Genomic DNA, 54,119 nt, shown 5'->3' on the forward strand with positions numbered 1-54,119 from the left:
TTTGCAGTAGTAGTATTAGGATTAGTCGCCCGTTATTGCCGAATAAATATTTTTACTTTAATGAAAATATTGAAAGATGAGTTATTACTCGCTTATTCAACAGCCAGTTCTGAAACCGTACTTCCTCGTATTATGGATAAAATGGAGAAATATGGAGCGCCTAAATCAGTAACAAGCTTTGTTATTCCAATAGGTTATTCATTTAACTTAGATGGCTCAACATTATACCAAAGTATTGCCGCTATTTTTATTGCCCAACTCTATGGTATCGAGCTCTCTATTGGGCAAGAACTTATCCTAGTATTTACGCTCATGATCACGTCTAAAGGTATTGCGGGTGTCCCTGGCGTTTCATTTGTTGTTCTTCTTGCCACACTAGGAAGTGTAGGTATCCCACTAGAAGGGCTTGCATTCATCGCAGGTGTAGACCGTATTCTAGATATGGCACGTACCGCACTTAACGTTGTAGGTAACGCCCTAGCCGCTCTTGTTATTGCCAAATGGGAACATAACTATGACGATAAAAAAGCTCGTGAATATGAAAAAAGCTTTTAGTTTATTCTAACGTAACTCTATATTAGAATAGCCTTCCACTAACATCGTTATTGAAGGCTATTCTATTTTTACGTATTTTACTTAATAAATGACCATATATTTTATTATTTATTAACCACTCATTAACTTAGTTAATTTTACTTATTAAGTGTAATTTATTTCACATTTTTTTAATTTTTTTAATGGAATTTGGTATTTTATAGTTAGTGTTACTACACTATATAAGACTGTTTAATTAGCCGTTTTTATTAGCCAAGCAGGAAACAATGAATCAAATAAGAAGATTTCTTTTGTTTTTAAAGGTGCTCCAACACCTAATGGTAATTTTTATATTTTCATTATCATATTTTATGCTACACAGCTGGTTATAACGAAAAGCCTTATACTAAAAACAACATAATTCTTTGATAAAACGAGATAAATATATGTTTATCTCGTTTTATATTATGAGTTAGAAAACACTATAAGATAAAAATGGTTATCAATAGAAAGCTTACAAGTTCCTTTTCAACCCTCTATGGCATCTGACACTAAAGATAAAACTAGCGATAAAGTGACACTTCACCTTCAGGCCGGGTTTTAAACCGTCGATGAGCCCAAAGATACTGCTCAGGGGCTTTCATTATTTCGGCCTCTAAAACAGCGTTAATCATTGTTGCATCCTGTAATTCATCAGAGCTTGGATATCCTAGTATTTCTTTGCCCAATACTAAATCATAGTTAACCCCACTCTTATTTCTCAATAATGTTACTGTGAGCGTCGGTGATTTAGATAATTGAGCAAGTATTGATGTCCCCTTTGATGTAGAGCTATTTTTGACAGAAAAAAATGGCGCAAATATCGTGCCTTTTCTTCCAAAATCTTGGTCAGGTGCAAACCAGATGGACTTGCCACTTTTCAATTCTTGAACCATAAATTTTAAATTTTTACGATCAATCATTCCTTTGCCAGAACGGCACCGCCCCTTTGTCTGAATATATTCCATCGCTTTATTATTATGAGGTCGATACATCGCATTAACAGGGAAACAAAGGCCCATAATCCGACCACCTAGCTCAAGTGACATAAAATGGACTCCAACGATAATTACACCTTTATTTTTCCCAATAGCATCTAAATAATTAGACATTCCTTTTACTTGAAATAATTTTTTTACTTTTTTATCACTCCAGAACCAGGCGATCCCCGTTTCAAATAATGCGATGCCTAAAGATTTTAGGTTGTCATTTACCAGAGTATCTATTTCATTTTTGTTTTTATTCGGAAAACACAACTCTAAATTTCGCTTAATTATCGACACTCTTCTCTTAATAAAATACCGTGAATTACTGCCTAGAAAAGCACCAAGCCACATTTGCCATTTATAAGGTAATTGAACCAATAAAAATAAGATAAAAACCCCCACCCATGTTACTAAGTACTTCGGATGGACCAATTTCAGTGAAAATGGGTTTTTGGCGTACATTATATCTCCCAATACTTCGCCTTTGCAGAATGCACGCTATTTTAGACAATATTTAGTCTTTTAAATTCAACATGATTACTACAACAAGATGGGCTTTCGCCCACAACTATCTGAATACCCTTACAATGTATCTTCCATTTGAGTAGATAACAGTCGGATAACCTTTTCCAAGCAGTTAAGTAATATTTAATTTTCAGTGTAGCCAATGAATGAATAGCTCTGTAACTTTATTTACCTTTAATCAGAACTATATGCCAGTTAAGCTAAAAACGTAATCACCTAAACAGTTATGAATGGTCAAAATTATCACATATATGGCTTAATTAATCTCATTATTAATGTGTATTTTTGTCATTTTACGGATTATTTTGCTAGTTTTGTCAATTTAGTAGCTATGTTTATTAGCAGTCAATTCAAGTGACCGCCAATAGTTAAGGAAGGAAAGTAGCCTGGATCGCCCCTGAAAATGCAAAAGGAGAAAAAGCGATAGGTGTTGCCCTAAATAATACCACATACATGGTATTGAAACTCTAAATAGGAAAACACCAGCGCTTTGTATTTGTTCATGCAGCAGCGAATCGCCTCACTGAACATGCCATGAAGGTCGACGAGCTAATTTCACACGATGACACCAATATGGCACAACCACTGCTTAAGGCATTGTCATTATGTACATAAATACAAAGAAAAAACCCGCTACATCTATTAAATGTAACGGGTTCTTATTTGGTGCCGGCTACCGGAGTCGAACTGGTGACCTACTGATTACAAGTCAGTTGCTCTACCAACTGAGCTAAGCCGGCTAATATGGCGGAGAGATAGAGATTCGAACTCTAGGATGGTTACCCATCGGCGGTTTTCAAGACCGCTGCCTTCGACCGCTCGGCCATCTCTCCATGGGGCGCGATTATGGAGGAATCCCACCAACTTGTCTACCCCTGAAAGTAAAAAAATTGATTTTTTTACTTCGTTTGGCTAATCTTCACTCAATTGTTCTCTATTTTCCAATAAAAATGGTAGTATCTGTGCAAAATCGGTGTCTATCCTTTCTCTAGGCGTATGATTTTTAACCTAATAATACTATTGCCGATGGGACGACTTGCTACAGTATGTACAAACAATCATTATTAAAACCAAACACGCTTTTTCGTATTTTCGCAGCATTTATTCTGTTGCTAATTGTGATGCTTTTTTTATCACTCTTTAATTACTATCAAGCATTGGTTCAAAGCCGTCAAACTAGCTTGAACAGCATGGCAAGTCGGTTAGCGTATCAAATCGAAGATTATCGTTATCAAGCGAGCCATATCTACAAAATTGCCAATGACAAATCTTCAGTGCCCCCCACCTATAACCTCGCAGTGACTGGGATCCGCCATGATATTTTTTGGCTAAGTAGTGCAAACCAATCCATTGATGCCATTGTATTTGGTAATAATAAGCAAAGTAATAATGCTTTAGCGTCTAAACTTGCAAATTATATGGAGATTGTGTGGGGAGCCCGTAATGAATATAACTCCATGTATTATCTCAATGGCTTAGACAATACCTTAGTCTTAGTGACCACCCATTCAATCCTTAAACCTGAGCTCCGTTTTAAAGAAAGTTATCTCACATTAACGGCTGAAGAAAAGCGTGCTGATATGTTGACTCAATCAACATTGTTAGATCGACGGGAAATAATTTCAAATATCCAAAAATACTCCCCCGATAACCTTTTTTACTATACTTATCGGTTAATGTTCAATTCACCGGGGCAGTTAACTAGCGTCATATCCTTTGATATTTCTATCAACTCACTTATTCCACCAAGTTTAAATGGGAATTTTTTTACAATTAATGCACGCCCTTCAAGCACGGGCAGCAATGAATCTCATTCAACTTGGTCTGGAACCAACCTCATTTTCTCCCATCCTATTGATGGGACTGGATATCAGCTTTATTACCATGTTTCATTAAAAAGTATTATTTTTAATGTGGTTAGTTATAACTTATGGCTAATGACAGGCATGCTTATTATGATCTTATTCGCTTTACTGATCATGCTCTTTATTCGTAAGCGCCTTATTTCACCAAATACCAATATGTTGCAAGAGCTGAGTTTTAATGCCTCACTGACTAGCGATATTATCAGTCATATTTCATACGGTATTTTAGTTTATGACTTTAACACCAACAAAAAGATCCTGAGCAATGACATTGCTAACCAATTATTACCTTCTATGGACCTTGTTCACATTAAAGAAATGGCGATTGAAAACCATGATGTGATTCAAGTTTCTATCGAGAATATTGTATATGAAGTTATACTTGTCGATAACATGTCAAAATCTAACACTGCCCTCTTTATTATTATGGACAAAGATAAAGAGGCGTTGACCCAAAAACGCCAAGAATTAGCCAATCGCGAATACAAAAAAAATATTCACATGCGTAAAGTCGTATTTGAGAATATGTGCAGTGAAATATTACCTTCACTTATTAAAGTGGATAAGCAACTAACTAAATTATCCGAAATGGCTAATATAAATAACCGTGAGTTTATTTTAAAAATTGAAAGTCAGCTTTTCTATATCAATCGTTGGTTTAAAAATATTAGCTTATTAAATCAGCTAGAATCCCAAGCTGAACCTATAAAAACTGAGAATGTTTCTATCAGTAACCTGGTTAGCCAATTTTTGAAGCAAAATCTATCCCAGTGTAATAACAAAGGGTTAGCGCTTTATTTTCATAATAACGTTAATCCAGATTCGCTTATCGTGGCAAATCCTGATTATTTAAAGCAATTAATGCAACTAATTTGGGATTATTCTATTGCAACAACCTCTTTTGGAAAAATTTCATTCACGCTATCTTATAACCCCAGTAAAAATACAATCTTATTAAATATTAAAGACAGTGGAACTGGAGTAAGTAACCAAGAACTGAGTAATTTGCAAAGCCCCTTTACTGGGCAAATTTTGAACGCCTCTAACTTTACACGTTCAGGTATAACGTTTTATTTATGTAAGTTACTGGTAAAAAAAATGAATGGTGTTTTTTCTATTCGCTCAAGTGATGCAATCGGTACTCATTATGAAGTTACGCTTCCAGCAGCCAAAGAGATGCTTGCCAAAGAGTACCCTGCATTATTGGAGGATATTTGTATTCGTTTAAATATACATAATGCTGATATTTCACGGATTGTGAGGAGCACATTAACAAATTATGGCGCGGAATATTTGGATTTAAGTGAGAGCTCCCCTCATACCAACTGGGATCTCTTAATAACTGATAATAATGAGGAATGTTTTGAAAACATTGTTAAAGTAAATGGTTTCCTATCTGGAATCAATCAATTACAACCTCATTACATCGAAGCTAACTATAATTTTGCTGATGAATTAATTGATGCTATCTCATTACTGATCGAAAACGCAGACGATGAACATGGCCATTCTGATAATTTGATTTCACACCATGTTGATACTCAAGTGCTTTCACAGACCTCGAATGAATCAATAGAAAATGCAATTTTAAGTTATCAATTAGCGCTAGCAAATAGTGGATATCGAGATTTGTTCATCACAACAGTACCGATAGATATTAATAAACTGTATAATAGTGAAAGTGTTGAGGATTTGACCGAATTGAAAAACACTGCACATCGTTTAAAAGGAGTTTTTGCTATGCTCGAATTTACTTATCTTCATAAGCTTTGTGAAGATTTGGAGCGTTACATAGCAGATGAAAACGGATTGGAAATAAAAAATTGCATTAGCATGCTGGATAATTCAGTCAAAAAACTAATGCCAGAAGGTAACCAATAATATGAATAACCTAAATGTCATTGTTGCCGATGATCACCCTATCGTTCTTTTCGGCATCAGGAAATCACTTGAACAAATTGAATGGGTGAATATCGTAGGGGAATTTGAGGACTCAACTTCTTTGATTAATAACTTAGCGCGTTTAAATGCGGATGTGCTAGTTACTGATTTATCAATGCCAGGTGATAAATATGGTGATGGTATTACTTTAATCAAATACATCAAACGGCATTATCCTGACCTATCAATCATTGTTCTCACAATGAACAATAACCCGGCCATTCTTAGCGCAATTTTAGAGCTGGATATTGAAGGGATTGTGCTCAAACAAGGCGCACCTGCTGATTTACCTAAAGCGTTAGCGGCTTTACAAAAAGGTAAAAAATTCACACCCGAAAGCGTGAGCAAGCTGCTGGAAAAAGTCAATGCAAGCGGCTATGGCGACAAACGTTTATCACCAAAAGAAAGTGAAGTGCTACGTTTGTTTGCTGAAGGTTTTCTGGTCACTGAAATTGCGAAAAAACTTAACCGCAGTATAAAAACAATAAGTAGCCAGAAAAAATCAGCCATGCTGAAATTAGGCGTTGAAAATGTTATAGCGCTACTGAATTACCTTTCTTCCGTCAGCATTGATAACTCGCCTTCAGAGTAATTTCATTTCGACTACAAAACTACACCAATAAAAACCCAACTATGGGTTTTTATTTTTGTATCTATTTTTTAGCTACACTTAACAATAGCGAGTCAAGGTCTCACGTAAAATTGCAATTGTTGTCGGTTTTGATAAACAATCATTCATCCCTGCATTAATACAACGTTGCTTTTCTTCTGCCATTGCATTAGCGGTTAATGCGATAATCGGTAAGTTGAACGCTAAACGTCGCAGTTCTTTGGCCAGCTGGTAACCATCCATATTTGGCATATTTACATCTGTTAAAATAATATCAACATGATGATTATCTAAATATTTCAATGCATCTAGTCCGTCTATCGCCGTGCCAGTAGTAAAGCCGATTGTCGCTAATTGCTCACTCAATAATACTCGGTTAATTGGATGATCATCAACAATCAATACATGACATTCACCTAATGAATGGTCAACGACTAATGGTTGATTTGCCATACTATTTTTTTGTGATTGTTCACTTGTTTTCATGATGGCTTTATCAATTAACATGGGTAATTTATCTAATTGATATGTATTATAAATCCATTGATTCTGTTTTACTTCATGGAGCTCGCCTGCATAACCACTTGATAGCTGGATATGATATTCGTAGGCTATCTCCTCAACATGCTCATAATCGGTTATTAGCAAATCATATCTTTGTGTTTTATCTATTTTGCTATGGCTAACAACTGAAAATTGCTCATGACCTAACAGACGCAAAAGAAAATTCATTAAAAATTCATTTCGACACGAAATAGCAATGCGATAATGTGCACGATATTCTGGAATATTTTTCTTTGTATATTCTTGCCCATATAAAGGAATACGAATAGTAAATGAGCTACCAAGTCCAATCTGTGAAGTTACTTCAATATCACCATCCATGAGGTTAACCAGTTTTTCACAAATAGCTAAACCTAGGCCTGTTCCTTTATGACCCAAATTATTTTGCCCATAAACTTGAAAAAATGGATCAAATAACTGCATAACCACTGCCTGGGTCATTCCAATCCCTGAATCACGGATTTCTATCTTTAAATAGTTTTCATCTTTCCAAACATAAAGCAACACAAAACCTGATTCCGTAAACTTAATACTATTATTTACAATATTAGAAATCACTTGTTGTAAACGAACTGGATCATTCAAAATGAGATCTGGGATGCTGGGTTCAATATAGGAATATAATGATATTTTTTTCTTAGTCACTAATGGCAAGTAGTTCGCTAATACAAACGCAAAAACTTCTCGACAATGAAACAATTTGCTTTCTATTTTCAATTGTTTAGATTCAATTTTTGAAAAGTCTAAAATATCACTAATAATCTGTAATAAAAGCGATGATGAATTATCCATAGTTGAAACTAAGCGTGTTGCTTTCTCTGATAATTCATAACGTTGTAGTAACTCTATATTACCAATAATTCCATATAATGGTGTTCTTAATTCATGGCTAACAGTCGCCAAAAACATTGATTTAGCATGGTTAGCTTGTTCAGCTGCATCGGCTACATCCTGCAGTGATTTTTCCATTTTCACACGAATGCTGATGTCAATTAATACACAAATAGCGACATCTTCATTTTGATATCGTGAGTTTACAAAGCTAATTTGCAAGTGTGTGCCGTTGGTTGTCACTACATCGATATAATTGCTCGTTTTCTGGCGGATGATTGTCAATATTCGCTGTTTATCATCATCATTTAATAACCGAAAATAGTCATGGGCTAATTCATTACTGAGAATATTACCGCCATCAGTCAATCTTAAAATAATGATACCAACAGGTGCTGATGCTACAATTTTATGGTTGAATTGCTCATGTTCCTCGAGCCGTATCGCGGTGTTTTCTGCAGGTTCAAGCATTTTTCGTTCAAGTAACCAAATTAAAAAGAAAATCAATCCCCCTGTAAAAATATTTAGGACAATACCGTAAAAGATAGCATTTTCTAAACTCGCTAATATTTCAGACGTCGCAATTGAAAAAATGACGGTAATTTGAGAAGGTGCTAACCGTTTTTTGAAAATTAATTTTGAATAATCTGAGTTAAAACCAAAAAATGAAGGCTCAGAAATATTGAGCAGCGCTGAGCCTTTAGGATTGATATCTATAGGAGAATATAAAACAGGTTGGTTATAATCGTTAATTATCAATATTTCGATAGCTTTATTTCGGCGTATGTTAAATTGATTCAAATTAATTGTACGCTCTAACCCAATAAATGCAGGCAGCATATTGTCGTGCTTGATTGCCTGAATTAAGTAAAGCTGCCCATAATCTGGCTGTACGCCATGCATAATGGTAAATAATTTACGCTCTTTGCCTTGTAGCCTTAAACCTTGGTAAGTCCGTACGCTTTCGTAGCTGACTTTTTTTAGTATTTCGATATCCGATATGGTAGATCGAATAGGATAATCCACCAGACAATAACTTTTCGAACCAACTAAAAAGACATGATTTAAAGCTTGAGGGGCAGCAATACTATCTTTCCAAAAATAATTTAATTGCTCAAAAGCCTGCAAATAATTTTCCGCTCTATCCCTAAAATAATCACAATCTGTATTCGATGTTAATTTATAGAAAGAGTAATTAGATGCGTTCGGTAATTCCAGAAACTTACTTGGAAGATTATTTTCATCTGTCGATTCTTGCAACTTTACTCTATATAGCTCAGTCATCGATTGAATCGAATTCAGCGTCGCTCCCGTTTGTTGAATATACGCTTGTATATTTTCATGCCCGGAATAGAACTGTTGACGGATATCAGATTTGTATTCATTAAACTGCGAGTAAAGGAAAAATAGAGTGATAAAAACGCCCATGCCCCACAACATCAAGCCGAGGATACGAAATAAATCCCGAGAAAGTCTAAGTGATGTTTTAAACGAGGGTAAATATCTCAAGCGCTTTCCTGTACATTCGATACTATGACTGCTAATTATACTCGATTATATGATAAAAAAGCGACAAACATGAAAAGTAATAAAACAAAGACATTTAGGCTAGAAACTAAAACGGGCAGCTAATTATGCTGCCCGTTCATTAAATTAAACGTCGTGATTACTCTTGATCGTCGATACTTGCATCATCAACACCATTTTCTTCAGTGTTTTCATTTGCATTTTCATCATCAATGTTTTCATCATCATCCGTTTCAGCAACGCGCTGCAAACCAACAACTTTTTCATCTTCAGCAGTTCTAATCAAGGTAACACCTTGAGTATTACGGCCAACGACGCTCACTTCAGACACGCGTGTACGCACTAATGTCCCTGCGTCTGTGATCATCATGATTTGGTCAGTTTCATCAACCTGAATCGCGCCAATTACATGCCCGTTTCGCTCACTCACTTTAATGGAGATAACCCCTTGAGTTGCACGAGACTTAGTTGGGTACTCAGCTTCTTCAGTACGTTTACCGTATCCGTTTTCTGTCACCGTTAAGATATGCCCTTCACCACGTGGAATAATCAAAGAAACGACTTTGTCGTTATCCATTAATTTAATACCACGCACCCCTGTAGCAGTACGTCCCATTGGACGAACGGCATCTTCAGCGAAGCGCACAACTTTACCTTGAGCTGAAAACAGCATAACTTCGTTTGAACCATCAGTTAAATCAACACCAATCAGCTCATCACCGTCATTCAAATTAACCGCAATGATACCTGCGCTTCTTGGACGGCTGAATTCTTGTAAAGGTGTTTTCTTAACGGTACCACTCGCAGTTGCCATAAAGACATTGTAACCCTCTTCGTACTCACGCACTGGCAAGATAGCTGTAATTCGCTCATCTTGTTCAAGTGGCAATAAGTTAACGATTGGGCGACCACGAGCACCACGGCTAGCCTCTGGTAATTGGTAAACTTTCATCCAATACAAGCGGCCACGGCTTGAGAAGCACAAAATGGTGTCATGCGTATTGGCCACCAAAAGGCGGTCAATAAAGTCTTCGTCTTTAGTTCGTGCTGCAGATTTACCTTTACCACCACGGCGCTGTGCTTCGTAATCAGACAGAGGCTGATATTTCACATAACCTTGATGCGATAATGTCACCACCACATCTTCTTGGTTGATCAAGTCTTCAATATTGATATCTGCAGTATTTTCAGTAATTTCTGTACGACGAGGGTCGTTATAAGTATCGCGAATAATTTCTAATTCTTCGCGGATCACTTCCATCAAACGTTCAGGACTACGCAAAATAAACAGTAATGCTTCAATTTGTACTAGAAGCTCACGGTACTCTTCCAGTAATTTTTCATGCTCAAGACCCGTTAATTTTTGGAGACGTAAATCCAAAATAGCTTGAGCTTGTTGCTCAGTCAGGAAATATTGCCCTTCATGAACACCAAACTGGGGCTCTAACCACTCAGGACGAGCGGCATCATCACCCGCACGCTCTAACATTGCAGCGACATTGCCCAGATCCCAAGAACGTGCAATCAACCCTGCTTTCGCTTCTGCTGGCGTTGGTGCTTTACGGATCAGTTCAATAATTGGGTCAATATTGGCAAGAGCAATTGCCAGTGCTTCAAGGATATGAGCACGATCACGCGCTTTGCGTAATTCGAAAATCGTACGACGAGTGACGACTTCACGGCGGTGACGCACAAAAGCAGCAATGATATCTTTTAAATTCAGTATTTTCGGCTGCCCTTGGTGTAGAGCTACCATATTGATACCAAAAGAAACTTGCAATTGGGTCAAGGAATATAAGTTGTTCAGTACAACTTCACCCACCGCATCGCGTTTGATTTCAATAACAATACGCATACCGTCTTTATCAGACTCGTCACGCAGTGCACTGATACCTTCAACACGCTTGTCTTTAACTAACTCAGCAATTTTTTCAATCAAGCGAGCTTTATTCACTTGATAAGGGATTTCGCTGACAATAATGGTTTCGCGACCATTTTTCTCATCGACTTCCACTTCAGCGCTTGCACGGATATAGACCTTGCCACGCCCTGTGCGATACGCATCAATAATCCCACGACGGCCATTAATAATAGCTGCGGTTGGGAAATCAGGCCCTGGAATGTGTTCCATTAAACCATCAATGCTGATGTCTTCGTCTTCTATATAGGCAAGACAACCATTAATCACCTCCCCTAAATTGTGAGGTGGGATATTGGTTGCCATCCCAACAGCAATACCTGACGACCCATTAACCAAAAGGTTTGGGATTTTCGTTGGCATAACTTCAGGAATGTGCTCTGTTCCGTCATAGTTAGGAACGAAATCAACGGTTTCTTTTTCAAGGTCAGCAAGTAGTTCATGGGCAATTTTCGCCATACGGATTTCCGTATAACGCATTGCCGCTGCGGAGTCTCCGTCAACAGAACCGAAGTTTCCCTGACCATCAACCAGCATGTAACGCATTGAGAAAGGCTGAGCAAGACGAACGATTGTCTCGTAAACAGCGCTATCACCATGTGGATGGTATTTACCGATGACGTCCCCAACAATACGGGCAGATTTTTTATAGGGTTTATTCCAATCATTTCCCAATACATTCATCGCATACAATACTCTGCGGTGTACTGGCTTCAGTCCATCTCGAACATCTGGAAGTGCACGGCCGACAATAACGGACATTGCATAATCCAAATACGAACTTTTAAGCTCTTCTTCGATATTAACTGGTGTGATTTCTCTGGCAATCTCGCTCATGGAACCACTGTCCCTCATAACTTCGGATTCAAAGAGTAGAACTATACCACAATTCGCCAATTTAATAAAAATAAGAGACGGGTATTTGTCTTCCAAGCTATGTATAATAGCGGAAAATTAAGTTTATGTGTCCGAAACTTGACGGTTTATCAATTAATCACGGCAATAATTACATTATTGTTTATATTTTAGCCATCAATTCTTATCGGGCCACTATTTCCCCCCGACTTAACATAGTTTAAATATCACTATCGTTAATAGGCCTTCGGGTTATAGGTTAAAAATAGGAGCTTCTTTGTATGAATGACACCCAAACCCCAACTTACCTCAACGTCGATAAGCAAGAAATTGAAAAATTTGAGTCCATTGCTTCACGTTGGTGGGACTTAGAAGGGGAGTTCGCCCCACTACACCGCATCAACCCATTACGCTTAGGTTATATTATGCAGCGTGTAGACGGCGTTTTTGGTAAAAAAATTCTTGATGTTGGCTGTGGTGGTGGCATTTTGTCCGAAAGTATGGCGCGCGAAGGCGCGGAAGTGACTGGCCTTGATATGGGGGCAGATCCATTAATGGTTGCTCGCTTACATTCTCTTGAGTCCGGCATTCCGGTTGAATATGTACAAGAAACCGTTGAACAACACGCAGACAAGCACCCACAAGCCTATGATGTTGTGACCTGCATGGAGATGCTTGAACATGTTCCTGATCCTCAATCTGTCGTTAGAGCTTGCGCTAAATTAGTGAAACCTGGCGGGCATGTTATTTTTTCTACCATTAATCGCAACAAAAAGGCATGGTTGATGGCAGTGGTTGCTGCTGAATATGTGATGAAAATGGTTCCAAAAGGCACCCATGATGCGAATAAATTTATTCGCCCTTCTGAATTAATTAGCTGGATTGATGGAACACCATTGAAAGATAAACATATCATAGGGTTACACTATAACCCATTAACGGATAAGTTCTGGCTTGGGCCAAATGTTGATGTAAATTATATGTTGCATACAGTCAGTGAATAATCACCTAGTCGTGAAAAGAATAAATCACAAGCAGTACGTTTAAGAAAGCAGCAAACGATCGCATTTTACAAAATTTATTTTAATCCTCATGTCGGAAGCATTTTTTTTATTAATGCCTTTTACCATGCAGCTTACCGACATGATCATTTTTCTTATCCAACCAGTTATCCACAAGAACTCGCTAATTTGTTCACTTGATAAAATCACACATTAACATTATCTTGTTATGGTATTCTAAACAAACTACTACATATAGTGGTACAACAAAACATAACACAACTAGTCTCATGGCATTACACCATGAGCTTTTTTATGTTTATTTTAAACTATTTGTAGTTCAACCAAGGTGTACTTGCTCATGAACCAGAGTCTGTTAGTCACAAAGCGTGATGGACATAAAGAACGCATTGATCTCGATAAAATCCACAAGGTAATCACCTGGGCTGCCGAAGGCCTAAGTAACGTATCCGTTTCTCAAGTGGAGTTACGTTCACAGATTCAGTTTTATGATGGGATCAGAACTTCTGACATTCACGAAACGATGATCAAAGCAGCAGCCGATTTAATTACGGGTGATACACCTGATTACCAATACCTCGCTGCTCGTCTTGCTATTTTTAACTTACGCAAGAAAGCCTATGGTCAGTTTGAGCCGCCTACATTATATAAGCATGTTAAACACCTCGTTGAAATGGGGAAATATGACAAGCATTTGCTGGAAGACTACTCTGAAGCAGAGTTCGAGCAAATGGATAGCTTTATAGACCATTGGCGTGATATGAATTTTTCCTATGCTGCGGTAAAACAGCTTGAAGGGAAATATTTAGTTCAAAACCGCGTTACCGGTGAAATCTATGAAAGCGCACAGTTTTTATACATTTTAGTCGCTGCTTGCCTGTTTTCACACTACCCAAGAGAGACGCGTCTTGATTATATTCGCCGTTTCTATGACGCGGTTTCAACATTCAAAATTTCATTACCTACGCCTATTATGGCGGGGGTACGTACCCCTACACGTCAATTCAGTTCCTGTGTACTGATTGAGTGTGGCGACAGCTTAGATTCTATCAATGCAACTTCAAGCGCAATTGTGAAATATGTCTCACAACGTGCAGGGATTGGGGTAAATGCGGGTCGCATTCGTGCATTAGGCAGCCCAATTCGTGGCGGTGAAGCGTTCCATACTGGCTGTATTCCGTTCTATAAGCACTTCCAAACTGCGGTTAAGTCTTGTTCGCAAGGTGGTGTTCGTGGTGGTGCAGCAACCTTGTTCTACCCGATTTGGCACCTTGAAGTTGAAAGCTTATTGGTACTGAAAAATAACCGTGGGGTTGAAGGTAACCGTGTTCGCCATATGGATTATGGTGTGCAACTAAACAAGTTAATGTACGAACGTTTGATTAAAAACCAAGACATTACATTATTCAGCCCATCCGACGTTCCAGGTCTTTATGACGCCTTTTTCGCAGATCAAGACGAATTTGAACGTTTATATGTGAAATACGAAAAAGATGAAAATATTCGCAAATCGAGTGTTAAAGCGGTTGAGCTATTTTCATTAATGATGCAAGAGCGTGCGTCTACAGGCCGTATTTATATTCAAAACGTTGACCACTGTAATACACATAGCCCATTTGACCCACAGGTTGCCCCTGTTCGTCAGTCTAATTTATGTTTAGAAATTGCGCTGCCAACCAAACCATTAAATAACATTAATGACGAAAACGGTGAAATTGCACTGTGTACGTTATCAGCGTTTAACTTAGGTGCGATTGATAGCCTCGATGAATTAGAAGAGCTGGCAATATTAGCTGTTCGTGCACTCGATGCGCTGCTTGATTACCAAGATTACCCAATCATTGCAGCTAAACAAGGCTCAATGGGACGTCGTACACTCGGTATTGGCGTGATTAACTACGCTTATTATCTCGCGAAGCACGGTGTTCGTTATTCAGATGGTAGCGCGAATAACTTAACGCACAAAACATTTGAAGCTATTCAATATTACCTATTGAAAGCCTCGAATGAGTTAGCGAAAGAGCAAGGTGCGTGCCCATGGTTTAACGAAACAACCTATGCACAAGGCGTTTTACCTATCGATACCTATAAAAAAGAGCTCGATAAGTTAACGAATGAGCCGTTGCATTATGATTGGGAAACATTACGCCAAGAAATCAAACAGCACGGTCTGCGCAACTCGACGCTGTCTGCATTGATGCCTTCAGAAACATCATCACAGATTTCTAACGCAACCAATGGTATTGAACCACCACGTGGTTATATCAGTATTAAAGCCTCTAAAGATGGTATCTTGCGCCAAGTAGTGCCTGATTACGAAAGTCTGAAAGGCGCTTATGAGCTGCTATGGCAAATGCCTTCAAATAGTGGCTATTTACAACTCGTTGGTATCATGCAGAAATTTATCGACCAGTCGATTTCTGCTAACACAAACTATGACCCGACTCGTTTTGAGAACGGCAAAGTACCAATGAACCAATTGCTAAAAGATTTATTGCTCGCCTATAAGTTTGGTGTGAAAACACTTTACTACCATAACACCCGCGATGGGGCGGAAGATGTTCAAGGCGATCTGGAAGAAGTTGTTGAGTCAGCAGATTCCGATTGCGAAGGCGGCGCGTGTAAAATTTAATAGGAATTGTTATGTCACATACATATACAACGTTTTCACAGAAAAAGAATGACCAAATGTTGGAGCCGATGTTTTTCGGCCAACCCGTTAACGTGGCGCGCTATGATCAGCAAAAGTACCCTATTTTTGAAAAGCTGATTGAAAAACAATTGTCGTTTTTCTGGCGCCCTGAAGAAGTTGACGTGTCGCGCGACCGTATTGACTACAATGCGCTGCCAGATCACGAAAAACATATTTTTATCAGTAATCTGAAATACCAAACGCTGCTGGATTCTATTCAGGGCCGCAGCCCTAACGTGGCGTTATTGCCACTGATTTCGATTCCTGAACTGGAAACTTGGGTTGAAACGTGGGCGTTTTCTGAAACTATCCACTCACGTTCGTATACACATATTATTCGTAATATCGTGAATGACCCTGCTATTATTTTTGACGATATTGTTGAAAATGAAGAAATTTTAAAACGTGCTAAAGATATTTCGGGTTTTTACGATGATCTTATCGAAATGACCAATTACTACCATATGTTTGGTGAAGGCACACATACTTGCAATGGCAAACAAGTCACTGTTTCTCTACGTCAATTGAAGAAGCAACTGTACCTGTGCCTAATGAGCGTTAATGCGCTTGAAGCCATTCGTTTCTATGTTAGTTTTGCCTGTTCGTTTGCGTTTGCTGAACGCGAACTGATGGAAGGAAACGCAAAAATCATCAAACTGATTGCACGTGATGAAGCGTTGCACTTAACGGGTACGCAACACATGTTGAACCTGTTACGCTCAGGGCAAGATGACCCAGAAATGGCCGAAATCGCAGCAGAGTGCGAGCAAGAATGTTATGACTTGTTCGTTCAAGCAGCAGAGCAAGAAAAAGAGTGGGCTGACTACCTATTCAGCGAAGGCTCGATGATTGGTTTAAATAAAGATATTCTATGCCAATATGTTGAATATATTACGAATATCCGCATGCAAGCAGTCGGTCTAAAATTGCCATTTGAAGCACGTTCAAACCCAATTCCATGGATCAACGCATGGTTGGTGTCTGATAACGTACAAGTTGCACCTCAAGAGGTTGAAGTCAGTTCTTATTTAGTCGGGCAAATTGACTCTCAAGTCGATACCGACGATTTGAGCGGCTTTGAACTATAAGCATGGCAAGCCATAAAATCACCCTGCGGTTAACGCAGGGTGTTCAAGTCCCCTACCATACCGAAGTTCATTCGTGTTTGCTGGAAGCCTTAGAAGACAGCCGTATTCCTGTAGAGTACCAATGCCGAGAAGGCTACTGTGGTTCATGCCGTGTGACATTATTGCAAGGGAAAGTGGGCTACAAGCAAAAGCCGATTGCATTTGTGCAAGATGGAGAGATCCTGCCTTGTTGTTGCCACCCGCTTTCTGATATTGAAATTGGTTAATCATTAACTTAATGAATGATGGAATTCAAGATCCCTGCAACAAATCCCTGCAACAAAAAGTATAAAACCTGACTTCAAAGCATCTGACTTAGCCCCACAATGCGGCTAAGTCACTTTAATAATAGAAAAATCGACAATATGCATAGACATTATTTTATTGCTGGTATTTTTATATCCAGATCATAAAGCCTTAAAATAGAAGGCTCATCTTCAACCTCTAAAAATTTAAGCCTAACCTTGGATGCTGCATTTTTGGGAACACTGATATCCTCTTGCTTGCCCGATAAATAGGATGTAAAGCCATCTTTATCTAAGATATAAAGGTTATTTTTATCTTCAAGGTTTGTTAAACGAACCGCTGAGTCAGACTTATTTTTAACGGATAGTGTTAATAAATACTCGTTGTCCGCCACTTTTTCAGATGTTAATACCTTTACATCAATATATTTATTTAGGTTTTCTATATCGTAAATTATAATTGCGCCATCAACACTACTTCCAGATGTCCTCCCCTCGTCAATCCCTTCTTTTAACCCTGACAACGCATCTTTACTTGAGCTTGTTATTGAAGATGTTATTGATTTTACGCTACTTTTAATTGTGCTTGAATCGTCAGTATTAGCAAATGCCCAAGCAGATGTAAACAGCAACATATATGCAAATTTTTTCATGTTTATCCCAAAAAGTTTACTTACGTTATTTTTATAGTTTAAGTTAATTACAACGAATAATAGTTAGTCTTAATCTGAGATTAGCTCATAGTCATGAATGAGTATTGGTTAAAATCAATCATTCAAGTAATCAAACAGATACGAAATAATAGCGAGCACAATGGTAGTTCCAATCGTAATATAACTTTCTTATTGTATAGGCTATTTAAGCGATATATTGAACCCTGAACTCACTGTGAATTTAGCGTACTTATTTAGTATGCTTTTATAAGACATTTATTGATAAAACATTTATTGATAAAACATGGCAATCATTGTGATCACTAACGCTATTACAAGGTAATAGAACTTATGATGAACGATTGTAAGACTACCGATAAAACTGTCTTACAATCGTTGTGATAAACCGAGGGTTAAACCTTATAAATAACCGTACATCGCTGCAAATATCCAGCCAAACACACAGGATACACCCACCCCGATTAATCCAGGAAGAATGAAGCTGTGGTTAATAACAAACTTACCAATTCGTGTAGTACCTGAACGGTCAAACTGAATTGCCGCAAGGTCACTTGGGTAAGTTGGTAAAATGTAATACCCATAACACGCAGGTGCGGAAGCGATAATATAAGCCGGGTCAACACCAATCCCTAACGCAATGGGGACGACAGCGGCCAATGCGGCTGCCTGTGAATTAACAAACTTAGAGACTAATAATAAGATGACGGCATAAGCCCAAGGGAAATCTTTTACTAAAGAACCTAACGTTCCTTTAATTTCATCCATGTGAGCACCGAACATGGTTTCCGCCATCCACGCAATACCATACACTGCGACAATCGCTATCATCCCTGAACGGAATACTTCGTTCTTTGAAATTTGCCCTGGGTTGGTCTTACAGATAATGATTATTAGCGCACCAGCTAATAACATAAACATCTGAATGACTAAAACCATAGATAACGGCTTACCATTAACTAGAGGTCTTAGCTCTGAGAATGCACCAAGTAATGCCACAACTGCGATAGAGGCTAAAAAAATCCACATCGCGACCCAGTTAATTTTCGGTAATTTTGTATTCAACAGTGTCACACTGTCACCATAGACGTAATCATGGTTTTCAGGCACTGAAATAAACTCTTGGAATACAGGGTCTTTATCGAGATCTTTACCTCTAAACCAACTAAAAATACCAATCGCTAAAATACCAATTAATGTCGATGGGATAGTAATTGCCAATAAATCAAGGAATTCAAGTGACTGGCCATTGATTGTCACACCATTTAGCATTGCTACTAATGAAACAACGGCCACTGAAACTGGACTGGCGATAATCCCCATTTGTGCGCCAATACTACTCGCAGCCATTGGCCTTTCAGGGCGAATATTATTTTTAATCGCTGCATCGTAAATGATAGGTAAAATTGTATACACCACATGCCCTGTACCACACAAAATGGTTAAGATACATGTCACAAAAGGTGCCACAATAGAAATGTACTTAGGGTTTTTCCGCAGTAGTCGTTCTGCAATTTGTAGCATGACATCCAAACCGCCTGATGCTTGCAACGTTGCTGATGCGGCAACAACAGCAATGATAACAAGCATAACATCAACAGGCGGTTTTCCAGGCGGTAAACCAAAGCCAAAAACTAAGATAACTAGGCCAACACCACCTAATAGCCCGAGTGCCATTCCCCCTTTTTTTGCCCCATAGAATAAGCAAACAAGGATAATGGCGAGTTGAATCATAAAGTCCATAGTTCCATCCTTTATATATATGTTTACATATATTATCGGGATGATTTTCAAGCATTAATTTGATTTATGATAACTTCAAAATCAATTTACTTTTATTTTTTATGCTTTTATTTTGACCTCATCACATAATTTATATTAAGTAACTGACATACTACCCAGTTACCTACCACTTTCATAAAAATCAATCAATTACCACACCATTTTTAACAACTTACCCCATATAAATTTACCTTTAGCCACTTTAAATCATCATTTTTTCTTTACTTTATTAACGCTGCTATTGTCTTTCATTTCCTACCTACCTGATTAGAGGTGTAAATAAAAGATTACACCTTCTGTAATTTACATTTGACAGCGAACTTGCGATCGCATAATCTGCATCACTTGTTAATTATTCAAATTCAATTAGAGGAACTTGTGAAGAATCGTACGCTTGGCAGTGTGTTAATCGTTGCAGGGACAACAATAGGTGCAGGGATGTTGGCAATGCCACTTGCCGCTGCGGGAGTCGGTTTCACAAGCATCGTCTGCTTGCTTGTTGGATTATGGATGTTAATGAGTTATACCTCATTACTATTAGTCGAGGTGTATCAACATAACCCTGCGAATATGGGTTTAGGCTCTGTTGCTAAGAAATATCTTGGGCCTGTTGGACAGATAGTAACCGGACTGAGTATGCTGCTATTAATGTACGCGTTAACAACTGCTTATATCGGTGGCGCGGGCGTATTAATTTCAGATAGCCTATCTTCATGGTGGGGAATTAAAATTTCAACCGATACTGCCATTATTGCATTTACCATTATTGGTGGTGCAATTGTCTGTATTGGTACGCATTCAGTCGATTTTATTAACCGAATTTTATTCACGGCCAAAACAATTTTTTTGGTGATCATGTTAGTTGTGATGATGCCGCATGCTGAAGTCGTGAATTTAAGCACTATGCCAATTGAAAAAGGCCTTATCCTTGCTGCCGTTCCCGTTATTTTTACTTCTTTTGGTTTCCATGGCAGCGTGCCTAGTTTAGTTAACTATATGAATGGGGATGTGCGCAAGTTACGCATGATTTTCATTACCGGAAGTGCAATTCCTTTAGTCGCTTATATTCTATGGCAAATCGCAACATTAGGTTCTATTCCATCACAGACTTTTATCGGGATCCTAGCTCAGGAATCAGGCCTTAATGGGTTACTCACAGCCATTCGCGATGTTGTCGCTACGCCTCGAGTCAATATTGCCGTTAGCTTGTTTATGGATTTAGCGTTAGCCACATCCTTCTTAGGCGTTGCATTGGGTTTATTTGATTACCTCGCTGATTTATTCAAACGGAGCAATCATTTTATTGGTCGTGTACAAACCAGCTTGCTGACTTTTGTTCCGCCATTATTGGCCGCCCTATTTTTCAGTAGTTTCGTACAAGCATTAACGTATGCCGCTGTTGCACTCTCGGTCTTAGCGCTGATTATTCCTGCACTACTAACATTCCGTGTTCGCAAATTAGAAACTCAAGGTGGGTATCAAGTTAAAGGCGGTACACCTATTTTAGCCCTCGTGTTGGTATGTGGTATCGCTGTAATTGCTATCCAATTTTCGATTGTTGCCGGTTTTTTACCAAACGTTGGCTAAATATCTGCCATATTAAGTATACGACCAGTCCCCAAGCATTGATTTATCAAGATTGGGGGCTTCCCCCCTTGAAAACTAAATTAATTATCTAAATTTAATCTATTATTCATTACATTTAAAAAACTTCGTTCTGTTATTTCGACACTTGTCAGAAAATAATTCCGAACAGACAACCTAATCATTTTACCGTATCTTCGCCATATTGCGGTCTTCATGAGGTGAATTAGGTGAAGAAAAAACAAGTATCCAACATTCATGATGCGGCTTTTAAAGGCATCATGACGAATATCGAAAATGCACGAGATTTTTTTGATATCTATTTGCCTGCACAAATAAAATCATTGTGTGACTTCAATACGTTATCACTTACAAATTCCTCATTTATTGATGAGCAACTCCGCTCGCGATTATCAGATGTGCTATATTCAGTAGAAACAACGCAAGGAAAAGGATACCTCTACCTTTTAGTTGAACACCAATCAACGCCCGATAGACTGATGGCATGGCGTCTGATGCATTATGCTTTTTTAGCCATGAATCAGCATATGCAACAAGGAAATAAGAAATTGCCCCTTGTCGTCCCTATCCTTTTCTACCATGGCGGTCGTTCGCCTTATCCTTATACCCAACTTTGGACTGACTGTTTCCCTTTCCCTGATATCGCTAATAATCTTTACACTCAACCATTTCCTTTAGTCGATATAACTATCATAGATGATAATGAATTAGTTAATCATCGAAAGATTGCAGTAATGGAATTAGCAATGAAACATAAGCACTTACGGGATGAATTTCAACAGGTACTCCCGCTCTTGGCGCAAGCACTCAATAAACACTATAATAGCGATAATGACATCATTACTATTATCAATTATCTGTTCATTGCTTTAGATTCTGCTAATTTCGAACATATCATTCAGGCATTGAGCGAAAAAACAGAAAAACATAAGGGAGCTATTATGAATATCGCACTGCGTTTACAGAACAAAGGCCGCCAAGAAGGCAGAGTGGAAGGTCGCCAAGAAGCCCAAATAACAATGGCACGCCACCTTCTTAAGAATGGTATTAGTTTGGATATTATCGTTGAATGCACTGGACTAAGCCGCGAAATACTCATGTCTTTAAATAATACTAAACAAGGTTAGTTTCTGGTGGATACCTCTTTGAGTTATTTTCTGTTGGACTAAAGGCATCACAGCCAGCTCCTAGCCATGCAACGACTAGGAACTGTAGATATATCACAACAACTTAGAAAGATAGCCCTGCACCAACATACCAGCCATCGGCAAGTTTATCGCTACTATTACCATGCGTCCCTTTCATTTCAATCAAGCGATATCCTGCATCAATAGATAAAGGCTTGAATACCGTATAGCGCGCACCAGCTTTAGCTTCGACATACGATTTGCTGCCAGAAGTCAGTTGTTCTGGAGCACCGTAAGCTTCACCGTAAATATTCAGTGAAGGCAGTGCCTGCCAATTTAACCCACCACCAACAGCTAATGCAGCACCGCTACTATTATGATCGGGAGATAAATATAACCCCTTACCACCAACGAATGCAGAGAAAGGCCCTACAGGTAAGCCAAATGTGGCACCAATACTTCCCGTTTGTCCATCATGGTCACTACGAGCCCAAGAACCATTAAATGCTAACCCTGCATTTTGGTTACCTAACCCCGCAGACAGCTCAGTAAAATGTTCACCTGCTTGTGCACTGACTGAAACTGCATGTGCAGTACCTACGAATAATGGTGACATCGCTGCTGCCAATAATAATTTGCGCATTATTTTATCCTCTTGATATTATTACCTATGAATATTACGCGAATCTCACCTTATTTTCAGCCATTCTTACCTAGATTTACGCTATAGCCTCGATAAAAGCCCACTTTATTCATTACAAAATTTCACGTATCAAAAAATTTAGTGCAAAAAAGTGCGATAAATACGCATTTTTCTACTTGTAATCACAGTAATTGGTTATATTAATTAGATAATCAATTCCATAATAACTATACTGAATTACAAGTTTATTGTAGTAGTGTTTTTTATTTTTTACAAAATATTAACTTATTAGTTAGGTTTGTGTAGTCATTTAATCCAAACAAAGGAGCATTGTGATGAAAAAGAAAGGCCTTACTACCGCCTCAGGCGCCCCGGTCGCCAATAATAATAATGTGATGACAGCTGGTAAACGTGGCCCAATGTTATTACAGGATGTTTGGTTTTTAGAAAAGCTTGCCCATTTTGACCGTGAAGTGATCCCTGAAAGACGCATGCATGCAAAAGGTTCTGGTGCTTTCGGTACGTTTACCGTAACCCATGATATTAGCCGCTATACTCGTGCAAAAATTTTCTCTGAGGTGGGCAAAAAAACAGAAATGTTTGCTCGCTTCTCTACCGTTGCAGGTGAACGTGGTGCTGCCGACGCAGAGCGTGACATTCGTGGTTTCGCATTAAAATTTTATACTGAAGAAGGTAACTGGGATATGGTGGGTAACAACACCCCTGTATTCTATTTCCGCGACCCATTAAAATTCCCTGATTTAAACCACGTAGTGAAGCGTGACCCTCGCTCTAACCTGCGTACAATGGAACATAAATGGGCCTTTTTCTCTCAGTTACCTGAATCTTTACACCAATTAACCATTGATGCGAGTGACCGTGGTATTCCACAAAGTTATCGTCATATGCATGGATTTGGTAGCCATACATACAGTTTCATTAACAGTAATAATGAACGTTTCTGGGTCAAATTCCATTTCCGTTGCCAACAAGGCATTGAGAATTTGTCTGATGAACAAGCTGAGCAATTAGTTGGTAAAGACAGAGAAAGTTCACAGCGCGATCTGTTTGAATCAATTGAAAAAGGGGATTTCCCACGCTGGAATTTGCAAGTACAAATTATGCCAGAGAAAGAAGCCTCTCAAGTTCCTTATAACCCTTTTGACTTAACTAAAGTTTGGCCACATAAAGATTATCCATTAATTGATGTCGGTTATTTTGAACTTAATCGTAATCCAGATAACTATTTTGCAGATGTAGAACAAGCAGCTTTTAGCCCTGCTAACGTCGTTCCGGGTATTGGTTTCTCACCGGATAGAATGTTACAAGGTCGCCTGTTCTCATATGGGGATGCCCATCGTTATCGCCTTGGTGTCAACCATCATCAAATCCCAGTGAATGCCCCACGTTGCCCATTCCATAATTACCACCGCGATGGTGCAATGCGCGTTGACGGTAATAGTGGCAACCACGTAACCTATGAGCCAAATGAAGCAGGTCTATTCCAAGAACAGCCTGACTTTAGCGAACCGCCATTATCTATTGAAGGTGCAGCTGACCATTGGGATCACCGTGAAGACCAAGACTATTTCAGCCAACCACGTGCATTATATGAGTTATTAGATGATGCAGAACACCAACGTATGTTTAAACGTATTGCAGGTGAACTCATTGACGCGACAGAAGCCACGCAAGTGCGCCAAATCGAGTTATTTAAACAAGTTCATCCTGAATATGGCGCGGGTGTTGAAAAAGCGTTGAAAGCACTAAAATAGTGTAATTCATTAAGTGGTGGGGGTAACCCCGCCACTATTTTGTCCTATACTTTTATTTTCGCTAACAACCACTTTTTCACTTGTTGCCTAGAGACTTTTATTCCCCCCGCTTTCAGTTCGGGGTCTAAATAATAAAATGCTATAGGATATTGGTATGGAGCGAGTTTATCTTTTAACCAATCCGCCAGCTGATTCAAATCCACTGACTTATTTACTTCAACAACCGCGACAGGACGTTGCCCAAACTGCACATCCTCAATGGGTATAATAAAACTTTGGCTTACATCAGGGTATGAATTGATTACTGACTCGATATCTTCGGGTTGAACACATTCCCCACCACTGATAAATAAATTGTCTAGACGACCAATAATTTGATATTCACCATCAATAAATACCCCTTTATCATTCGTTTTGAACCAGCCATCAATACAATTTAAAGGCTTGATATTCCCATCAAACCAATACCCCAGCGCTTGACTATTTGATTGGATCTGAATTTCATCATCCAAGATACGAATTTGCTTACCTTTTAAGGGTAAACCCACACCTTTCTTGCCATCTGCGCGTTTAGCACAAACTGTAGAAGCCATTTCTGTCATGCCATAGCCGCTCCAACAAGCAATACCGTGTTGTTGAGCAAGATCCGTTAACGTTGAAGGAATACTGGCTCCCCCCAATAAAACAGCTTTTAGCGTAAGCTCCGCCACCCGTTTATCATTTAATAACCGCCATAACTGGGTCGGTACCAAAGAGGCATGAGTAACTTCATGTAATGCTTGAGCCAAAGGAAGATTTTTGACCGCAAGTGAGCCACCCTTAAGAAGCCAGCGCCAAACAATACCTTGCCCAGATACATGAAATAACGGCAGCGATAGTAACCAACAATCTCCTTGCTGGTAATTCATCAAATTAACAACACCTGCTGCACTATTTAAGTGCGCAGCGACACTGTGAACAGCGGCTTTAGGTAAGCCTGTCGACCCCGATGTTAAAATCAATGTGGCAGGCTGCTGAATAGCCTCTTGAAAAACAGTCGGAGCAACCTCTTCATCACCAATAAAATGATAATAGAGTTGATAATCTAAATTACGATAATTTGCTAATGAATTTGATTCATCAGTAAAATCGATGACCGCACTAACATTCAGATGAGGCAATAATTCTGCTAACAACCGTTCAGGGAGACGGGGGTTTAACGGTAAAACACGAGCACCACACGCAATAAGAGCTAGCTGACTCAGTAATAACTCAACTGAATTTTTCCCACGCAGAACGATACACTGCCCCTGCTCTACACCTTGCATTGAAAAGTAAGTACTGAGGTCAGTAATTTGTTGGCTGACACTTTCCCAAGTTAGGCGTTCGGAGTCGGTCACTAAGGCAATTGAGTTAGGATGAAGATTGGCCCAATGCTGCCAAGGCCAATCTTTAAAGTCATCTAGTTCTGCCATACAAGCGTTAAATCATCTAACTGCTGAAGCGGAATATCACATTGTGGCCAAGGCCGTACCAATTGAGATTGAATAAGCGATACAGTGTCTAAACCAGGAATGGTATTTGGGGTTAACCAGTGTGCTATACGAGCAAGTTGTGTTAAACCAAAGCTACTTTCAATGGATGAGCTGATCACTGCTTGTAACCCTAAGCGATGGGCCTCTTCCGCCAAATAGCGGCAATAAGACAAACTGCCTGTCAGGGTCGGTTTAATCACAATCGCAGACACCCCCTCTTGTGCCTCTACCATAAAGCCTTCTTCACGTACACTTTCATCCCAAGCAATGCTAATGCCAGTTTCTGCTGCAAATTGCAGTGACTCTTCACGGGTTTTACACGGCTCTTCCAAAAAAGCGATTCGGTCACGGTAGTCAGGGTTAACATATTTTGCAAAACCGTCGGCTTTTGCTCGAGTCCAACTGCGATTTGCATCCAGACGCAATTTCAGTTCTGGAACGGCCTCGAGTAACAAGTTAACCACCATTCCATCACGAACAGCTTCATATAAACCGACTTTAACCTTAGCCACTTTCTCACCTTCCATTGCATCAAGGCTTAGGATTAAATCGTCAGGATCACCACTACATAAAGGCGCTTTGCGGTAGTCCGCTTGTTCAGGAAGCTCCCCTGTTAGCTCCGCGATAGCACAACTACAGCCAAAAGCCACTGAGGGTAATAAACTATTAGAAATTTTGCCTTCTTTCACCCATTCATTCAGTCGTACAATAGTTTCGGCAGTGGCCTCTTCTAATGTTTCACGGCTGAATTCAGGTAGAGGCGAAATTTCTCCCCAACCTTCGTTATCCCCATCTTGTAAACAGACCAAAAGCCCATCACGCGTTTTTAACCGCTGATAACGAAGGATAACGCCTGCCTCCATCGGCAGGCTGAACGAATAAATCTTGGCTTTACGCATTATGGGTTACGCTTATATTTAGAGAAATCAGGCGCACGTTTTTCATTAAAGGCGTTACGGCCTTCTTGCCCTTCGTCTGTCATATAGAACAACATAGTGGCATTACCAGCCAACTCTTGCAGACCTGCTTGTCCATCACAGTCCGCATTTAACGCTGCTTTTAAGCAACGCAGTGCCATCGGGCTATTTTCTAGCATTTCACGGCACCAGCGCACCGTTTCTTTTTCAAGATCTGCATATGGAACAACCGTGTTAACCAAGCCCATATCTAATGCTTCTTGTGCATTGTATTGACGGCATAAAAACCAGATTTCACGTGCCTTTTTCTGCCCAACAATACGAGCCATATAAGATGCGCCCCAGCCGCCATCAAATGAACCGACTTTTGGGCCCGTTTGACCAAAAATTGCGTTATCTGCCGCTATCGTAAGGTCACACATCATATGTAACACATGGCCACCACCGATAGAAAAACCAGCGACCATCGCGACAACAGGTTTTGGACAAGTACGAATTTGGCGTTGGAAATCTAATACGTTTAAGTGGTGCGTGCCGCTTTCATCACGATACCCGCCGTAGTCACCACGAATTTTTTGGTCACCGCCTGCACAAAATGCTTTTTCACCTTCACCGGTTAGGATAATGGTTCCAATATGGTCATCATAACGTGCGTCGGAGAGTGCTTGGATCATTTCTTTCACGGTTTGTGGACGAAAAGCATTGCGCACTTCTGGACGGTTAATCGTAATTTTAGCTATCCCTTCAGGAGACTTATGATAGCGAATATCTTCAAACCCTGTAGAGCAATCTTGCCATTCAATTGGTGCGTATAATTTTTCTTCGCTTGGATAAATCATTATCAGATTCCTTTAACCACAGTGTGATAAAAAATGGTGTAGTGCAGTGGCAAAGCCCATAGGGTTTTCCCGATGTGCATTATGCCCTGCATTTTCAATCAGCGTTAACGGCAAAGCATATTGTTGCGAAACGCTTCGAAACTTTTGGTCTTTTTCGCCACAAAAATAGCGATAAGGACAGGTCAATTTGCGCAATTTATCCGCTAAAAAAGGTTGCTTTGCTAATGATGTATTTTCTAGCATAGCAGCAATACTTTGCGGGTTATTTTGTCGACGTAATTGAATTAAACGTTGGCGCTGGGTCACCGACAAATCAGCAAATACAGTTTGTTGATACCAGTCATCTAACACTTCTTCAATCGGCTCTGAACGAAAACGCTGCGCCCAAGTCGCATCATTAGCAGCTCGAGCAATTCGTTCTTTTTCATTGACTAACCCCACATTCCCACCTTCAATCACTAAACCTAATAGTCCGTTAGGTTGATAGTAGCAAGCAAAATGCATCGCCAGCCGAGCGCCTAGTGAATAACCAACCAAGTAGTATTCATTAATTTGATGATACTGTAAAAGTGCGCTGAGTTGTTGATCAAAATGTGAAAAACCTAGGCAGGGATCTGAATGAGAACCCCCATGACCGGGTAAATCGACAGCTAACGATGGAAAAGCGCATGTTTGCTCAATCACCGGTAGCCAATCATCCGCACTGCCTAACAAACCATGTAAGTAGATTATCCAAGGAGCGGATGAAGCAGAATGATGAATCTGTGCGGATAACATTACAGTTCCACAACTTCATTCAATAGTTGTTTTAAAGTACGCGCACCTTCATCACTTGGCACCTGTAATTCCACCAGCAAGGTGCCCTGTGGACGATGCCAAAATTGTTGTACGGTTTCTTTTAGTGTTCCCCAGTCTGTCGGAGCACAATATTGTAAGCCAAACATTTTCGCCGCTGGCTCGAAACTGACATTTTGCGGCATACAGTAATAATTTTGTCTTGCTTCGTCTGGTGTGGGTAGCATAGAAAAAATCTGCCCACCATTATTATTCACAACGATAAGCACTGTTGGTGCTGAAGGTTCTCTCAATAGCGCCAAACTATTCAAATCGTAGAGTGCAGAAATATCCCCAACGATAGCCAATGTTGGCCGTGCGGTTGCCCGCTGAACTCCCGCCATGGTAGAAATCAAACCATCAATACCACTCGCGCCCCGGTTGCTATACACCGGATAACCCAATGGAAGTTGTGCCAACGCATCCACCAAACGGACAATTAGGCTATTGCCAACAAACAGCTGGCCTCGAAGAGGCAGCAGTTCAGGTAATTGATGTGCCACCGCGGCTTCTGAAAACTGGTCATGTAACTGCTGGTGTATGTGATTTTGGGTTTTTTGCGCTAAAGCCAGCAGCGATTCACACCACAAACTTCTCGGCTGCGCAGGATGGTTATCTAGCCAACCTTTAATTGAGCAAGTTAGCTTTCTACCCATATGATTAGCTGGGTCTAACCGCTGAGGTATTGAGTCGATAATCCAATACTCTTGTGGTTCACAGTTAGCTTGCCATTGTAGAAGCCGCTTTCCCGTTAAGCTTGAACCAAACTGGACGACTAATTCTGCGTCTTCTAAAATAGACTGGGTTTCTGGATGTTGCAGCCATAAGTCGGCACATGGAAAAGGTTGTCCGGTTTGTGACAGCACATCTCCGAGTACTGGCCATCCGAGCTCTTGAGCCCATTTAGCGACGAACTCTCCTTCACTTGCACTCATCCTACCCGCAATCACAACGCCTTTTTTCTGACGCCAGAAATACCAATCAGCAACTAATGCCACCGTATTCGTCAGCGGTTCACTTAACCAAGGATGATTAGAATTCCACCATTCACCCAGCGTTTTTTGCCACTCATATTCCCCATCCATATCACCATACAATGGTTCTGCAAATGGGCAGTTAATATGAAATGCGCCATGGTGTAGTTGATTCATGCCATTATCAATCGCGGTTACCAACCACTTCGCTGAAATATCTTGTGTCGGTCTTGGCAACATTAATGATTGAGCTGGATGGGAAGCAAAAATATGTGCTTGTCGAATAGCTTGATTAGCACCGCAATCAATTAATTCAGGGGGTCTATCTGCTGTAAGAAAAATAACCTTCTCACCGGTTAAACCCGCTTCAATCAATGAGGGATAAAGGTTCGCGACTGCCGTACCAGAGGTCACTATGACCCCAACAGGCTCACGACTGGCCTTTGCTAAACCTAGAGCTAAATGCCCTAAACCACGCTCATCAAAATGGGTATGGCAATGCAATTTCCCATGGCTAATGGCGGCAAGGGTCAACGGTGTCGAGCGCGAGCCGGGCGCAATACAGATATGTTTCATTCCGTGGCGAGATAGCGCTTCGATAATCACTTCAGCCCAACGGAGATTAAAAGCAGAATTCGACATAATATGCTCAGCAAATTATTAGTTATCAATTAGTTTAGACTGGCTGAAATAAATTTCTTGATCTCAGAACAATTTTTGGTGAACTAATTGAAATAAAAAGAAAATAACCATTTTTATTTTATGGTTTTTCGTTATTTCCAAATAAAGACTTTAGCCCAGCGGCTTTATTCTCAATTTCTATCCACTCTTGCTCTGGGTCTGAACCACTGACAATGCCAGCGCCTGAATATAATGAGACATGGGCGCCCTCTATCTGTGCACAACGTAGAGAGACCGCGAATTCACTTTTATCTAAGCTAATAAACCCGCCTGTTCCGGCATACCAACCGCGAGAGAACGGTTCATTTTTTGCTAAAAATTGCCGTGCAACCTTTCGTGGCAAACCGCAGACCGCTGCTGTGGGTTGGAGACGCTGCAAACAATCGCTATCAGAAGGGCTAACTAATGTCGCAACAATTGAACGGTAAAGGTGTTGAATTTTTCTCAAGCGGATCACTTTTGCTGACGATACATCAACCCCCGTCACTGCACCTTGTAATTGTTGGCAAATATCATCAACAACCACTAAGTTTTCATGTTGGTTCTTTTTATCTTCCATCAACCATTTAGCGTACTCCGCTGCGACCACATCATCAGGGTCATTAGCGACGGTTCCCGCTAAGGCCTCTGAGTTCAGTTGTTCGTCTTGACGTAAGTATAAACGTTCGGGTGTTGACGAAATAAAACCTGAATGCGCGCTGAAGGCCATCATAAAATGGTAACAATGGTGATTCACCTGCTGACTTTGTGCTAAAAACTCAGCAACCGCAATTGGCTTAGACAGGGTCAGTTTTGTTTCCCTAGCCATAACCACTTTTTCCATTTTTCCTGACTTCATGTCATCAATAGCGCAATTTAATAAACGGCACCATTCATCATGCGTAGGAATATGTTCCTGTGCAGTAATATCGGCGTCAAGAGTCAATGTCACTTGAGAAGCGGATTTTAATTGCTGTAAAAAATGGATAGCATTTAACCTATCTTCTTCACCTTCTATATTGACACTAACGCTAATCGTCGAACGTAACCGATGAATTTCAATGCGAGGCAAAAAACAAAAAGTTGCTTGGCGTTTTATCTCTTCAGGGATGCCATCTCCAACTGCATTCCAACCATTAAGCCCCCATAGACGCATCTCTGGCATATCAGGATATTGTGATAAAAAAGCTTGTGCTGTATCTATCGAATCAAAGGACTTCACCATCCCAAGAGCACTGCATTCTTCGGCTCCTGTCCGTTGATACCAGTAAAATTGTGGGTAGCTTTCTTGCACCGACAGCCATGCAAGACCAGGGAAAGCGGTTTGCGCATCTAACTGCCAGACAAAACGAGTATACGCTTTGGTTTTTAGTGTCAATGTAGACAAATGGTCCAAAATTTCAGTTATCAGTTGATCAATTTTTTTATAGTTCACTTTAGATTCCCACTGCTACATCACACAAATTTACTACGCGTTATTATATAGCGCAAAACCATTTTTTAATACATTGATGACTAACAGTAAATGCTATATCACCCGTTCAGTACTAAAAGCAGATTATCTGCAATAAACAGGTTACTTTCAGTACATCACTATAATTATCGCTTATGACACAAATAACGATAACCAAGAGAAATTACCTCAAGACAAACCTGCTTACATGAATAGAGGCTTCAGGTTGTTGATAGTATAGCTTATTATATATATTAGATGTCATTCTATTCATTTAATTAATGGAAAATGTGATTTTATCCCCCTTTCTTCTTTCCTCTCCCTCGAAATTGCTTCATTTTCATCCAATAAAAATTCCATTTTGAAACATAATTATATTTAAGCTGCAAACCCATATTCCATTACATATTTATTTAGCCTCAAAAAGTAAAATTACCGTAAATTTTAATTATCATCATATTGTTATGGATTATTTAATTTAGTACCGCTATAGATTATTTCTAAATACATATAACGCTAAATAATATTTTCAACATATATTAGCTTGTTCAAAATGCTATTTTTTAGCTCTGCTTTTCATTTTTTAGTATAAAACTTTCAGCCAATTTCTAGTAGGTTAACAAATATGAGATTTATATTTTCATTTACAATAAATAGGTAGCTTAACCATACAATAGTGCTAATACAAATTAGTGTTCAATCCTTAACTTAATCAACATGGATTTTAAAATGAATACAAAAGAAAATTACGACAGAATTATTGAAAAAGAGCATATAGGCCATACAACCTTAGCTTTATTAACTAATCAAGATGCTCTTTCAACCCGCGAAGTCGGTATTTTTACATTAGACGATTTAATTAGCATACATCGCCATGTTTACTTCTCTCTTTCTTTGCCTTGGAAAAAAAATGATATTCTAAAATGGTTTGGTATTACATCATCAACCACTTTACCAATAGATACAGACGAATTAATTAATACTATTATCAATATTCGTGACCATGCCAATACCTGGGATAATGTCGAGCAACATGTTAAAGAACAGTCTGTCAACCTATCTCTAGCTAGTCGAAACATTATACAGACAGGCCGGCAAATTATTGAATATATTAACCATATGCCTATATTAAAAAGAGTCTCAGACAGTTTGAATGATATTGATGAAAGTGAGCTAGATGAAATATTTTATCAAAGTGATGACCAACAAATAGCGACTGAACTAACTAATATATTGCAATTGATTAAAGATGACATTAAGGACCAATCGCTTAAGACAAGTAATATAAAGAATATCATTTCAGATTTTAGAGTACATATTACAGGAGGGTATCTATCTAATTATCAACACGTTGAATCTTTATTGTTTAACATTAAAGGATTATATAAGCAACTTGAGCCTACTAATAGTGAAAATACAGATGCCCATTTACAAGAATCACTTAAAATGAAAAAACAGGAGCTAAAGCAACTCGACCTAGAGTATTCACACTTTGTGAAACTAAGTTTCACAGGCTTAGCGGGTGGTGTCATCGGTCTCATTATTACGGGCAGTATTTTTGGCTCGAAAGCTGAAAAAATCCGAGCAAGAAAGAATGAGACATTAGCAGAAATAAAATTAATTAACGACCAAATTAACAAAGAAGAAATCATCAAAAAAGTTATCTTTGATATTCAAATAAACCTCCATAAAATCGATGGTTTATTTAAAGATGCACGGCTAGCCGTTGACCATTTAGATTATATGTGGCTTGTCCTCTTAACCGAAATAACCCAATCAATCGAGATGTTTAAACATATCAACAATGCTGATAAACTTATTAAATTCATTACTTATTTCAAACGAATTATTACATCTTGGTATACCATTCAAGAATATTCTACACATTTAATAACGTTATTTGACCAAATTCAACCAAATAACACTCCCCCTCAATAAAAGGTACTCATATGCAAGATAAGCTTGATTTACCGATATTGCCCTCCATTGATATTTATCAGTTAAGGCATATGTCAAATGAAATCTCCGCATTCAATAAAAATATAATACATTATGACTTTATCATACACGGAAAAATACAAAAAATTGCAAGTAAGAGTTTCAATATAAATGAAACAATCAGAAACTCGATACCGAAGCTAAAAATAAAATTAAATTACATTCTAAAAAGTGAATTAAATAGTGAAAACACAAATACACCTGACGGAATTTTAGTCGCGAGTTTTATTGAGGATTTAATCGATTTTAAATTAGAGCTAGAAAGAATAATTACTAAATTCAGTTATACCACAGACTCTCTGTCTCTCATTCACGTGGAAGAAAGCAATCAACATAAACTACAGCAATACGCAGAGCAAAAAGAGCTCCTAGTCACATCCAAAAATAGCAAAATGCTAAAAATAAATGAAATCAATCAGCAACACTCCGTTATTACCGCAGCAGAAGATATCATCTTAAAATCTAAAATCACTGATTTCTTAAAAAAACATTTGTTAAATGATGAGTTAATTGACTCAATTGATATGCCAACAAATAAAAAACAAATATTAAAATCAGCCATTGCCTTTATTAAAAATTTATTATCAGTCATTGATGATGGTTTAGAGTTTGCGCAGCTTGTCGAGGTCAGATTAGATTTAGGAAACCAAATTTTAGAATTAAAAGAAGAGGTTAATCACATTGATAAAACAATATTTAAACTAGCTCAACTCATGTTATTAGCTGACCAAATAACAATCATAGACTCACATAAGCTGTCAATTATTACTCAGATAGGTTTAATTAAAGATTACTGGTCGGAATGGTGTCATTTCATTAATGAAAAATCGTCTGAAAAAACATTGAATATTCAAGAGATCAATATGGCAAGCCAGGTACTCATGTCATTCCTAGACGACATGGAGTATCAATATCAACGCCAGTTACCTGACTAAAAAAAACCGGCTACTCTGAAGTAACCGGTTTATCAACAATAGGAAATTTTCTGCCTACTAATTAAGCACAGCAAGCGCTGTTGATGTCATATCAATAAGGGGTTGTGGCCATACCCCAAAGACGATAACTGCAATGGCGCATATAACAGCAACAACCGTTCCTAACGTTGCTTTTTCAGGGCCTGTATAACGTTCTGCATGTTCCGCATCACGACTATATAGGCTAGCCATAAAGCGCAGGTAGTAATATAAACCAATTGCACTACCGACAACGACAGCACCTGTTAACCACCATAACTCTGCGTTCACCGCGGATGCAATCACATAGAATTTACCAATAAATCCTAATGTAATTGGAATACCCGCCAGTGACAGCATCATCACCGTCATTACCGTTGCGAGAATAGGTTTATGCCAGAACAGACCACGGAATGCACTGAAATCATCTTGGTCATCACCACGGTAAGGGCTTGAAACGATACTCACAACACCAAATGCCCCTAGGCTTGCAAACAAGTAACCCACTAAGTAGATTGCGATAGTGACTTGTGAAGCGACTGGATCGATACGAAGCGCAACCAGAGCAACCAATAAATATCCCATATGCGAGATGGATGAGTAACCCAGCAAGCGTTTTGCACTTTTTTGCGTGATAGCCAGTAAGTTACCAAACAGAATAGAGGCTATCGCAATTACTGAAATGACAATCGACAATGTATTGCTATTGGTGATTGGTGCTTCCAGAAAGATACGCACTAATACGGCAAAGATAGCGATTTTACTGCCCGTTGCTAAGAAGGCTGACACTGGCGCAGGAGCGCCTTGGTAAACGTCTGGTGTCCACAGTTGGAATGGAAACAGAGACAGTTTAAAACCAAAGCCTACAATGAGCATACCGAAGCCAATCATCACCAATGGTGCGTGGATCTGGCTATCAGAAAGGCTTTGACCAACCGCAGCAAAGCTTAAGCTACCCGATTCTGCATACAGTAATGCAATTCCGAATAACAGGAATGAAGACGCTGCTGCAGATAACAGCATGTACTTGATCCCAGCTTCTAATGTGCGACTGCGCTCAAAGGTATAGGCAACTAAGCCAAACAATGGCAATGAAATCAGCTCAATACCGATAAACATTGACGCCATATGATTTGACATAGATAACAGCACCCCACCCGCCACTGCGATAGCAACGAGTAAGTGGAACTCATCTCTATTATCACCAAAACCTTCTAACCAGTGATAAGCAAAGATAGTCGTTCCGATACCTGCAATCAGGACTAATGCACTATAGAACAGCGCAAAGCCATCAACACGGATAAGCGAAGTCACATCCATTAGGTAGCCGTCGGCTACCCAAATGAGTGAAAGCAACGCAATAATAAAGCCAGATACTGTCAGCGCGGCACTGGTAAGGTGATCGCGTCGCCACGCAATGGACAGCATCACAACCACCGCCGTCAACCCGACGATCATCAGTGGCAGTATTGCGATCAGTTCTTGAGGAGTTATTGTCATGGCGAATTACAGCCCTAATGTTGTAAGTGAAGCAGAATACAGGTTATGCAATGTTTCCATCGAACCAATTGATGTATCTAAAATCGGTTGCGGATAGAAGCCAATGATAACCAGTAAAGCAGCCAGAGCCAGCAGCACACCAAACTCACGCGCCGTTAACCCTTTCATTTCTTTTTCTGATTTTGGTGTGCCGTAGTAAGTCTGTTGCATCATCCACAGTGAGTAGATAGACGCAAACACCACACCAAAAACCATAATGCAAGTCACTAACGTGAATTGGCTGAAGCTGCCAAACAGGATCATAAACTCACCAATGAAGTTACCTGTACCTGGCATTCCTAGCGTTGCCGCAGCAAAGAACAGGGACATTCCTGGTAACCATTTAATGCGTTTCCACAATCCACCCATCATGCGCATATCACGAGTTTGCGTACGTTCATACAGTTGGCCACTAATGATAATCAGTGCCGCACCAGACAAACCGTTGGTGATCATTTGGATCACCGCACCTTGGTAAGCCAAGGTTGAACCCGCGTAAATAGCGACTGTCACAAACCCCATGTGGGATAAGCTACTGTACGCCGCCAGACGTTTGATATCCGTTTGTTTGAACGCCAACCATGCACCATAGAAGATACTGATCACACCCAGCGTCATCGCCACTGGCGTGAACTGGATAGAGGCTTCTGGGAATAGAGGCAAAGTAAAGCGTAACAGACCGTATGCTGCGGTTTTTAACATGATACCGGAGATATCTACAGAACCCGCTGTTGGCGATTGTTCTTGAGTATCTGCCATCCAACCATGGAATGGAACCAGAGGCATTTTAACGGCAAAGGCGATAAAGAAGCCTAACATCAACATAAACGCAACGTTGCTAGAGAGCTCTGCTCCCAGCAGTTGGTTATAGTCGAATGTTAATACACCTGAAGTATTGAAGTTTGCTAGTGCCAATCCAATGATGGAGACCAGCATGATCAAACCACTCGCTTGCGTATAAATGAAGAACTTAGTCGCAGCTTTGATATGTTGTCTGTTTTCTGACCCTTTGTGTCCCCAATTGGCAATCAGGAAGTACATTGGGATCAGCATCATCTCCCAGAAGAAGAAGAATAAGAACAGGTCAACCGCGGTAAAAATCCCCATCACCCCTGTGATAATCCACAGCAGGTTAAAGTGGTACGCACCTTGGTTCTTTTGGTTTTCACTCCAAGAGCTCAGAATCGAAAAAGCCCCCATGATAGCCGTTAATACGACCATCAGCAGTGATAAACCGTCAATTGCTAAATGAAAGTCAATTCCCAGTGACGGGATCCACGGCATAAAGAAAACAGATTGCCACTGTGGAATACCTTGTGGATTAACAAGCGAGTAGTTCCCTTGTAACCACAATTGCACGGAAAGTATCAATGTTATTCCCATCGTCGCCAGTGCAATCCAACGCGGTGCGCGATGACTGAACCGGTCAGCCTGCCAGCTTAGCAGGCCTCCGATGAAGGGAATGAGTATTAGCCAGGGTAATAGCATGGCGCAATGTGTCCCTTAATTAAACCAAAAGCAGCAGAGCAAGAATCAGCACTGCACCCAGCCCCAACGAGGCAACATACCAACGGATTTGGCCGTTTTCACTCACTGCAAGCCCTTTATTTGCCCAACGTGAAAGATGTGCAGGGATATTCATCAGAGAGTTAATCGGATCGCTTTCCAGTAGCCATGCAATACCTTTAAACGGTTTTACAAAGACTACGTCATACAGCCAATCGAAGCCCCACGCTTGGTACCACCATGCGCTGAAGAAACGACCCACTGCAGTTTTCGCGATAGCATCGACTATTGAACGTCTAAACAGGTAGAGGAATACCGCAATTAATAGACCAGCGATAGCAAACCCGCCAGAAATCGCTTCGAGTAAGACTTTACCGTCTTCACTGCCAGCCGCTTCCTCAGGGAATACCCCTTCGAGTGGTTGGTGGATTAATGCACCAACAAACGTTGCAAGGATAGCCAAAATACCCAGTGGTAATGTGTGAGTGATGCCTTTAACCTTATGCGCTTTGATTTTTGCTTCACCGTGGAACACGATGAAAATCATACGGAAGGTATAAATTGCGGTCATTAATGCACCGAGGATACCGGCCCACAACAATACAGTTTGTCCATCAAGCTGCGCACCCCACAAAATGGCATCTTTACTGTAGAAACCAGCAGTAAACAATGGCAATGCTGCCAGTGCGCTTCCGCCAATCAACATCACAGCGTAGATAAATGGAATTTGCTTACGCAATCCACCCATTTTGAAGATATTCTGCTCGTGGTGGCATGCCAAAATGACCGAACCTGCTGACAGGAATAACAGCGCTTTAAAGAAAGCGTGCGTCATCAGGTGGAAAATCGCAGCATCCCAAGCTTGCACACCCAGTGCCAAGAACATATAACCGATTTGGCTCATGGTGGAGTATGCAAGAACACGTTTGATATCCGTTTGAACCAGTGCAGCAAACCCAGCCAGTACCAATGTCACCGCACCCACAACGCCAACTAAATGTAAAACTTCTGGCGCTAATAAGAACAGAACGTGGGTACGAGCCACTAAGTACACACCGGCCGTTACCATGGTTGCGGCGTGGATCAATGCTGAAACAGGTGTAGGGCCTGCCATCGCATCTGCCAACCACGTTTGCAATGGTAATTGTGCTGATTTACCGACTGCGCCACCTAATAACATCAAGGTTGCCCAATTGATCGCACTTGAACCTTCAGCAAATTTCTGAGGTGCTAACACCGCCATTTCGCTGAAATTCAATGTACCGAGCTCATTCCACAGGATAAACATACCAATGGCGAGGAACACGTCACCGATACGCGTGACAAAGAACGCTTTCATGGCGGCTTTACCGTTTTCTGGATTGGTATAATAGAAACCAATCAACAGATAACTGCACAGCCCTACCCCTTCCCAGCCGAGATACATCAGCATCATGTTATCAGCGAGAACTAAAACCACCATGCTCGCGATAAACAGGTTAGTGTAAGCGAAGAAACGTGAGTAACCTTCCTCGCCACGCATATACCAAGAAGCGTATACGTGAATAAGGAAGCCCACACCCGTTACCACACCTAACATGGTCAGAGATAAACCATCTAACATTAGGGTGAATGGGATATTAAAGGTGCCGACAGACATCCAAGTCCAAAGTGGCTGGATGAATACGCTACCTGCGTCTTGAGCTAAAAAGTCATTGCCAGCATAGAATGCGACGATGGCCGCTAAGCCGACCGACCCCGCACCAATAATGGCCGAAACGTTTTCTGACCAGCGTCCACGGGAGAAGGCTAACAGTACCGACCCCAGTAAAGGCAACAGAATGGTTAAATAGAGTAGGTTCATCCGCGCATCTCACTGACTTTATCAATATTCAGGTTCTGACGATGACGATGGAGTTGCAGTAACAACGCCAATCCAATACTCGCCTCCGCTGCAGCCAGCGCGATTGCCAAGATATACATAATCTGGCCGTCTGGTTGCCCCCAAAAACTCCCTGCAACCACAAATGCCAGTGCAGTTGAGTTAATCATGATTTCCAGTCCGATCAACATGAAAAGCAAGTTGCGGCGGATAACAAGGCAGCTAAGCCCCATCACAAATAGAATTGCCGCTAAAATCAGACCATGCTCTAGAGGTATCATTTTTGCTCCTCCGCCTTCGCGATGCTCACAAGATCAGCACCGTTTTCTTTACGGTCACGTCCAACGTGGAATGCGACGACTAAACCCGCTAGTAGTAGCAATGACGCCAATTCGACAGCCAGAACATACGGCCCGAACAAGCTAATACCCACTTCTTTCGCCCCAATGATGGTGCCCTCAATGCCATTTTGATATGACAACGAGGTGATGCCGTAAACTAAGATAGCCAATAAAACTGCGGATAACGCCGCAGGGCCAATCCAGTTTTTCGGTGTCAACCAAGCGCGCTCTTGTTCTTGAACAGAACGCCCCAAGTTGAGCATCATCACGACGAACACGAACAGGACCATAATGGCACCTGCATACACGATGATTTCCAATGCCCCAGCAAAATACGCACCGAGGGAGAAAAACACCATTGACAGAGCCAGCAGAGAAACAACCAGATACAACAGTGCGTGCACTGGATTTGTATTCGTTATCACCCTTAAAGTTGCTAAAATGGCAACTAGACCGGCGATATAAAATGTAAATTCCATGAATATCGCTCCTTATGGCAACAGGTCTTTGACGTTGATAGGTTTCGCTTCGTTATCCGCTTCACCTTTGTCTTTACCTGCAATCGCCATACCCGATTTACGGTAAAAGTTATAATCAGGATATTTACCTGGGCCTGAAATTAACAGGTCATTTTTCTCGTAAACCAGATCCTGACGTCTCCAATCGGCCATTTCAAAATCAGGTGTTAATTGGATTGCCGTCGTTGGGCAAGCCTCTTCACACAGACCACAGAAAATACAGCGCGAAAAGTTAACGCGGAAAAATTCAGGGTACCAGCGGCCATCTTCGTGCTCGGCTTTTTGCAGTGAAATACACCCCACTGGGCAAGCAACCGCACACAAGTTACATGCAACGCAACGCTCTTCACCGTCAGGGTCGCGCGTTAACACGATACGCCCACGGTAACGGGGTGGCAGATAAACCGGCTCTTCTGGATACATTTGCGTTTCGCGTTTATCGAACGCATGTAGGCCGACCATCCAAATACTACGTACTTGGGTGGCGAAACCGACCAATAACTCTTTCAATGTCATGGTTCAATCACCCCTTACTGAGCGTTGTATAAAATCACTGCTGCAGTACCCAGCAGATTAAGCAGTGTCAACGGCAGGCAAATTTTCCAACCGAAAGACATCACTTGGTCATAACGTGGACGCGGTAAAGAGGCACGGATCAAGATAAACATCATCATGAAGAAGCCAGTTTTGATAGCAAACCACAAGAATGACGGCAGGAATGGACCATGCCAGCCACCAAAGAACAGCGTCACAATCAGGGCAGAAACCGTTACGATACCGATATACTCACCGACGAAGAACAGACCGAACTTCATGCCTGAGTATTCAACGTGGTAACCATCCGCAATCTCTTGTTCTGCTTCTGGTTGGTCAAACGGATGACGGTGACATACCGCAACGCCCGCTATCGCAAAAGTCACAAAACCAAAGAATTGAGGAATAATATTCCACATGCCTTCTTGGGAGTTCACAATATCAATCAGGTTGAATGAACCTGCTTGTGCAACCACGCCCATTAAAGAAAGGCCTAAGAACACTTCGTAACTCACGGTTTGTGCTGACGCACGCATCGCACCTAATAATGAGTATTTGTTATTACTTGACCAACCCGCAAACAACACCGCATAGACCGCGAGCCCCGCCATCATCAGGAAGAATAAAATCCCAATATTCAGGTCTGCAACGTGCCATGTTGGGCTAACAGGGACGATAGCAAATGCTAAGAACAGTGAACAAAATGCGATAACTGGTGCTAGCGTAAAGATTTTCTTGTCCGCGAACTGTGGGATCCAGTCTTCTTTAAACAGCATTTTGAACATGTCGGCGATTAACTGGCCCATCCCAAACGGACCAACGCGGTTTGGACCATAACGGTTCTGGAATAGACCGAGAATACGGCGCTCTCCCAGACTCATGTAGGCCCCACAAGTCACAACAACCAATAAAATGACGACAGATTTAAGGATGGAAATTAACACTTCCATCACTTCAGGAGAAATCCAATCCATCATGCTCCCCTCCGCAGATTATTGACTGACACGCCAGCCATTGAAGGTGCGATACCTGGCATGCCTAACGGTAAGCCAATTTGACCTGTAGATAAGTGATTGCTGAGACGAACAGTCAAGTTAAACGCTTGACCTGCATGGCTAAATTCAGCTTTTGTTCCTGCTACCAAGCCAAGTGACGCAGCATCTTGCGTGTTCAGCATGATATAGGGCTCTGGCATACGCTCTTGGATCACTTCTGAACGCTGTGACATTTCATCACTACCGAACAGGTGGTAATAAGGTGCGACAACCCACTGAGCTTCGCTGGCTTGATAAGCCGCTGGAATTTCAGTGAAGTAAGCCAATTTACCTTCTGTTGAATTGAACAAACGGATACCCGGGTCACCAAATAACAGGTGTCCCCCCACTTCGGCTTGGAATTTGTTCCAGGCTTGCGGTGAGTTCCAACCCGGTGCCCATGCAAATGGAATTTGCTGGCGCGGCGCGGTTGGGCTGTTGTTCCCTTCCATTGAGAAAGCAAATGGAGAGTCAATATCTTGCGGTTGACGAGGCTCATGGACAGATTGATTTGCTAGCATCGCTGTACGACCACTGTAACGATGTGGTTCACGCGCCAGTTTTTGACCACGAATACGGAAAGACGCTTTCGGAGCGGCATCAACCATACCTGAGAATTGTGGCATTGCGGCAACACAATCAGCGATAACGTGATCCAGTTGAGACCAATCCGCATCACGCTCTTGCGCTTCAGTTTGCAGTGAATGCATCCAGCGCCAGCTTTCGTTCATCACGATAGCTTTGTCGTAATACGTTGGGTCGAAGACTTGGAAGAAACGTTGTGCACGACCTTCTTGGTTAATCAACGTACCGTCTGCTTCAGCAAAACTCGCTGCAGGCAGAACTAATGTTGCTTTATCCATGATGTCCGTTTGCTGATGATCTGCAACAATCAAGTGGCTCAATTTTGCGAGTGCGCTATTGACCGCATCCACACTGCTGTGACGGTACAAGTCGTTTTCGATAACAACAGCCACATCCGCTTCTTTCGCTTCAATGCGAGCTAAAGCGCTGTCTAGTGGCTGTGCGTTCATCATTGCCAGACCGAAACTATTTGCATGAGACGCTAAGTAAGATAACCCAACATTCGCGCCTTTCGCTTTCAGTGCAAATGCCACGTTAGCAGCCGCTTGGATCATTGCCTCGCTGGCACTATGGCTACCACTGATAATTAATGGTTTTTTCGCACCCGCTAAGGCCTGAGCAATGGTTTCCACTTTGGCTTTTAAGTCTGCCGGTAAATCATTCACCGCAGGGGCTTCGCCATTAATCATATTGGCGATAGCAAAACCAAAACGCGCTTGGTCAGCGACTGGAGCACGGTAATTAAAGGCGGCCACATCGTCTAAGCGAGTATCATCAACATTGGTAATAAACAGCGGATATTTCGCGTGTTGGCCAATGTTTTGGATAGCGGCGATTTGCCAGTCAGCGACTTTCTGCGCTGCGGCCATTTCACGCGCTTTACCTTTCACAGCTTGACGAACAGATAACGCCATACGTGCGCCTGTCTGAGTTAAATCTTCACCCAGTACCAGTACCGCATCATAGCCTTCCACTTCACGCAATGTTGGGGTATAGATACCACCATTTTGCAAAATGTTTTGCATCAGCGCTAAGCGACTTTGCTCACCCGCAGAAATACCTGAGTAGAAGTTTTCTGCACCGACTAAAGCGCGCAATGCATAGTTGCTTTCAACGCTAGCACGCGGCGAGCCGATACCAATCACTTTTTTCGCTTGATTGATAATTTGCGCACCGCTTTGCATCGCTTCGATAGCCGAAATCACGTTCTTAACGCCATTTTTATTGAGTACGGCTTGGCGAGGACGGTCTTTACGGTTGACGTAACCATAACCAAAGCGACCACGGTCACACAGGAAATAGTGGTTTACCGAGCCGTTATAACGGTTTTCGATGCGGCGGATTTCACCATAACGCTCACCGGGGCTAGTATTACAACCGATACTGCACTGCTGGCAGATACCCGGTGCAAATTGCATATCCCATTTACGGTTATAGCGCTCAGAGTGAGTTTTGTCGGTGAATACCCCAGTAGGGCAAACTTCAACTAAGTTACCGGAGAACTCGCTTTCCAGCGTACCGTCTTCAGTACGACCGAAATACACATAGTTATGTGCGCCATAAACCCCTAAATCGGTGCCATCTGCGTAATCTTTGTAGTAACGAACACAACGATAACACGCGATACAACGGTTCATCTCATGACTAATAAATGGACCGAGATCTTGGTTAATGTGAGTACGCTTCGTAAAACGATATTTACGCATATTATGACCGGTCATTACCGTCATATCTTGTAGGTGACAGTTCCCACCTTCCTCACAGACTGGGCAGTCATGAGGGTGGTTGGTCATCAGCCATTCCACGACACTTTCACGGAATTGTTTGGCTTCTTCATCATCAATTGAGATGTAAGTCCCTTCCGTTGCGGGTGTCATACAAGACATTACTAGGCGACCGCGAGTGTCATCTGCGTTCTGATACTGCTTAACCGCACACTGGCGGCAAGCGCCAACGCTTCCCAGCGCCGGATGCCAGCAAAAATAAGGAATATCTAGCCCGAGAGAAAGACAGGCTTGTAACAGGTTTTCAGACCCGTTTACGTCATATTCTTTGCCGTCTACATATATTGTAGCCATAGTCAGCATGCTTCCCAAAGGCCCGCATAAAGCAGGCGTTAATCAAAAATACGTTCTTCGTGAAAAATCTCTTTAGCGGTTGCTCAATCGCTAAATAATTACCAGCGCTGCTTCAGCAGGTTGGGCTGGATACCCGCAATCTGCACAATGTTACGCAGATCTTTTTGCGAAATACCCGCTTCGAATTCATCACGGAAATATTTGATGGCACTTTGTAGCGGTTCGACCGCACCCGGTGCGTGAGCGCAGAAAGTTTTACCCGGCCCTAAGAAACGGCAAAGTTGCTCTAGGGTTTCAATATCCCCCGGCTGCCCTTCACCTTTTTCCAGCGCTTGTAAAATTTTCACACTCCATGGCAAACCATCGCGGCACGGTGTACACCAACCACAGGATTCACGGGCAAAGAAGGTTTCTAGGTTACGCACTAACGAAACCATGTTGATCTCATGATCAACCGCCATCGCCAATGCAGTACCAAGACGGCTTCCCGCTTTGGCAATATTTTCGAAATCCATCGGTAAGTCGAGATGGTCGTTGGTCAGGAAGTCTGTCCCTGCGCCACCCGGCTGCCATGCTTTTAATTTTAGTCCATCACGCATACCACCTGCGTAATCTTCCAACACTTCACGTGCCGTCGTACCAAATGGCAGTTCCCACAGACCCGGGTTTTTCACACGGCCAGAGAAACCCATCAGTTTAGTACCCGCATCTTTACTCTTACCTGCGCTTAAATCGATATACCATTGGTCTCCGTGCTCTAAAATAGCAGGCACGTTACAGATGGTTTCAACGTTATTAACGCAAGTTGGTTTACCCCAAGCACCTGATGTGGCAGGGAATGGTGGCTTAGAACGCGGGTTAGCACGGCGGCCTTCTAAAGAGTTAATCAGTGCGGTTTCTTCACCGCAGATATAACGCCCAGCGCCGGTGTGGACAAATAGTTCAAAATCGAAACCTGAACCGAGGATATTTTTGCCTAATAGACCCGCCGCTTTAGCTTCTTCGATGGCACGACGCAGGTTTTGCGCGGCTTCAACGTATTCACCCCGTAAGAAGATATAACCACGGTAAGCTTTAAGTGCATAAGCGCCCGTGATCATCCCCTCAACTAACAAGTGAGGAAGTTGTTCCATCAATAGACGGTCTTTATAAGTGCCCGGTTCCATTTCATCCGCATTACATAAAAAGTAACGCAGTTTCATGTTTTCGTCTTTTGGCATCAGGCTCCATTTCAGACCCGTTGAGAAGCCCGCACCGCCTCGCCCTTTCAGGCCAGCGTCTTTCACGAGATTCACAACTTCATCCGGTGCCATGCCTTTGAGCGCACGCTCAAGACCTTTGTATCCGTTTTTACTGCGATACTCATCTAACCAAACAGGCTGATTGTCATCACGCAAACGCCATGTTAGGGGATGAGTTTCAGCAGTACGGATCACTGGATTAACAGAATTTGTCATGGATACTGCTCCAGTAATTTTTGAATATTTTCAGGCTGCACGTAGCTGTGAGTGTCATCATCGATCATCATCGTTGGACCCTTGTCACAGTTACCTAAGCAACAGGTCGGCAGCAATGTAAAACGGCCATCAGCTGTTGTTTGGCCCGGGCGAATATTAAGCTGTTTAATGATTTCAGCTTCTAAGCCCTGATAACCTGTAATATGGCAAACAACACTGTCGCAATAGCGAATAATGTGGCGACCCACTGGTTGGCGGAAGATTTGGCTATAGAATGTCGCCACCCCTTCAACATCACTAGCTGGGATACCTAAGACGTCAGCGATAGCATGGATCGCACCATCTTCAACCCAACCGCGGTTTTTTTGCACAATTTTCAGTGCTTCAATTGAGGCAGCACGTGCGTCCTCGTAATGGTGTTTCTCACCTTCAATCTCTTCGCGCTCTTTCTCGGTTAAGACAAAGCCATGATTGACTTGCGGTTCAAACACATTCACGACATTGAGCTCGTTGTGCTTCTCATTTTCGTTATGTTCATTATGCATGGTTAGCGATCCACATCCGACATTACAAAATCGATACTACCCAGATAGACGATTAAGTCTGAAACTAAGCTGCCTCTGATAACCGCAGGAATTTGCTGCAAGTGAGCGTAGCTCGGCGTACGAATACGCGTGCGGTAGCTCATTGTGCTGCCATCACTGGTTAAGTAGTAGCTGTTGATCCCCTTCGTCGCTTCAACCATCTGGAATGACTCATTTGCTGGCATCACCGGACCCCAAGACACTTGTAAGAAGTGGTTGATCAGGGTTTCGATGTGCTGCAACGTACGCTCTTTTGGTGGCGGAGTTGTCAGTGGATGGTCAGCTTTGAAAGGACCTTCTGGCATATTCTTATAGCATTGCTCAAGAATACGGATACTCTGGCGCATCTCTTCCACTTTGATCATCACACGGTCATAACAGTCACCGTTATGCGCGATAGGGATATCAAATTCGAAGTTTTCATAGCCTGAATATGGACGCCATTTACGCACGTCAAAATCAACGCCTGTTGCACGTAATCCAGCCCCTGTCACACCCCATGCCAACGCCTCTTCTTTTGAGTACATTGCGGTACCAATAGAACGGCCTTTTAAGATGGAGTTTTTCAGTGCGGAAGTGACATAAGACTCTAAACGTTTTGGCAGCCAGTCTAATAATTCACGCAGCAGTTTTTCCCAGCCACGTGGTAAGTCGTGAGCGACACCACCGATACGGAACCATGCAGGGTGCATACGGAAACCGGTAATCGCTTCAATGACGTTGTAGACTTTTTGACGGTCAGTAAACGCAAAGAAGACTGGGGTCATCGCACCAACGTCTTGGATATAGGTACTGATGTACAGTAAGTGGCTGTTGATACGGAATAACTCAGACAACATGACACGGATCGTTTTGACGCGATCTGGCACTTCAATGCCTGCCAATTTTTCAACGGCTAAAACATATGGCATTTCATTCACACAACCACCGAGGTACTCGATACGGTCGGTGTAAGGAATGTAACTGTGCCATGACTGGCGTTCACCCATTTTTTCAGCGCCACGGTGGTGGTAGCCGATATCAGGTACGCAGTCGATAATTTCTTCGCCATCCAATTGCAGTACGATACGGAACGCACCGTGTGAGGATGGGTGGTTTGGCCCCAAGTTCAGGAACATGAAATCTTCGTTTTCATTTCCGCGTGCCATGCCCCACTCTTCTGGTTTGAAAGTCAAAGCTTCCATTTCCAGATCTTGTTTCTGCTTAGTCAGCACAAAAGGGTCGAACTCGGTCGCACGCGCAGGGTAATCCTTACGCAGTGGGTGGCCTTCCCAGCTTGGTGACATTAAAAGGCGGCGTAGATTCGGGTGACCTTGGAACGTTATACCGAACATGTCCCACACTTCACGCTCATGCCAATTCGCATTCGGGAACAGTGAAACAATAGAAGGCACGTTTAAGTCTTTCTCATTAAGAGCGACTTTTAACATGATATCGCGGTTACGATCGATGGAGATGATATGATAGAAAACACTAAAATCTGCTTCTGGCAGACCTTGACGGTGAATTCGTTGACGTTCATCTACCCCATGTAAGTCAAATAACATGACATACGGTTTTGGTAATTTCTTTAGGAAATCGACCACTTCCAGTAACTGTTCGCGACGCACCCAAACCACTGGCATGCCAGTGCGAGTTGCTTGAACAGAAAAGGCATCCGGCCCAAATTGATTGCGCAGTTCCAGAAGCACAGGGTCGTTTAAGTGATCCTGTGTCTGCCATCCTGGCTGGTTACTACTCGCTTGCGCTATCTGATCTGTCATCATTCTTCACCATAACGCTTGATCAGGTTTATTATTTCGCAACAACATTGCTCTGTTACGCTGTATGGCTTTAAGCCTTAAATTTCGTCTGGTGTACGCAGGTTTGTCACTGCAATACGTTCACCATGCTTTCTTTCTCTTTCTGATTGCATATTGGCACGGTAAACCCCTTGGTCTCCAACGACCCAAGACAGCGGACGACGCTCTTTACCGATAGATTCTTGCAATAGAAGCAGAGCCTGCATATAGGCTTCTGGGCGTGGTGGGCAACCTGGGATATATACATCCACAGGAATAAATTTATCGACGCCTTGTACAACAGAATAAATGTCATACATACCACCAGAGTTGGCACATGAACCCATGGAAATAACCCATTTTGGTTCAAGCATTTGGTCATACAGACGTTGAATAACAGGTGCCATTTTTGTGAAACAAGTACCTGCTACTACCATGAAATCGGCTTGACGAGGTGAAGCACGCAGTACTTCTGCACCAAAGCGGGCGACGTCATGAACAGCCGTGAACGAAGTCACCATTTCTACATAGCAACATGAAAGACCAAAGTTATATGGCCAGAGAGAGTTTTTGCGCCCCCAGTTAACCACATCGTGAAGTGCATGAGAAAGTTTCCCCATGTAAACACTGTTTTCAACTTGCTGTTCCAGTGGATCTGTTACGATTTCCTGGGTTTGCAGTGGGTAACGGTCGTTCTCACCGTTCGGATCTATGCGGGTGAGCGTATAATCCATTGTATAATGCCTCGCTTTTTACTGCGGATGACGATTGCTGATTTTAATAACTTCACTAGGATGCTTTACTTTTCCGCGGGAACGGACTGGAGTCCAATCCAATGCCCCAACGCGGACGAGATAAAACAGTCCCGCCAACAATACCAAAATAAAGATCGCGGCTTCGATGAAACCTACCCAACCGGCTTCGCGGATGGCAACTGACCATGCAAATAAGAACATGGCTTCAACATCGAAGATAACGAAAAACATGGCGACTAAGTAAAACTTAGCGGACATGCGGAGACGTGCACTACCGACCGAGTCGATACCGGACTCATAAGGAACGTGTTTTGTTCTGGCTTTAGCGCGGCTACCTAAAAAGTGACCCGCGACCAACATGAAAGCACAAAGACCGATAGTGCCGATAAGGAATATCGCAAACGCCCAGTTATGGGCTAACGCTAGGATTGATGTAGACATACTCGTTGCTTACTCATTACTTATGGTGTGTTAACTGCTCTTTTTTACATCACGGCAGTATTGCACCACAATTGCCCAGTTAATCGAGAAGAAAGACCAAAATTGATCACAAACTAAAATATCACCAAACTTAAATCAGTCTGTTGACTGCGTTTGGTTTGTCCTCTCTCATTACAATTTACCTTACTTAAATTAAGTAAAATAACCCGTATTTGTTACAAAAACTTCACACTACAAAAACAACGGAACAACAAAAAGTACTCATAATCTGCTAAAACGTGTCAGTGTAATGATACTCAAGTAAACACGCAAACTAGTTTAACTGATTATTCGTTTTTACTACACCATTATCTCAGGAAAAACCTGTCTTAACAGATGAAAAATTGCGCTTTTTATTTGATCTAACGCACACTTTTATTGAAAAAGTACTCAATTTGTTTACATAGCATTCAATTTAACTTTAAGTCTTTGTAACTCTTTTTAACGCATGACTTCAAGTAACTACCTGACATTCCAGCGCTATTTTATCTATTCAATAAAAAAATATTGTTAACAACATAACAAATTGTTAACTAAACAATGAAATTCAGGTTATGCCAGCTACATCACAATTATTTCATGGTCTTTCCTATTTAACCATACTTATTAAGTGGTTAATTGTTTTTTTTATGAGCGGATATCGATAAAAAATTGATAAACTTGAATTTGATAACCTATTAAAAATATCACTGAGGATTATTTAAACACCCACAAGAACAAATTTCTCGATGCCATTTCCCAATATTGAAAATTTTATTCCACGGTATGAGATAATCGTTTCAGTCATTAGCAGCGATCCACTTTCATCTACCACCAAACAGCTTAACCTACGCGTACGTAAGCCATTCAACCAATGAATGCCATCACAACCACAGCCCGAATGTTATTTAGACTGTGATTAACACATTAATTTTATTTGTACATGGCCAATAACACATTGATCACAAACAAGTGATTCAGTAATAAACGAACAAAAAAGATATAAAAAAACGGCAATCCCAAAATAATTGGAATTGCCGTCAGTACAATAAATCGATTAAATATTATGTTTAAGATAACCAGTTGAATCGATTAAATTAATTACCTTCTTCGTTGATATCCACCAATTCACTTGCTGGAGTTGCAACATAAGGGATTTTTTTGTTTTCAATCGCATCGAATACTGTCAGAACAAAATCTTTTTGCTCATCTGCATTCTTATACAACCAATACTGAATATCAGGTAAACGAGGCAACCCATCAGCTTCACTCAAAATGCGTAAATCTGCATTTTGCATTTCCATTGGCCTTGCTGTTACCCCAACTTCTGCATTTACAGCTGCACGGACAGCAGGTAAAGAAGCCGCTTCATACGCCACATGCCATGACAAACCTGCATCATCAAGAGCACTAGTACAAAGTTTACGATATGGGTTAGTTTCGTCCATAACCACTAATGGGACTGGCTCATTAGAACGCAATTGAAAATCCGGTGCACTATGCCACAAAACAGGCACTGTTCTTAAAGCCGTTTTGGGATGGTGGCTAATTCTTGCTGTTGTTAAAGCAAGGTCTATCTCATGGTTATCGAGCATTGACTCAATAAACTGTGCCCGTTTAATACGCACTTCAACGGCAATTCTTGGATAGACAGATGCGATACGATTAAGCAAGAAAGGTAATAAGATATCGACAGTGTCATCAGATGCACCAATACGCAATTCACCATCCGCGTCATTATAAGTTAATGATGCCGTTGCATCATCATTGGCGCGAAGTATTTGCCTTGCGTAGCCAAGCAATTGTAATCCATGCGCAGTGAGCAGTTTATTTCGCCCATGACGAGCAAAAAGCTCACGGCCGACTAATTGCTCTAGGCGCTGCATTTGCTGGCTCACAGCAGATTGTGTTCGACAAACGGCTGCAGCTGCAGCTGCGAACGTGTTAAGATCTGCGACAGCGACGAAAGTACGTAGCAAATCAAGATCTAGGTTCATGATGGGACGATTGGAATTTATCATCGTTCATTCTCTTATATAATTTTATGTTACCTGGTGTTTCTGCTCTCCTCCATGAGAATCAGCGAGTTTATAGCGACTACTAAGCGAGTGCATTTCTAATCCATAGATCTGCAATAACTTCTCATTACTTTACTTTTTTGCACCTTGTCCATTATTCATTGACGATAAGGCATGTGTACAAATAGCATACTTCCAAAAATCAAATAATCTTAATAAAAAGGCAATGTTTTCTTAAAAAACAAGCTAAAACATGCTTTCTTGGAAACGCCTAAATAGTAACATATTTAATGTAATCGCAATTATTTTAATGTAAGCACATTATAAAATTCATTTCACTATTTGGTTATAGCTAAAAATATCAATTAGTTATGAATTTAAGGCGCATTTTTCGTTAAAAAAAACACCTCGAAACAATCAATATTACTAACAAAATCACACTAATTATTATGAAAAAAGGCCATTACCGCAAAAAAAACATGTCTGATTTAATCATTCAATGCTTAATATTACATTTTGATACAATTTTTCCTTTTTCACTATTTTTATGCTTTTTTACTATTTATACTCCAAAACATCAAAGAATGTTAAAATTATAATCTAACCAACACCTTATTCTTGGAATAGACGACCAACCTAAGTAAGATAATAAGATACCAAACATTACATTTACGCGTAAACCAACCTTTTACACCAAAAATAACCTTGCATCTTCAAAAGCTTCTGAGGGAAGAGTACAGTAAAGGAATAACGCCGGCTCGACCAATGTAACCCTTAGGGTAATGAGAGAACTATGAATAATCTAACTAAATCCAGTAAGCTCGATAATGTTTGCTATGACATTCGTGGGCCCGTATTAAAAGAAGCTAAGCGCCTAGAAGAAGAAGGCAACAAAGTCCTCAAACTCAATATTGGTAACCCGGCCCCGTTTGGCTTTGAAGCCCCAGATGAAATCCTAGTCGATGTCTTACGTAATCTGCCGAGCTCTCAAGGTTATTGTGATTCCAAAGGGCTCTATTCTGCACGTAAAGCTATCGTCCAGCACTACCAAGCTCGTGGTATTCACGAAATGACGGTAGAAGATGTTTACATTGGTAATGGTGTATCTGAGCTTATCGTCCAAGCGATGCAAGCACTGCTTAATAATGGCGATGAAATGTTAGTCCCTGCCCCTGATTACCCACTATGGACTGCTGCAGTTTCCCTTTCTGGTGGGAAAGCCGTTCATTATATGTGTGATGAGCAGCAAGGTTGGATGCCTGATATTGAAGATATTCGCAAAAAGATCACCCCAAGAACGCGTGGGATTGTGGTTATCAACCCAAATAACCCAACCGGTGCGGTCTACAGCAAAGATCTATTAATGGAAATTGTCGAGTTGGCTCGTCAGCACAATCTTATTATCTATGCTGATGAAATTTACGACAAAATTCTTTATGATGATGCCGTACATCACTCAATTGCCGCCCTCGCCCCTGATTTATTAACCATCACCTTTAATGGTTTATCGAAAACGTATCGCGTCGCTGGCTTCCGCCAAGGTTGGATGGTATTAAACGGCCCGAAAAAACATGCTAAAAGCTACATTGAAGGCTTAGAAATGCTAGCCTCTATGCGCCTATGTGCCAACGTGCCAATGCAACATGCTATTCAAACTGCATTGGGCGGCTATCAAAGTATTAGCGAATTCATTCAGCCGGGTGGCCGCTTATATGAGCAACGTAATCGTGCATGGGAATTGATCAACCAAATACCGGGTGTTTCATGTGTCAAACCGCAAGGTGCTCTTTACATGTTCCCGAAAATAGATATTAAACGATTTAATATCTATGACGACCAGAAAATGATTTTAGACCTGTTACTACAAGAAAAAGTACTATTAGTTCAGGGTACCGCATTCAACTGGCCTGAACCCGACCACTTTAGAATTGTTACATTACCTTATGCTGACGACCTTGAAATGGCGATTAATAAATTTGGCCGTTTCCTGGAAGGTTATCGCCAATAGAATTGGGTAAAATATAGAATAAAAGCCTCCAGCTC

39 protein-coding genes, 2 tRNA genes and 1 pseudogene (1 of these 42 only partly in view) are annotated in these 54,119 nt (G+C 41.2%); 14 read left to right on the forward strand and 28 right to left on the reverse strand.

Annotation, left to right across the window (positions count from 1 at the left end):
• Positions 1–555 carry the 3' end of a glutamate/aspartate:proton symporter GltP gene (gene gltP, locus PR800_RS13460; RefSeq protein WP_102137666.1) on the forward strand. It extends 753 nt beyond the left edge of the window, so the window shows 555 of its 1,308 coding nt (coding positions 754–1,308); the start codon falls outside the window, past its left edge; it ends in the stop codon at positions 553–555.
• A gap of 542 nt (positions 556–1,097) precedes the next feature.
• Here gltP and lpxL read toward each other — a convergent pair.
• Positions 1,098–2,021 (reverse strand): LpxL/LpxP family Kdo(2)-lipid IV(A) lauroyl/palmitoleoyl acyltransferase, encoded by a 924-nt coding sequence (gene lpxL / locus PR800_RS13465; RefSeq protein WP_166264599.1) that lies wholly within the window; start codon positions 2,019–2,021, stop codon positions 1,098–1,100.
• Positions 2,022–2,459: 438 nt separating this feature from the next.
• Between lpxL and PR800_RS13470 the strand changes: the two are divergent.
• A pseudogene (locus tag PR800_RS13470) lies at positions 2,460–2,552 on the forward strand (hypothetical protein); the annotation flags it as partial.
• A 196-nt stretch (positions 2,553–2,748) separates the two neighbouring features.
• Here the strand turns inward: PR800_RS13470 and PR800_RS13475 are convergent.
• Together PR800_RS13475 and PR800_RS13480 are read right to left on the reverse strand one after the other, a co-directional pair.
• Positions 2,749–2,824 (reverse strand) — tRNA-Thr (locus PR800_RS13475).
• 5 nt (positions 2,825–2,829) lie between these two features.
• Positions 2,830–2,917, reverse strand: a tRNA-Ser gene (locus tag PR800_RS13480).
• A gap of 213 nt (positions 2,918–3,130) precedes the next feature.
• On the opposite strand from PR800_RS13480, the gene rcsD reads away from it, so the two are divergent.
• Positions 3,131–5,830 (forward strand): phosphotransferase RcsD, encoded by a 2,700-nt coding sequence (gene rcsD / locus PR800_RS13485; protein ID WP_210842803.1) that lies wholly within the window; start codon positions 3,131–3,133, stop codon positions 5,828–5,830.
• Between the two features lies 1 nt (position 5,831).
• Positions 5,832–6,482, forward strand: a complete 651-nt coding sequence (gene rcsB, locus PR800_RS13490) for a response regulator transcription factor RcsB (protein WP_272531055.1) — start codon at positions 5,832–5,834, stop codon at positions 6,480–6,482.
• Positions 6,483–6,560: 78 nt separating this feature from the next.
• Here the strand turns inward: rcsB and rcsC are convergent, their stop codons facing one another.
• Together rcsC and gyrA are read right to left on the reverse strand one after the other, a co-directional pair.
• Complete coding sequence (rcsC, locus tag PR800_RS13495; RefSeq protein WP_210842801.1) at positions 6,561–9,404, reverse strand: two-component system sensor histidine kinase RcsC; 2,844 nt, start codon at positions 9,402–9,404, stop codon at positions 6,561–6,563.
• A 157-nt stretch (positions 9,405–9,561) separates the two neighbouring features.
• On the reverse strand, positions 9,562–12,177 hold the full coding sequence (gene gyrA / locus PR800_RS13500; RefSeq protein ID WP_206276255.1) for a DNA topoisomerase (ATP-hydrolyzing) subunit A: 2,616 nt from the start codon (positions 12,175–12,177) through the stop codon (positions 9,562–9,564).
• Positions 12,178–12,476: 299 nt separating this feature from the next.
• Between gyrA and ubiG the strand changes: the two genes are divergently transcribed.
• From ubiG to yfaE, 4 genes are all read left to right on the forward strand, one after another.
• Positions 12,477–13,199 (forward strand): bifunctional 2-polyprenyl-6-hydroxyphenol methylase/3-demethylubiquinol 3-O-methyltransferase UbiG, encoded by a 723-nt coding sequence (gene ubiG / locus PR800_RS13505; protein ID WP_102137661.1) that lies wholly within the window; start codon positions 12,477–12,479, stop codon positions 13,197–13,199.
• A 358-nt stretch (positions 13,200–13,557) separates the two neighbouring features.
• Positions 13,558–15,849, forward strand: a complete 2,292-nt coding sequence (gene nrdA, locus PR800_RS13510) for a class 1a ribonucleoside-diphosphate reductase subunit alpha (protein ID WP_210842799.1) — start codon at positions 13,558–13,560, stop codon at positions 15,847–15,849.
• Between the two features lie 11 nt (positions 15,850–15,860).
• Entirely contained in the window at positions 15,861–16,997 is a 1,137-nt protein-coding gene (nrdB, locus tag PR800_RS13515) for a class Ia ribonucleoside-diphosphate reductase subunit beta (RefSeq protein ID WP_102137659.1), read from the forward strand.
• A 2-nt stretch (positions 16,998–16,999) separates the two neighbouring features.
• The gene (gene yfaE, locus PR800_RS13520; RefSeq protein WP_102137658.1) at positions 17,000–17,263 is read left to right on the forward strand and encodes a class I ribonucleotide reductase maintenance protein YfaE; all 264 of its coding nucleotides are present in this window, start codon (positions 17,000–17,002) and stop codon (positions 17,261–17,263) included.
• 149 nt (positions 17,264–17,412) lie between these two features.
• Here the strand turns inward: yfaE and PR800_RS13525 are convergent, their stop codons facing one another.
• Both PR800_RS13525 and PR800_RS13530 read right to left on the reverse strand, forming a co-directional pair.
• Positions 17,413–17,934 (reverse strand): hypothetical protein, encoded by a 522-nt coding sequence (locus PR800_RS13525; RefSeq protein ID WP_166264589.1) that lies wholly within the window; start codon positions 17,932–17,934, stop codon positions 17,413–17,415.
• A gap of 420 nt (positions 17,935–18,354) precedes the next feature.
• Entirely contained in the window at positions 18,355–19,695 is a 1,341-nt protein-coding gene (locus PR800_RS13530) for an anaerobic C4-dicarboxylate transporter (protein WP_102137656.1), read from the reverse strand.
• 477 nt (positions 19,696–20,172) lie between these two features.
• On the opposite strand from PR800_RS13530, the gene tyrP reads away from it, so the two are divergent.
• Both tyrP and PR800_RS13540 read left to right on the forward strand, forming a co-directional pair.
• Positions 20,173–21,321, forward strand: coding sequence for a tyrosine transporter TyrP (tyrP, locus tag PR800_RS13535; RefSeq protein ID WP_242685778.1), 1,149 nt, complete (start codon positions 20,173–20,175; stop codon positions 21,319–21,321).
• A 227-nt stretch (positions 21,322–21,548) separates the two neighbouring features.
• The gene (locus PR800_RS13540; RefSeq protein WP_166264584.1) at positions 21,549–22,466 is read left to right on the forward strand and encodes an Rpn family recombination-promoting nuclease/putative transposase; all 918 of its coding nucleotides are present in this window, start codon (positions 21,549–21,551) and stop codon (positions 22,464–22,466) included.
• Positions 22,467–22,569: 103 nt separating this feature from the next.
• On the opposite strand, the gene PR800_RS13545 is transcribed toward PR800_RS13540, so the two are convergent.
• On the reverse strand, positions 22,570–23,109 hold the full coding sequence (locus PR800_RS13545) for a YfaZ family outer membrane protein (protein ID WP_206276257.1): 540 nt from the start codon (positions 23,107–23,109) through the stop codon (positions 22,570–22,572).
• 335 nt (positions 23,110–23,444) lie between these two features.
• Here PR800_RS13545 and PR800_RS13550 point away from each other — a divergent pair, with 335 nt between their 5' ends.
• Positions 23,445–24,884: a catalase gene (locus PR800_RS13550; RefSeq protein ID WP_166264580.1), complete on the forward strand. Its 1,440-nt coding sequence runs from the start codon at positions 23,445–23,447 to the stop codon at positions 24,882–24,884.
• A gap of 44 nt (positions 24,885–24,928) precedes the next feature.
• Here PR800_RS13550 and menE read toward each other — a convergent pair whose 3' ends face one another.
• From menE to PR800_RS13580, 6 genes are all read right to left on the reverse strand, one after another.
• On the reverse strand, positions 24,929–26,338 hold the full coding sequence (gene menE / locus PR800_RS13555) for an o-succinylbenzoate--CoA ligase (RefSeq protein WP_102137651.1): 1,410 nt from the start codon (positions 26,336–26,338) through the stop codon (positions 24,929–24,931).
• The gene (menC, locus tag PR800_RS13560) at positions 26,326–27,297 is read right to left on the reverse strand and encodes an o-succinylbenzoate synthase (protein ID WP_102137650.1); all 972 of its coding nucleotides are present in this window, start codon (positions 27,295–27,297) and stop codon (positions 26,326–26,328) included. Before menC ends, menE begins: the two co-directional genes overlap by 13 nt.
• On the reverse strand, positions 27,297–28,154 hold the full coding sequence (menB, locus tag PR800_RS13565) for a 1,4-dihydroxy-2-naphthoyl-CoA synthase (protein WP_004912212.1): 858 nt from the start codon (positions 28,152–28,154) through the stop codon (positions 27,297–27,299). Before menB ends, menC begins: the two co-directional genes overlap by 1 nt.
• Before the next feature lie 12 nt (positions 28,155–28,166).
• The gene (gene menH / locus PR800_RS13570) at positions 28,167–28,931 is read right to left on the reverse strand and encodes a 2-succinyl-6-hydroxy-2,4-cyclohexadiene-1-carboxylate synthase (RefSeq protein ID WP_272531057.1); all 765 of its coding nucleotides are present in this window, start codon (positions 28,929–28,931) and stop codon (positions 28,167–28,169) included.
• Positions 28,931–30,604 (reverse strand): 2-succinyl-5-enolpyruvyl-6-hydroxy-3-cyclohexene-1-carboxylic-acid synthase, encoded by a 1,674-nt coding sequence (gene menD / locus PR800_RS13575; RefSeq protein WP_272531059.1) that lies wholly within the window; start codon positions 30,602–30,604, stop codon positions 28,931–28,933. Before menD ends, menH begins: the two co-directional genes overlap by 1 nt.
• A 118-nt stretch (positions 30,605–30,722) precedes the next feature.
• Positions 30,723–32,057, reverse strand: coding sequence for an isochorismate synthase (locus tag PR800_RS13580; RefSeq protein WP_102137647.1), 1,335 nt, complete (start codon positions 32,055–32,057; stop codon positions 30,723–30,725).
• Positions 32,058–32,804: 747 nt separating this feature from the next.
• Here PR800_RS13580 and PR800_RS13585 point away from each other — a divergent pair.
• Together PR800_RS13585 and PR800_RS13590 are read left to right on the forward strand one after the other, a co-directional pair.
• The gene (locus PR800_RS13585; protein WP_206276261.1) at positions 32,805–34,013 is read left to right on the forward strand and encodes an alpha-xenorhabdolysin family binary toxin subunit A; all 1,209 of its coding nucleotides are present in this window, start codon (positions 32,805–32,807) and stop codon (positions 34,011–34,013) included.
• A gap of 11 nt (positions 34,014–34,024) precedes the next feature.
• Positions 34,025–35,008 carry an alpha-xenorhabdolysin family binary toxin subunit B gene (locus tag PR800_RS13590; RefSeq protein WP_231068494.1) on the forward strand — a complete coding sequence of 328 codons (984 nt, stop codon included), beginning with the start codon at positions 34,025–34,027 and terminating at the stop codon, positions 35,006–35,008.
• Positions 35,009–35,065: 57 nt separating this feature from the next.
• Here the strand turns inward: PR800_RS13590 and nuoN are convergent, their stop codons facing one another.
• From nuoN to PR800_RS13660, 14 genes are all read right to left on the reverse strand, one after another.
• The gene (nuoN, locus tag PR800_RS13595) at positions 35,066–36,526 is read right to left on the reverse strand and encodes an NADH-quinone oxidoreductase subunit NuoN (RefSeq protein WP_272531060.1); all 1,461 of its coding nucleotides are present in this window, start codon (positions 36,524–36,526) and stop codon (positions 35,066–35,068) included.
• 6 nt (positions 36,527–36,532) lie between these two features.
• Positions 36,533–38,053 (reverse strand): NADH-quinone oxidoreductase subunit M, encoded by a 1,521-nt coding sequence (gene nuoM, locus PR800_RS13600; protein ID WP_102137643.1) that lies wholly within the window; start codon positions 38,051–38,053, stop codon positions 36,533–36,535.
• Between the two features lie 19 nt (positions 38,054–38,072).
• A complete protein-coding gene (gene nuoL, locus PR800_RS13605) occupies positions 38,073–39,914 on the reverse strand; it encodes an NADH-quinone oxidoreductase subunit L (protein WP_272531061.1) in 1,842 nt (613 codons plus the stop codon).
• A complete protein-coding gene (nuoK, locus tag PR800_RS13610; protein WP_004912233.1) occupies positions 39,911–40,213 on the reverse strand; it encodes an NADH-quinone oxidoreductase subunit NuoK in 303 nt (100 codons plus the stop codon). Before nuoK ends, nuoL begins: the two co-directional genes overlap by 4 nt.
• Complete coding sequence (nuoJ, locus tag PR800_RS13615; RefSeq protein ID WP_166264568.1) at positions 40,210–40,752, reverse strand: NADH-quinone oxidoreductase subunit J; 543 nt, start codon at positions 40,750–40,752, stop codon at positions 40,210–40,212. Before nuoJ ends, nuoK begins: the two co-directional genes overlap by 4 nt.
• Before the next feature lie 12 nt (positions 40,753–40,764).
• Positions 40,765–41,307 carry an NADH-quinone oxidoreductase subunit NuoI gene (nuoI, locus tag PR800_RS13620; RefSeq protein ID WP_004259834.1) on the reverse strand — a complete coding sequence of 181 codons (543 nt, stop codon included), beginning with the start codon at positions 41,305–41,307 and terminating at the stop codon, positions 40,765–40,767.
• 14 nt (positions 41,308–41,321) lie between these two features.
• Positions 41,322–42,299, reverse strand: a complete 978-nt coding sequence (nuoH, locus tag PR800_RS13625; RefSeq protein WP_004912244.1) for an NADH-quinone oxidoreductase subunit NuoH — start codon at positions 42,297–42,299, stop codon at positions 41,322–41,324.
• A complete protein-coding gene (gene nuoG, locus PR800_RS13630) occupies positions 42,299–45,022 on the reverse strand; it encodes an NADH-quinone oxidoreductase subunit NuoG (protein WP_166264566.1) in 2,724 nt (907 codons plus the stop codon). The genes nuoH and nuoG overlap by 1 nt, the downstream gene beginning before the upstream one ends.
• 98 nt (positions 45,023–45,120) lie before the next feature.
• The gene (gene nuoF, locus PR800_RS13635; protein ID WP_004259820.1) at positions 45,121–46,479 is read right to left on the reverse strand and encodes an NADH-quinone oxidoreductase subunit NuoF; all 1,359 of its coding nucleotides are present in this window, start codon (positions 46,477–46,479) and stop codon (positions 45,121–45,123) included.
• Positions 46,476–47,024 (reverse strand): NADH-quinone oxidoreductase subunit NuoE, encoded by a 549-nt coding sequence (nuoE, locus tag PR800_RS13640; RefSeq protein WP_036958085.1) that lies wholly within the window; start codon positions 47,022–47,024, stop codon positions 46,476–46,478. The genes nuoF and nuoE overlap by 4 nt, the downstream gene beginning before the upstream one ends.
• 2 nt (positions 47,025–47,026) lie before the next feature.
• The gene (gene nuoC / locus PR800_RS13645; protein ID WP_407072562.1) at positions 47,027–48,829 is read right to left on the reverse strand and encodes an NADH-quinone oxidoreductase subunit C/D; all 1,803 of its coding nucleotides are present in this window, start codon (positions 48,827–48,829) and stop codon (positions 47,027–47,029) included.
• Between the two features lie 74 nt (positions 48,830–48,903).
• Positions 48,904–49,578, reverse strand: a complete 675-nt coding sequence (locus PR800_RS13650; protein WP_004912254.1) for a NuoB/complex I 20 kDa subunit family protein — start codon at positions 49,576–49,578, stop codon at positions 48,904–48,906.
• Positions 49,579–49,596: 18 nt separating this feature from the next.
• Positions 49,597–50,040: an NADH-quinone oxidoreductase subunit A gene (locus PR800_RS13655; RefSeq protein WP_004259806.1), complete on the reverse strand. Its 444-nt coding sequence runs from the start codon at positions 50,038–50,040 to the stop codon at positions 49,597–49,599.
• A gap of 1,115 nt (positions 50,041–51,155) precedes the next feature.
• Positions 51,156–52,079 carry a LysR family transcriptional regulator gene (locus tag PR800_RS13660; RefSeq protein WP_272531062.1) on the reverse strand — a complete coding sequence of 308 codons (924 nt, stop codon included), beginning with the start codon at positions 52,077–52,079 and terminating at the stop codon, positions 51,156–51,158.
• A 790-nt stretch (positions 52,080–52,869) separates the two neighbouring features.
• On the opposite strand from PR800_RS13660, the gene PR800_RS13665 reads away from it, so the two are divergent.
• Positions 52,870–54,084: a pyridoxal phosphate-dependent aminotransferase gene (locus PR800_RS13665; protein WP_004259802.1), complete on the forward strand. Its 1,215-nt coding sequence runs from the start codon at positions 52,870–52,872 to the stop codon at positions 54,082–54,084.
• The last annotated feature ends 35 nt before the right edge of the window (positions 54,085–54,119 follow it).

Origin of the sequence: Providencia sp. PROV205 (genome assembly GCF_028479505.1) — a bacterium.
GTDB lineage: Bacteria > Pseudomonadota > Gammaproteobacteria > Enterobacterales > Enterobacteriaceae > Providencia > Providencia huaxiensis.

Bases quoted from the DNA above. Each gene is read 5' to 3' on its own strand.
- lpxL (WP_166264599.1), bottom strand. From the start codon at position 2,021: ATGTACGCCAAAAACCCATTTTCACTGAAATTGGTCCATCCGAAGTAC.
- rcsD (WP_210842803.1), top strand. From the start codon at position 3,131: ATGTACAAACAATCATTATTAAAACCAAACACGCTTTTTCGTATTTTC.
- rcsB (WP_272531055.1), top strand. From the start codon at position 5,832: ATGAATAACCTAAATGTCATTGTTGCCGATGATCACCCTATCGTTCTT.
- gyrA (WP_206276255.1), bottom strand. From the start codon at position 12,177: ATGAGCGAGATTGCCAGAGAAATCACACCAGTTAATATCGAAGAAGAG.
- ubiG (WP_102137661.1), top strand. From the start codon at position 12,477: ATGAATGACACCCAAACCCCAACTTACCTCAACGTCGATAAGCAAGAA.
- nrdA (WP_210842799.1), top strand. From the start codon at position 13,558: ATGAACCAGAGTCTGTTAGTCACAAAGCGTGATGGACATAAAGAACGC.
- nrdB (WP_102137659.1), top strand. From the start codon at position 15,861: ATGTCACATACATATACAACGTTTTCACAGAAAAAGAATGACCAAATG.
- yfaE (WP_102137658.1), top strand. From the start codon at position 17,000: ATGGCAAGCCATAAAATCACCCTGCGGTTAACGCAGGGTGTTCAAGTC.
- PR800_RS13525 (WP_166264589.1), bottom strand. From the start codon at position 17,934: ATGAAAAAATTTGCATATATGTTGCTGTTTACATCTGCTTGGGCATTT.
- PR800_RS13530 (WP_102137656.1), bottom strand. From the start codon at position 19,695: ATGGACTTTATGATTCAACTCGCCATTATCCTTGTTTGCTTATTCTAT.
- tyrP (WP_242685778.1), top strand. From the start codon at position 20,173: ATGTTGGCAATGCCACTTGCCGCTGCGGGAGTCGGTTTCACAAGCATC.
- PR800_RS13545 (WP_206276257.1), bottom strand. From the start codon at position 23,109: ATGCGCAAATTATTATTGGCAGCAGCGATGTCACCATTATTCGTAGGT.
- PR800_RS13550 (WP_166264580.1), top strand. From the start codon at position 23,445: ATGAAAAAGAAAGGCCTTACTACCGCCTCAGGCGCCCCGGTCGCCAAT.
- menE (WP_102137651.1), bottom strand. From the start codon at position 26,338: ATGGCAGAACTAGATGACTTTAAAGATTGGCCTTGGCAGCATTGGGCC.
- menC (WP_102137650.1), bottom strand. From the start codon at position 27,297: ATGCGTAAAGCCAAGATTTATTCGTTCAGCCTGCCGATGGAGGCAGGC.
- menB (WP_004912212.1), bottom strand. From the start codon at position 28,154: ATGATTTATCCAAGCGAAGAAAAATTATACGCACCAATTGAATGGCAA.
- menH (WP_272531057.1), bottom strand. From the start codon at position 28,931: ATGTTATCCGCACAGATTCATCATTCTGCTTCATCCGCTCCTTGGATA.
- menD (WP_272531059.1), bottom strand. From the start codon at position 30,604: ATGTCGAATTCTGCTTTTAATCTCCGTTGGGCTGAAGTGATTATCGAA.
- PR800_RS13585 (WP_206276261.1), top strand. From the start codon at position 32,805: ATGAATACAAAAGAAAATTACGACAGAATTATTGAAAAAGAGCATATA.
- PR800_RS13590 (WP_231068494.1), top strand. From the start codon at position 34,025: ATGCAAGATAAGCTTGATTTACCGATATTGCCCTCCATTGATATTTAT.
- nuoN (WP_272531060.1), bottom strand. From the start codon at position 36,526: ATGACAATAACTCCTCAAGAACTGATCGCAATACTGCCACTGATGATC.
- nuoM (WP_102137643.1), bottom strand. From the start codon at position 38,053: ATGCTATTACCCTGGCTAATACTCATTCCCTTCATCGGAGGCCTGCTA.
- nuoL (WP_272531061.1), bottom strand. From the start codon at position 39,914: ATGAACCTACTCTATTTAACCATTCTGTTGCCTTTACTGGGGTCGGTA.
- nuoK (WP_004912233.1), bottom strand. From the start codon at position 40,213: ATGATACCTCTAGAGCATGGTCTGATTTTAGCGGCAATTCTATTTGTG.
- nuoJ (WP_166264568.1), bottom strand. From the start codon at position 40,752: ATGGAATTTACATTTTATATCGCCGGTCTAGTTGCCATTTTAGCAACT.
- nuoI (WP_004259834.1), bottom strand. From the start codon at position 41,307: ATGACATTGAAAGAGTTATTGGTCGGTTTCGCCACCCAAGTACGTAGT.
- nuoH (WP_004912244.1), bottom strand. From the start codon at position 42,299: ATGGATTGGATTTCTCCTGAAGTGATGGAAGTGTTAATTTCCATCCTT.
- nuoG (WP_166264566.1), bottom strand. From the start codon at position 45,022: ATGGCTACAATATATGTAGACGGCAAAGAATATGACGTAAACGGGTCT.
- nuoF (WP_004259820.1), bottom strand. From the start codon at position 46,479: ATGACAAATTCTGTTAATCCAGTGATCCGTACTGCTGAAACTCATCCC.
- nuoE (WP_036958085.1), bottom strand. From the start codon at position 47,024: ATGCATAATGAACATAACGAAAATGAGAAGCACAACGAGCTCAATGTC.
- nuoC (WP_407072562.1), bottom strand. From the start codon at position 48,829: ATGATGACAGATCAGATAGCGCAAGCGAGTAGTAACCAGCCAGGATGG.
- PR800_RS13650 (WP_004912254.1), bottom strand. From the start codon at position 49,578: ATGGATTATACGCTCACCCGCATAGATCCGAACGGTGAGAACGACCGT.
- PR800_RS13655 (WP_004259806.1), bottom strand. From the start codon at position 50,040: ATGTCTACATCAATCCTAGCGTTAGCCCATAACTGGGCGTTTGCGATA.
- PR800_RS13660 (WP_272531062.1), bottom strand. From the start codon at position 52,079: ATGATAAATTCCAATCGTCCCATCATGAACCTAGATCTTGATTTGCTA.
- PR800_RS13665 (WP_004259802.1), top strand. From the start codon at position 52,870: ATGAATAATCTAACTAAATCCAGTAAGCTCGATAATGTTTGCTATGAC.